The sequence below is a fragment of the Cyanobacterium sp. genome (assembly GCF_054166785.1).
Genome location: NZ_JBSZCP010000023.1, coordinates 1 through 57,671, shown reverse-complemented (window position 1 = coordinate 57,671; position 57,671 = coordinate 1). Strand labels below are relative to the sequence as shown.

Below are 57,671 nucleotides of genomic sequence, written 5' to 3'. Positions count from 1 at the left end.
GCCAAATCTACTTCTGCTTGTAATACATCAAAACGAGTACCTAAACCAGCCCTTTCCAAAAGTTGAGCATCTCTGAGGGTTTGGGTAAAGTCTTCCACGGCTGCTTGGGCAATGTTTACTTGGGCATCATTATTTTGTAGCTGATAATAGGCTCTGGATACTTCAAAGGTAGTATCTTGGGTTATTTTATCGACTTCTAACTGACTAAATCTTATTTCTTCTTGGGCTCTGTTGATAGTGGCACTAATGCGTCCCCCGGTGGAAAGTCGATAGCCTACCTCAACCCCTGCCCCCGCACCAAAAGTATGGGTATTGCCAAATAGTCCAGAGGTTTGATTTCCTGAGAGACTAGCATCAGCATTACCATCCACAAACACTCTTTCTTGGGCTTGGGCTGCTCTTAGGGATTCATTAGACCTTTGTAATTCTAGTTTAGCTCTTTGTAAGTTTCTATTGTTCTCTAGGGCTATGGCAAGGACTTCTTCTAGGGTGATGGGGGTTAAGCCTTCAATCCTTACTTCTTGGGGTTGACTAGGGCGTAATAATAAGTCACGGCTAGAGGTTGATATGTTAGCCTCGGAGGAGTTTGATTCTTGAGCGGATGTATTAGTAGCCCATCCAAAACCTATAATTAAAAAACTTAGAACAAAGTTTAAACCCTTTTTATAAAACATTACTATCTAAAAATGACTTTCCAAAGTGATTATATTTCATTTTAACTGTTTTGGTGTTCATCAATTAGAGGTTATTGATGGAGGTTAGGGATCTTCATATCTCAAAAAATAAAGTTTATTTAAAATTTTGTTTGATAATTAATTGTTTCTTGGTTTACGCTTTTTTTATGAATAAATTGTTTAAGATTATTAGTTTTTTAATTTTATTTGGCGGAGTGATTATTATTTTATCTCCCCTTTTTGTGGTTTTATATACTTCTTTCTTTAAAATAGAAAATCAAGTTACTCGTTTTACTTTTGAGTATTATCTTCAAGCATGGGAAATGGGAGATTTTGTTTTAGCTTTTTTAAATTCAGCTCTAGTGGCGATCGCCGTTACTTTTTCTCAAATAGTTACCTCTGCTTTAGCTGGATATGCTTTAGCTAGAATGGAGTTTAGGGGCAAAAATTTTATTCTTTTATTAATAATCGCCACCTTAGTTATTCCCATCCAACTATTAGTAATTCCCATATTTTTAATTCTCAGAAATGCCCACTTAATTAATACCTATTGGGCTTTAATTCTACCTAGTGCCGCCAACGGATTTGGTATCTTCTTAATGAGACAATATTTTCGCACCATACCCATCGAATTAGAACAGGCCGCCGAATTAGATGGGGCAAATCGATTACAAATTATCTGGCACATTCTTTTACCCCTCGCTAAACCCGCCGTAATTACCTTATTTTTGTTTACCTTTATCGGGGAGTGGAATGATTTATTTAAACCCCTCGTATTTACCAGTAATCCCCAACTAAAAACCGTTCAATTAGCCCTTGCTTCTTTCCAAGAACAATTTACCAGTAATTGGTCACTGTTAATGGCCGGGGTAGTTATTAGCACCATTCCCGTAATTTTGTTATTTATTTTGGGACAAAAACAATTTATTGAAGGTATTGGCACCACAGGTCTAAAAAATTAAAGAATTTTTGCGGTTAATTTTGGTTAAAATATCTATAACAGAGTGTCTATAAATTGAAAATGCTACCTAAAATCAAAGTTTTAAAACCTGAAGGAATTTTTGACGGTGTAAAGGCTAATGAATTTCGTCAAAACATAAATCAATTCATTAGTGAAGGAACTATTTATATTCTGGTGGATTTTAAGAGGGTAACTTTTATGGATAGTTCAGGGTTAGGGGGTTTGGTACAGGCACTCAAAAGTATTCGTACTGTCAATGGACGTTTATTTCTCATGGCTCTTAATGATCAAATTACCATGTTATTTGAGCTAACAAATATGAAACAGGTTTTTGAAATTATTGAGGATAAATCTGAGTTAGCGGCTAAATTTCCTGATTAATCTCTTTCAAGTTTTTAATTTCCATGGGTACATATTTTTTTGCTAAATTTATGGTTGCGTCTTCTCAAAACTCTAGCCTACAATGGCTATAGATACAAAACTTTACAATTTATAATGATTGATAACCAAAAAAATCGAGAGCTTGAAGACGTACAGGAAGACAAGCAAAAAGAAGAAATTCTTTGTCCCCATTGTAAAAGAACTGCTACCAATGGTATTAAGTGTAAGGGAATATGTGTGGCGGATAGTGATTATTAGGTTAGCTTTTGTTTGTGCGAAAATTCTTCACAGGCCCCAATGCTAACCCAGCTAGTGGCACCGTCGGCAAAGTGTTCTTTTTTCCAAATAGGGGCATTATGTTTCAGGGTATCAATGGCATACTGACAGGCTTCAAAGGCTTCTCCACGATGGGGGCATCCCACCGCCACTAATACACTTATATCTCCAATGGCTAGTTTCCCTGTACGATGGTGGATAACGATGGTTTTTGTTTCTTGCCACTGCTTATAAATGCGATCGCAAATTAAACGAAAAATATTAATTGCCATGGGTTCATAGGCTTGATACTCTAAATATTTAACAGCTTTTCCCTCGGTTTGATTCCGCACGGTGCCACTCATTAAAACCACCGCGCCATTTTCGGGAGACTCCGCCAATTTATAAACATCCTCCACACATAAAGGAGCAAAAGTAATTTTTAGGGATTCTGAAGGAGTGGCAATCACCCGGGATAATTCCGCCATGGATATAAACTGTGACTATCTTTATTTTTCAAATTATATACGGTAACGAAAAAAACCAAAAATAGATCTTTCTCAACTTGTAATCACAGCTTGTTTCGTCCTTGTTTTAGTTAAGATAAAAGAAAAAATAACCCACCGCCAAAATAATTATGAAAACGCAATTAATAGGTTTAAAAGCCGACGACTTTAGACATCCCCTCGACTTAGAAGCTACAAAAAATTTAAAACAGTTACCCGGATTAGACATCGCCATGAGGGGTATTTTAGGTTCGGTGGCAGAAGATTTTTTTTATCTTAATAACATTGCTTCTAGTATTTTAATCAGTGATAAACAACTTCCCCATCTTCATCAATTATTACTCAATGCCTCCTCTATTCTTGACATAGAAGCCCCTCAACTTTATATAAAACAAAATCCTGTACCCAATGCTTATACCCTTGCCATTCGGGGTAAAAAACCTTTTATGGTTATTCATACATCTTTACTAGAAATTTTGACCGATGAAGAAGTAGAAGCGGTAATCGCCCATGAATTAGGACATTTGAAATGTGAACATGGAGTATATCTTACCCTTGCAAATTTAATCGTTTTGGCAACGGGGTTATTGCCTAGTTGGGGTAGTATTTTGGCTCAGTCGATGCAAAGTCAATTATTACAATGGTTACGCTGTGCTGAATTTAGTTGCGATCGCGCAGCGTTATTAGTCGCTCAAGATCCCAAAATTGTGATGTCTGTACTCATGAAACTAACGGGAGGCTCACCATCCCTTGCTTCTAAGTTAAATTTAGATGCTTTTATGGAACAAGTGAAAGATTATCAACAAATGAGCAACACCGACATCGGAGATATGCTCAAAGATATGCAGACAGCCCAATTAACCCATCCTTTACCTATTTTACGAGCAAAGGCGATCCAAAATTGGTCCAGTTCTCCTGAATATGACAACTTGCTAGAAAGAGAAAAAGTTAGTTATAATAGTGAGCGTCATGCCAAGGGCGGATGGCGAAATTGGTAGACGCACCACACTCAAAATGTGGCGGCTTCGGTCGTGCGAGTTCGAGTCTCGCTCTGCCCACTACAAAATAATCACTCCTTTAAATTTGGTATTTGGGGGTGATTTTTGCTTTATTGGTCAAAATTTCGTGGGTAATTGACCATTCGCTCCAGTTCATTGTCAGAATTGCCAAAAGGTCGTAAGATACAAAGGTTATTAGATTTATGACCCTGATACTAAATGTCGTTTTCCAAAATCTTAATTGCTAATCGAGGCGAAATTGCCCTACGAATTATCCACAGTTGCGAAGAAATGGGAATAGCCACCGTTGCGGTTCATTCTACCATTGACCGTGATTCCCTCCATGTAAAATTAGCAGATGAGAGCGTTTGTATTGGTCCTCCTCCTAGTAACAAAAGTTATTTAAATATTCCTAATATCATTTCTGCGGCCTTGACAAGGGGGGCTGAAGCTATTCACCCCGGTTACGGATTTTTGGCGGAAAATGCCCGTTTTGCCCAGATATGTGCTGACCATCAATTGACTTTTATTGGACCTCGTCCTGAATCTATCACCTCCATGGGAGATAAATCCACGGCAAAGAAAACCATGGAACAGGCAGGAGTACCTACGATTCCGGGTAGCAAGGGTTTATTATCCGATGAGCAAGAAGCCCTGAGAATGGCGGCAGAAATTGGCTATCCTGTAATCATCAAGGCTACTGCTGGGGGTGGTGGTAGAGGAATGCGTTTTGTTCATCAAGAGTCTGATTTGGTGCGTCTTTTCCATGCGGCACAAGGGGAAGCGGAGGCGGCTTTTGGTAATGGGGGGGTATATTTGGAGAAGTTTATTGAGTTACCCCGTCACATTGAGTTTCAAATTTTAGCGGATAGTTATGGTAATGTGGTACACCTTGGGGAAAGGGATTGTTCGATTCAAAGAAGGCATCAGAAGTTGTTGGAGGAAGCACCTTCGGCGATTTTAAATCCTAAGTTACGTCAAAAAATGGGACAGGCGGCGGTGAAGGCGGCTAAGTCGATTAATTATGTGGGTGCTGGTACAGTGGAGTTTTTGGTGGATAAATACGGTAATTTCTATTTTATGGAAATGAATACCCGTATCCAAGTAGAGCATCCTGTGACGGAGATGATTACTGGGTTAGACTTGATTAAGGAACAAATTGCGATCGCCCAGGGAGAAAAGTTATCATTCTCTCAAAAGGATATACAATTTCGGGGTCATGCCATCGAATGTCGTATCAATGCAGAAGATCCTAACCATGATTTTAGACCAAATCCGGGGAAAATTATCGCTTATTTACCTCCCGGGGGGCCCGGGGTACGCATGGACTCTTTTGTTTATCCTGACTATCAAATTCCTGCCTATTATGATTCTTTAATTGGTAAATTGATTGTTTGGGGTGAAGATAGGGCAACGGCTATTAAGAGGATGAAACGTGCTTTGAGGGAATGTGCTATTACGGGAGTGCCTACCACCATCGAATTTCATCGCAAAATTTTAAATCATCCTGAGTTTGTGGCGGGAAATGTTTATACTAATTTTATTGAAGAACATTTTTTTAAATAGAGTAAAAACCTTTTTTCCCATTGCTGAGATTAGTTTCACCATTTATTAAAAAACGATCATATTTTAGAGAGAAACAATGGCAAATTTAGAAGCACTTTTGCGGATGGCTGAGGATGAATTAACCCAATATAGTACCACGGCTCGTAAAATTGAGAAGTTACGCCGTAAAATAGGCATTGCTCTTCCTTACAATCAACAACAACAATTAAAACAGGAATTGTTAGAAAAGAAGCCCAAGGGTTTTTTGTTTAAAAAGATAGAAGAAAGCCGTCAAAGTTTTGCTCTGCCTTTTTGGGGCATTGCTGGGCTAGGTTTATTATTTGGCATATCTTCCCAACAGTATCTTGATTTTATCGCAACGGCGATCGCCCTTCCCATTGCCATCAAAATTCAGCAACTAGGTTGGAAGTTAGAAGCCCAAACTCTATTACTCAAAACCTTTGAAGATATTGAAGACAGAATGAAGAATAGTTAAGATTTAAAGTTCATGGGTTGTTATATGTATTTGTTGCCGTTTTTATTTAACCCTAGTTATCTTTTTTGCGTCCTGAATCCACTGCTCTACAAGGGATATGGAAGGACAGAGATCTTTTCTTTTAAAGGTTGATACCTGTAGGCGCATAACTTGACGGTGTAGTTGTGGTGCGGAAGTAGTGCTCAGGTGGTGCAAGGAAGGAATACCAGCATGTAGTAACAAACCGCAATATTTCGTTCCAATACTCTGCGCACAGGCTAAATTAGATAAAGCAACCCACTTACTGAGTAATTTTATATTTAATCCCGTGTTACGGGCTAGTAATTGTTTTTTTTCTTCGCTGGTGGTTTTTTTTAACAAATCTATGTTGGTACTAATTCCTTCTGATTGTAGTTGTTTTACATCTAGGGGATGAATTCCGGGTAGCTGGGCGATCGCAACGGAAAGTATCATAATAAAGAATAGAATAAAATTATGGAGATTTTGTTATTTGAAATCATAAATAACATTTTTACATACTAAATAAACTAAAATTTAACTGACTCCAATCCTCGTTAATGCTCCATGGCTAATAACTATAAATTTCCCTCCCCTCTACACAAAATTTGGTTAAATTGGACATTGAAAACCAAGCTCGGTTTTTCCTTTGCTGTGTTAACCTTTTTTATCTCTATTATTTTTAGTTTAATAGTAGGACAACAGGTAAAGCATCAGGTAGAAAAAGAACAAACTCTTTTCTTACAACAAATAAATCGAGAATTATTAACTACCTTTCAACAGGGAATGTTGGAACGTTATAAAAATATTAGTAATATAGCGGTATTATCTGAATTTCGCTCTATACAAAGGAATGATGGGGCAAGACGGGTTTTACTTAATCAGTTACAAGAAAGCTACGATAATTATGCTTGGATTGGCTTTGCTAATGATGAAGGTATCGTAGAAGTTAGTACCCAAAAAATGTTGGAGGGGGTAGATGTTAGCGAGCGCCCTTGGTTTGTGGAGGGGCTACAATCTTCTTTTGTGGGAGATGTCCATGATGCTAAGTTGTTAGGGAAGATACTTCCTCCCCCAGACGATGGAGATGTACTTAGATTGTTGGATATATCTACCCCTGTATATGACAATAATGAGCAGTTGATAGGGGTATTGGGGGCGCATCTGAGTTGGGAGTGGGTAAAGTCTTTGGAAGATAGCCTGATGAGAAATATAGGGGAAGAGCAGGAAGTTGATATTTTGATTGTTAGTGAGGATGGGGATATTCTTCTAAATTCTGGGGAAAAAACTATTTTTGACGGAGGGTTTTTTTTAGAGTCAGCGTCGGGAAATAATGGTTATGTGACTAAAAAGGCAGATATTGATGGTAGTGAGTATTTAATTAGTTATGGAGTTGATGATGGTTATTTAGATTATCCTGGTTTAGGGTGGCGAGTGGTAATAAAAAAAGAAAGTGCGATCGCCTTTAGACCTGCATATAATTTACAAATACAAATCCTATTATGGGGTTTATTTTTAGCCAGTATTGCTTCGGTGGTGGGTTGGAAAATAGCCGATAGAATTACTAAACCTTTATTAAATCTTAGTAAACAAGCAAAGATTATTACCGAGGGAAATCGAGAAACCCCAATCAAAGTATATCAAGGAAAAGATGCGATCGCCCTTTTATCCTCTAGTTTAAATGAACTTGCCCATACCTTACTAGAGCAAGAAAAAAGCCTAAAAGAAATTAATCAAAAATTAGAGCAAAAAGTAGAAGACCGTACAAAAGAACTAGAAAAAGCCAAGGAAATGGCAGAAAAAGCCAATCGGGCTAAAAGTGAATTTCTGTCGAGTATGAGCCATGAATTGAGAACACCCCTTAATGCTATTCTAGGATTTGCTCAACTGATGGAAGATGACCAAAATTTAAGCCCTGAGAATAAAGAAAATTTAACCATTATTAGTACCAGTGGAAAACATCTACTCTCACTAATTAACGACGTTTTGGACTTATCGAAAATTGAGGCGGGGGAAATTACCCTCAATGAAAATCTTTTCAATATTCGAGAGATGTTAGCCTCCATTGAGTCAATGTTGCAAATCAAAGCCACAGAAAAAAATCTGCAACTAAAATTCCTCTTACAAGAAAACTTACCAGAATACATTATCACCGATGAAGGAAAACTCAGACAGGTATTGTTAAACCTTCTTAGTAACTCCATCAAATTTACTAAAAAAGGTACTGTCAGCTTATGCGCAGAATTGTCTAATCCTCAAACCCTCCACTTTAGAATAGAAGATACGGGGGTGGGCATTGCCCCCGATGAAATGAGCAAATTATTTTCTAGCTTTTTTCAGTCTCAATCGGGGCGCCAATCTCAACAAGGTACTGGTTTGGGTTTAATTATTTCCCAAGAATTTATCCATCTAATGGGGGGAAGTATTCAAGTTACCAGTGTCATTAACAAAGGTAGTATCTTTGATTTTACTATCTCCTTTTCCCCCGCCCAAGCTAATCCTAAAATCATTCAACCCATAGAAGACAATCATCAAAAGCTACGGCTAGCATCTAGTCAATCTATGTATCGTATTTTGGTGGTGGATGATAATGAAAGTAATCGTAAACTATTGACTAAACTATTGATTCCCGTTGGTTTTCAAGTCAAACAAGCAGAAGATGGTATAGAGGCGATCGCCCGTACCCAAAAATGGTATCCTCATCTGATATTAATGGACATCGGTATGCCTAATATGAATGGGGATGAAGCCACCAAAATCATCAAGAAATGGAGTCATGAAAATAATCAAAGTATCATCATCATTGCCCTCACTGCCCATGCCTTTATGGAAGAAAAACAGGCAATTCTTGCCTCTGGGTGTGATGATATTATCAGTAAACCATTTTCCCATGGGGTTTTATTAAATAAACTCAAGCACTATCTAAACCTAGAATATACCTTTGAAAACTCCAGAAATATCAACAGGGATACCGTCATTGACAAAGAAACCTATATTCAACTAGACGACTGCCCCAAAATTTTAATTGCCGAAGATAACCAAGTTAACCAAAAATTGTTAATTAGTCTTATTAAAAAAATAGGCTATAAGGTAGATGTGGCTAATAACGGAGTAGAAGTTATCAGCGCCCTTGAAAAAAGGGAATATGACCTCATTTTTATGGATATGGAAATGCCCATCATGGACGGTTTAGAAGCCACCCAGAAAATTTATCAAGTAGCTACCCGTGAAAAAAAATTACCCGTGGTTGTGGCTATGACAGCCAATGATGATGATGACAGTCGGGGTAAGTGTTTTGATGTGGGCATGAGTGACTATCTCACTAAACCTATTAACTTTAAACAATTGGATAGAGTTATCAAAAAATATGTAGTTAGATAATTAGGCTTTGATGAATAAATGGGATGGCTAGGGGAAATAGACAATTAGCAATGATCAATTTCTATTTACTTTAATTGGTGAGGGTTGCCAATACTTTTACTTGAAATTCACTTTCAAAAATAGGTTTTTTATACTCTAAATTCCACAACTCCAAGGCACAATCATCATCTTTTTTAGTGGGAATTAGTTGTAAATGTAGTTTTTCGTATTCTTGATCATATTTACACTCCAAATCCCGAATAGCCCCTATTTGACGGCGATCAAGGGCGATCGCAAGGCGTAATATCGCACTCATTTGCTTAATTATTTTACGATTATCATGGGCTAGGGAATAATAAGACTCATGTTTTCGTTTGGGCTTACTTTTGCGATGATAACGGGCAATTTGGGCAATAATTTCCACCTCAATTTCCGTAAATCCTAAAAGTTCGGCATGGCGTATTAAATAATAAGAGTGTTTATGGTGTGCCCCATGGGAAATGTATAAACCGCAGTTGTGCAAAATAGCTGCCGCCCAAAGATATTCCCTTTCTTTTTCTCCCCAATCATGTAATTGTCCTTGGGTTTGGTCAAAAATTTTGAGGGCAAATTGAGCAATTCTTTCCCCGTGGGGTAAATCTACCTGATATTTATGGGCAATCTTCATCACGCTACGGGCGCGCACATTGGTTTGAAATACTAAACGATTTTCAATATAACCATTTTGTAACATCCAATCAACGATAATTCCTTCCCGTAAAGCCCTTTCGCAAATAGTAATGGAATCGATTTCTAACATGGTCATGGCTTCGAGTAAAATCATGATACCCGGTACAATAATTTCTGCCCGACGTTCAGACATTCCCGACATAGAAGCCCTTTCGTCATAATCCATTTTGAGCATTTTGCCTAAGATTTGCTCTATCTTTTTCTTAGGAATTTCATAACCATTAAGGGGATTTGGCTCACTACCTTGGGTTTCCATGGCATCGATGATGGCGATGGTTTCAATGGTGCCTGATGTACCCACTAGGAGGGGTTTTTCTCCTTGTTTCAGGGCGTTTTTAAACTCCTCCACGGGGCGCTCTAGCATACCCCTGATATAGGCTTTTAAACGGATAAATTCTTTTTCACTAATGGGGTCGGTGCTGATAAAATCTTGGGATAGTCTAACGGCTCCCACTTTGGTACTACTGAGGTGACGGGTTTCTTGACTATCGGCGAGTACCATTTCCGTAGAGCCTCCCCCAATGTCGATGAGACTATGGACTCCACCGCCAAAGTCCATTCCTGATAGTACCCCCAGATATATTCTTCTGGCTTCTTCTTGTCCTGAAATTAGGTCAACTTTAATGCCTAATTCTGATTCAATCTGGTTCAAAAATTCGATGCCGTTGGGGGCTTCTCTGGTGGCGCTGGTGGCCACGGCAATGATCTGATCTACTTTTAGGCTATCGGCTAAGTCTTTACACCGTTTTAGGGCAGATAATGACCGCTCCATGGCTTCTGGGGTTAGGTTACCATTCTCTAAGTTGCGATCGCCCAGTCTAACGGTATCTTTTTCTTTGGCAATAATGGTAAATGAGGGGATTTGAGCGTTTATTTTTACTACCACCATATGAATGGAGTTTGTGCCAATATCGATCGCCCCTAGGGTACAATCTTGGAGAGGATGAGAACTATTTAAGCTCTGATAGGCAATAGATTGATTATTAATATTTACCATCGTGTAATAGTTGATAATTGATAGTGGACAATGGATAATTAAACTTTAGTTCATTTTGCCTTCGTTATTTTCGATTTTTTACAAGGGATTTAAATAATTCCTCATAAAGTGCGATCGCCCCTTCAAAAGAATAATTAATCTCCGCATACTTACGCCCCGCCCTACTCATCTGGGCTACAAGCTCTCGATTATGGTAAAACTCCTCAATTTGTTTCGCCAAAGCCTCGGCATCTTCTGGGGGAATAACCACCCCACCCCCACTTTCTTTGATAGCTTGGGCAGCGGTGCCAGACTCAGGCACAGAGCCAATAATCACACAACCACTAGCCAGCAAAACAGGAATTTTTGAAGGTAAATTAAAATCAATCACATTACTTTTTTGAGTCACCATGCCAATTTCCACCGCCCCCAACATTTCGGGTAATTTTTCCCTTGGTTGAAATGGCCTTAATAAAACATTGTCACAATCCAACTCCTGCCGATATTTTTCCAACCTTGCCAAAGCCTCTTCTTTACCCACAATTACCACCATCAAATCATCCAAGTGCTTCAACTTTTGGGCTGCTTCCATTAAAATTTCGATGGGTTGAGTAAGGGCGATATTACCAGAATAGATAACAACAAATTTTCCCTGCAAACTATTTTCCTCAATAAAATAGCTATCTTTTTTTGCCACAGGTTTAATAAAATCCACATCCACCCAGTTAGGTATCTTGATAATTTTATCAACATCTACATTTTTTTTTGCTAAATTTTTGGTAAAACCATCAGCAATAACAGAAATTTTATCAGCTTTTTGATAAGCAAATTTTTCTAAAATAGAAAAGATTTTAATTAATTTTTCATTAGTTAATAATCCCACATGAACCGCCGCATCAGGCAAAATATCTTGTAAATTAACAACCAAAGGAGAACCATATATCTTACTTAAAAAATACGCAGGAATAATGGCAGGAAGCCCTGGAATAGTAGAAATAATGATTTCTGGTTGCCAACACTTTAATCCTTGCCAAAAACTAAAAAAAGCAAAACTAATCTCAAACATTGCTCGATTAATAAAACTTCTTTTTTGACTTGCCCATACATAGGAACGATAAATTTTAACCCCATTTTTTTCTTCTTCTGTATAAATTTTGCCCCGATAATCTGGATAAATTTGACTCTCAGGATACCAAGGCATGGCAGTTAAAACCCTTACATCATGTCCATTTTTTGCTAATCCTTCCGCTAGTTCTGTCATTAGGGGGGCAATGCCAATGGGTTCGGGATGATAGTTGTAAGAGTAAATTAAAATACGCATTATTTAAATACAGGTATATATTTTTACTTAATGTTAAAGGATTAATTGAGTAATATTCAGGCTATTTATTAGTAATATTTATGGCTAGTTTTAAAAGATAAACATCATTTTAATATAGGGTTTGTTACAATTATGGGATATGTTTTTTATTCCCTCTTGCCTTCTGCTTATTATCTTTTAACTTTCCCACTAACATTTTTGTACACACAAAACGATAATTTTTATATTGATTAGCTAATAAATCATTTATTATTAGGATAATAATTAATCATAAAAGTCAATTTTAGCTAAATTTAGATGAAATGAAAAAAATATCCCGTTTAATAGTTGGTTTTTCCCTTGCTTGTTTACTGATTATTCTTCCTGCCTGTGGAGATAATACCCCCTCAAGATTTGAAGGGGCGCAACAGGAAAGCATTGATGCGGGGAGTCGCAATACGGCAGTATCCAGAGATGCGGAAAAAGGCTCTAGTTTTAACCGTTTCTTTCCTGTGAGTGAGGAAAATTATGAGCGAGTTTTTACCCAAGAAAAGGATGGCTTCGTGGAAGCTGTTTTAAAGGAATCGGGGCAAAATGTGGCAACCCTAGGGGTTTTTGATACCATTAGTAATCCCTCTGCGAAGGATGATTTTGTGGATAGTCAAGGGCAAATAGGGGGTTATCCTGTGGCGCAAAAAGGCTCAAGGGCAACGGCAGTATTAGTCGCCGATAGGTTTCAAGTAACGGTAAGATCAACCGATGATGGCTTCACCGTGGCAGATAGGGAGACTTGGTTAGGAAAGTTTGATCTCGATGGTTTAGCAAGTTTAAATTAGGAGCATAAAGAGTTATGAGTAAATCTATTTATGATTTGGTGGACAATTTACCTAAGCGTAATGTTACCACCATGGTATTAAATTCCCTTGATTTTGTGGTGCCGGGGCAATGGCAAAATCCCACTAATTTTGAGCAGATGATTCGGGATATTAGTAAAGAAACCGATGAAAAATGGATCCAAAAAATAGGCGATCGCGCGGTGTGGTTATACAATGATAAGACCCAAGGTTATCAAAATGCCCTATGGTTATATCAAACCGTAGATAAGGCTGATTCAGCCCTTGGTGCGGCGGCATTAGCTAATAAGGTAGGGGAAAAAATCGGTTTTCTTAGCTTTCTCAATAAATTAACCCCCAATAACCAAAAGGCACAGGCCCTGGATTTATCCATTAAATTGGTGGTGGAAGTTGTGGCTTTTTGCCAGATTAATGGTTTACCGGGGGATAGCATCGGCGATTTTGTTAAGGCTTTAAAGGAGTATGAAGGGGAAGCCCTTATGCGTATGGCAGCCTTGGTGTGTATTGATGGTTTAATTCCCTTTGGTCCTGATTTTATTTTGGCGGTCAAGTCCACTTTAGATAATTTAAGCCCCCAAGAGTTGTCTAGTAATGGAGCTTTTTCCAAGGTAAGTAAATTTATTCCGGGGGGTAATCCTGCGGGGCAGTTAGGCTTTATTAGCAAAAGTTTTGGAGCGGTAACTGGTTGGATGACAGGGTTTGTGGGCGATCGCAATTTAACCCAAGGTAAGGTGATGAAAAATTTACAAAGTTTTGTCGAATTCTCTGATAATCAACTCGATTATGTCGCCGCTTTTCTTGATATGTCCACCAACTATTTTGAACATACTGGCACCCAATCCATCGCCACTCGTCTAATACGTCGTGCCATGCTGGAGGTATAAAAACATTAACGAATCAAAAATAGAGGTTTACAAAATGTTGCGGTAGGAACTATCGTGATTAAATAGCCCCGTAATGGCTTTCTGACGGGGACTACGGTCTAGTTAAGAGTCTATAGGGGAATCCCCTCGCCTTTAGGCAGGGGAGGTTGAAGGCTTGGGTAATATATTGCCCACCATAGTCTATTCTATGGGCGATCGCCCCTGCCATCCATCAAGAAATTACCACTCTTCCCTTAGCCAAAATAAGGTATAATTTTAATACTGGTGTACTAAAACATTAGGTAAAATAAGATAGAAAATACCCTCTATACTAATTAAAGAAGAGTAGATAAAATAACTAAAAAATTATGGCTACAAGTACCAGCACACAAGGCTCAGACAAAGAAAAAGCCCTTAACTTAGTTCTCAGTCAAATCGAGCGCAACTTCGGGAAAGGAGCAATTATGCGCCTTGGGGATGCCTCTAAAATGAAAGTAGAAACCATTTCTAGTGGTGCATTAACCCTCGACTTAGCATTGGGTGGTGGTTTGCCAAAAGGGAGAATTATTGAAATTTATGGTCCTGAAAGTTCTGGTAAAACTACCCTAGCACTCCATGCGATCGCAGAAGTCCAAAAAGCAGGGGGAGTAGCCGCTTTCGTAGATGCTGAACACGCCCTAGACCCCAATTATTCCAGTGCTTTGGGAGTAGATATAGATAACCTACTTGTAGCCCAACCCGATAACGGAGAATCAGCCCTTGAAATTGTTGATCAACTGGTGCGTAGTGCCGCTGTTGATTTAGTGGTAATTGACTCTGTCGCCGCCCTTGTACCCCGTGCAGAAATTGAAGGGGAAATGGGAGATTTACAGGTGGGTTTACAAGCTCGTTTAATGAGTAAAGCCCTGAGAAAAATTGCGGGAAATATCGGTAAATCAGGCTCTACTGTTATTTTTCTTAACCAACTTCGTCAAAAAATTGGGATCAGTTACGGTAGCCCAGAAGTTACCACGGGGGGGACAGCTTTAAAATTTTATGCCTCCGTACGTTTAGACATTCGCCGTATTCAAACCCTGAAAAAAGGTAGTGAGGGGGAATATGGTATCAGGGCAAAAGTAAAGGTTGCTAAAAATAAAGTTGCTCCTCCTTTTCGTATTGCGGAATTTGACATCATTTTTGGTTCAGGAATTTCCCGCACTGGTTGTCTCCTTGATTTGGCAGAAAAAACCGATGTGGTTAGCCGTAAAGGGGCTTGGTATAGTTATGAGGGAGATAACATTGCTCAGGGTAGGGATAATGCGGTGCGTTATTTGGAGGAAAATCCTGAGTTAGCCCAAATTGTGGAGCAAAAGGTTAAAGAAAATCTTGATATTAACAATGTTAATTTTTCAGGCTCTAATAGTGATGACTATGACAGCGAGGAATAGAAAATAATTAATAGTTGATCCAACAATTTAGAATGGTTGGGGGGGTATTTTGCCCCCAGTCTTTTTCAGTTTCAAACCCATTGATAAGGGTGAGCATTATCTTTGACTGGTACATAAATCATTGAGGATTGCTATAGTTTAATTGATTGATATTTGTAATATAAAAAAAAGGGTAGTTTTGTTATGTTTAGTAAGGGAAACAAGGAAAGCAAAAGCGAAGTAAATCCTATTGTTGAAAATTTTAACCCAGCTAATTCTGGTAGTACGGATGTTGAGATGGATAAATCCTCTATTCCTATTCCTGATGATGTGATGAATGAGGAACAAATTCAAACGGTTAAGTTGGTGGAAAAAATTAGTGGTATTTTATCTCCTTATTTTATCGTTATTGTGGGATTATACCTTTCTGATGATAGTTTTTTGATTGGTTTTGTATTGGTAATTGTGGGTATTTTATCTCTGTTAAAAGTTTCTTTACAGGATATTGTGGGCTTGGTTAACAGGGTAAAGGCATTGATTGGCGCAAAGAATGATTAATCACTTGCTTAAAACTTTTTTCCTTGGAAATAAAGCAGTTTAAGAGCAAAAAAACTGATGAGCATTAGTAAAAATAGATCTTTACCGTTAATTGGTTGGCGAGAATATTTAGCACTACCACATTTAGGGGTAAAGGAGATTAAGGCAAAAATTGATACGGGGGCAAAAACTTCAGCCCTCCATGCTTTTAATGTCAAGATTGTGGAAAAGGAACATCAAAAAATTGTGGAGTTTGAAATTCATCCTATCCAAAAAGAGAATCAAACTTCTATTGTGGCTACGGCGCCTTTATTGGAATATCGCACGGTAAAAAATTCGGGGGGCGTGGCTGAAACTCGACCCGTAATTGAGACTAATGTTATTTTAGGTAATATTTCATGGGCGATCGCCCTTACCCTAACAAATAGAGACTCCATGGGCTTTAGAATGTTATTGGGTAGAGATGCCGTCAAAAATCGCTTTTTAGTAGATACAGGAAACTCTTTTCTTTTTAGCTCGTAGCTATTGAAAAATATTAATGTTTACAAGTAATTTTAACTTTGTTAATATACTCTGTTCCCTAGAACTTAGAAAGTATAGATTTTCATAAATTGCTTTTAGTTGTTGATCATCATTGGGTAATAAAAAACCTTCCTCAAATTGTTTTAACTCTTTTTTCTGTATATTATTAAGTCTTTTTATGCTAAGAGGATTTTCCATTCTTCTTTTCCATTTCTTTTTCCACACATCGAAAGATGAGCAATTGAAATGTAAAATAACAATATCATAAGCAATAGTATAATTGAGCAAAGTATTTTTTGTAGATGTAGGAAAATGGCATTTGAATCCAGTAATACTGCTGTTTAGTCTTGCCGCAGACTTTCCAATTATATAACCTCTAATATAACTTCGATTTTTCAATGATTTACAAAAAATATTTGCGAACTTAAATTTCAAGCGATAAATAATTTTTTGGAGTAGTAAACGAAAATAAGTCCAAGGATTGATTTTAAAGTTTTTTCCCAATCTAGTTAAAGGATGAACTTTAAATAAATTAATTTCTTGAATAGGATTAATATGATTTAAATTATAAGGAACTGCTTCCACTGCTGAAAACCTTACCACTTGGTTTCGTTGACTGGTTTTAGACAGTATTTCTTTAACAGATTTTCCATATACGTATATATACTCATCTACATCAATATGAATAATCCAATCAATGTTTTTAGAACGAGCGATACTTAAAGCAACTGTTGCGTTGGTTTCTTGTCGTTCTTCTACAGATAGTTTTTCCTTTTTTGCGTGTTGATTCCAGTATTCATTAGTACAGGGAATACAGATGATTTTTTTATTTTCTGCAAATTTTGCTATGGCTTCATCCTGCGGGTCATCAAAGAATATAATTAGGAAGTCAATCCCCATTTTAAGATGATACTCAATAAATGAAGATGTCTCTTCTAAAGAGGCTTTTACCGTTGAAAAAATACAAATGCTATCTAGTAAGATCTTCTTAGAAGTAGCCATAGACTTTAAATTATAGAATTTATGGGAATAAATTTTAGAACATAAACCATTTAGATCAAGTATAGGTAAAATCCCATGGACAATATCAAAGTATTATTTTTAGACATTGACGGTACCATTGCAGGGGAATCCAATAAAGTCAACCCCGAAGTAATCGAAGCCATCAAAAAAGTTCAGGCAAGGGGGGTACAAGTAGGACTTGCCACAGGGAGAATGTATTGCTCTGCCTATCGTTTTCACCAAGAAATAGGGGCTGATTTACCTATAATTTCCTATAACGGGGCATGGATACAAAACCCTGTTACGGGAGAAATGATTTCCCATCGTCCCCTCGACCACGAAGTTGCCCGAGAATTATTAGACTACTTCCGCTCCCATGAGGTAGAAATTCACGTTTACTTTAACGATCAACTATACGTAGATAAAGTCACGGAGAAAACTGATTCTTATATTGAGAGATCAGGAATTGTCGTTAATGTAGTAGATGATTTAAGTAATTTGTTGAGTCAATCCCCTACCAAACTACTAGCCCTAAGTCCTAATCCATCCCTCATTCGCTCACTATTGGATGACCTCAAGCAACGATATCACCAGCGTAATCTTTACCTTACCCAGTCCAATCCGACTTACCTAGAGGCAACCTCGGCTCATGTCCATAAAGGGGATGCTATTAAGTACCTAACAGAAAAAATACTAGGGTTATCCTCTGAGCAGGTAATGGCCATCGGTGACAATTTCAATGATTACACCATGATTGAGTATGCCCAAATTGGTATTGCCATGGGAGATGCCCCTGAACAATTAAAGGCGATCGCCACTTATACCACCGATAACGTAGAGAATAACGGAGTTGCCAAGATTATTTCCCAACTCAAATTTTGAGGAAAAAAGCGATTTTAATCCATACATAAAGAAAAGTAACAAAGCCTTGACTTTTGTCACGAAAAATTACGCCATGGGGCAATTGTAGCAATTGTTAAGCAAATTTTAAATATTGTTAAGCAAATCCCACAACAGGAGCAAATACCCATTATCATCATGGTTAATGTAGTAGTTTAAGTATTTGTCGAGAGAAGAATCACTCATGACAGTAACCCCTCAAAAAGAGGCGAAGGCTAAAGTAGCAGTTGACAAAAATCCGGTACCTACTTCTTTCGAGAAATGGGGCAAACCTGGACACTTTGATCGCACTTTAGCTAGAGGACCCAAAACCACCACTTGGATTTGGAATCTTCACGCCGACGCACACGATTTCGATAGCCAAACTAGCGACCTAGAAGATATTTCTCGTAAAATCTTTAGCGCTCACTTTGGTCATTTAGCAGTAGTATTTGTTTGGTTAAGTGGGATGTATTTCCACGGAGCCCGTTTCTCCAACTATGAAGCGTGGCTATCCGATCCCATGAACATTAAACCCAGCGCTCAACAAGTGTGGTCTATTGTAGGACAAGACATCCTCAATGGCGACATGGGCGGTGGTTTCCAAGGTATTCAAATCACATCTGGCTTCTTCCAACTATGGAGAGCCTCCGGTTTTACCAATAGCTATCAGCTCTATGTAACCGCCATTGGTGGTTTAGTCATGGCTGGTTTAATGCTCTTTGCTGGTTGGTTTCACTACCACAAAGCGGCTCCTAAACTAGAATGGTTCCAAAATGTGGAATCCATGATGAACCACCACCTCGCTGGTTTACTAGGGTTAGGCTCTTTGGGTTGGGCAGGGCACCAAATCCATGTATCTTTACCTATTAATAAGTTATTAGATGCTGGGGTTGCGCCTGCTGACATTCCTTTACCCCACGAGTTCATCCTCGATGCAGGTAAAATGGCTGAGTTGTATCCCAGTTTCGCCCAAGGTTTAAAACCATTCTTTACATTAAATTGGGGTGTTTACTCCGATTTCTTGACCTTCAAAGGTGGATTAAACCCTGTAACTGGTGGTCTTTGGTTATCTGATACCGCTCACCATCACCTTGCCATCGCAGTTCTCTTCATTATTGCTGGTCATATGTACCGCACTAATTGGGGTATTGGTCACAGCATGAAAGAAATTTTAGAAGGTCACAAAGGGCCCTTCACTGGTGAAGGTCACACTGGACTCTATGAAATTTTAACCACTTCATGGCACGCCCAATTAGCCATTAACTTAGCATTACTTGGTTCTTTAACCATCATCGTGGCACAACACATGTATGCCATGCCTCCTTACCCCTACCTTGCTACCGATTACGGTACACAGTTATCCATCTTTACCCATCATATGTGGATCGGTGGTTTCTTCATCGTAGGTGCTGGAGCTCACGCTTCCATCTTCATGGTTCGTGATTATGATCCTGCTAAAAATGTTAATAACCTCTTAGACAGAGTATTACGTCATAGAGACGCTATCATCTCTCACCTTAACTGGGTATGTATTTTCCTTGGCTTCCATAGCTTCGGTTTATACATTCACAACGATACCATGAGAGCTTTAGGTCGTCCTCAAGATATGTTCTCTGACAGTGCAATTCAGTTACAACCTGTATTTGCTCAGTGGATTCAGAACCTTCACACTGTAGCCCCTGGTGGCACAGCACCTTTCGCTTCCGCCCCCGTTAGTTATGCTTTTGGTGGCGATGTAGTGGCCGTAGGTGGCAAAGTGGCTATGATGCCCATTGCTTTAGGTACTGCTGATTTCATGGTTCACCATATCCATGCTTTTACCATTCACGTTACCGTGTTAATCCTTCTTAAAGGTGTACTTTATGCCCGTAGCTCCAGACTTATCCCTGATAAAGCTGAGCTTGGCTTCCGTTTCCCTTGTGATGGACCTGGTCGTGGTGGTACTTGTCAAGTGTCTGGTTGGGACCATGTGTTCTTAGGTTTATTCTGGATGTACAACTCCTTATCCATTGTAATCTTCCACTTTAGCTGGAAAATGCAATCGGATGTGTGGGGTACGGTGGCTCCCGATGGTACGGTTTCTCATATCACTGGCGGTAACTTTGCCCAAAGTGCAATCACCATTAATGGTTGGTTAAGAGATTTCCTCTGGGCGCAAGCTGCTAACGTAATTAACTCTTACGGTTCTGCTTTGTCTGCTTACGGAATTATGTTCCTCGCAGGTCACTTCATCTTCGCTTTTAGTTTAATGTTCCTATTCAGCGGACGTGGCTACTGGCAAGAATTAATCGAATCCATTGTATGGGCTCATAATAAACTCAATTTAGCCCCTGCAATTCAACCCCGTGCTTTGAGCATTGTTCAAGGTCGTGCGGTTGGGGTAGCTCACTATCTCTTAGGAGGTATCGTAACTACCTGGGCATTCTTCCTCTGTCGTATTTTGGCAGTGGGTTAGAAATGTAAACTTTCTCTACAATTGTGGGGAAAGGGACGGTTAAATAGGTTATAAATTAACAAGTGAAACCGTTTTAAAAGCTAAGTTATAAGTTGATGATGATTTAATCATTCTCAGCGAATTTAAGAAAAACAACTTTAACACTTGCCCGGACTTATCCTCATAGGCTCTGGGCAAGAGCAAAAAACAAAATTGAGCAACGACAAAATACAAACGTTGACCCTCATTGTGTAACAGGAGACTTCCTAGAAAAAGCTATGGCAACTAAATTTCCCAAATTTAGCCAAGATTTAGCCCAAGATCCAACTACAAGGCGGATATGGTACGGAATAGCTACCGCTCATGACTTTGAAACCCATGACGGTATGACCGAAGAGAACCTTTATCAAAAGATTTTTGCTTCTCACTTCGGTCATTTGGCGATTATCTTTCTTTGGACTTCCGGTACCGTATTCCATGTAGCATGGCAAGGCAATTTTGAGCAATGGATCAAAGATCCTTTAAACGTACGTCCCATCGCCCATGCGATCTGGGATCCTCATTTCGGTCAAGGTGCGATCGACGCTTTCTCTCAAGCTGGTTCATCTAGCCCCGTAAACGTGGCTTACTCTGGTGTTTATCACTGGTTCTATACCATCGGTATGACCACTAATCAAGACTTGTACAGCGGTGCGGTAGGTCTTTTAATCCTCTCTGCTGTGTTCTTGTTTGCTGGTTGGTTGCATTTACAACCTAAGTTCCGTCCTAGCCTTTCTTGGTTCAAAAATGCTGAATCTCGCCTCAACCACCACCTAGCTGGTTTATTTGGTGTGAGTTCTTTGGCATGGACTGGTCACTTGGTTCACGTAGCAATCCCCGAATCCCGTGGTATTCATGTAGGTTGGGATAACTTCTTGAGTGTAAAACCTCACCCCGCTGGGTTAGCTCCTTTCTTTACTGGAAACTGGGGTGTTTATGCTCAAAATCCTGACACTGTTAGCCATGCTTTCGGAACTGCTAATGGATCGGGAACTGCAATCCTTACTTTCTTAGGTGGTTTCCATCCCCAAACCGAGTCTTTATGGTTGACTGATATTGCACACCATCACTTGGCGATCGCAGTTATCTTCATTATTGCTGGTCACATGTACCGCACTAACTGGGGAATTGGTCACAGCATCAAAGACATCTTAGCGGCTCACAATCCTCCTTCTGGAAAATTAGGAGCAGGACATAGAGGTTTATATGACACCATCAACAATTCGTTACACTTCCAGTTAGGTTTAGCCCTAGCTTCTTTAGGGGTGATAACTTCCTTGGTGGCACAACATATGTATTCTCTCCCTTCCTATGTGTTCATCGCTAAGGATTACACCACTCAGGCGGCTCTTTACACCCACCACCAGTATATCGCTGGATTCTTAATGGTTGGTGCATTTGCCCACGGTGCAATCTTCTTTATTCGTGACTATGATCCCGAAGCTAATAAAGATAATGTTTTAGCCCGTATGCTAGAACACAAAGAGGCAATTATTTCCCACCTCAGTTGGGTATCCCTCTTCTTAGGTTTCCACACCCTCGGACTTTATGTTCATAACGATGTGGTGGTTGCCTTCGGTACTCCCGAGAAACAAATCTTAGTTGAGCCTGTGTTCGCTCAGTTTGTACAAGCCGCTTCTGGTAAAGCTCTATATGGTTTTGATGCCCTATTGGCTAACCCTGAAAGCATCGCTTCTACTTCTAGCGCTGTATGGTTACCTGGTTGGTTAGATGCCATCAATAGTGGTACTAACTCTTTATTCCTCAGCATTGGTCCTGGTGACTTCTTAGTACACCATGCGATCGCCCTTGGTTTACATACCACTACCTTAATTTTGGTAAAAGGTGCTTTAGATGCTCGTGGTTCTAAACTAATGCCCGACAAAAAAGACTTCGGTTACTCCTTCCCTTGTGATGGTCCTGGCCGTGGCGGTACTTGTGACATCTCCGCATGGGATGCCTTCTATCTCGCTATGTTCTGGATGTTAAACACCCTCGGTTGGTTAACCTTCTACTGGCATTGGAAACACCTCGGTGTATGGACTGGTAATGTTGCCCAGTTCAACGAAAACTCTACCTACCTCATGGGTTGGTTCAGAGATTATCTATGGGCGAACTCCGCTCAGTTGATCAATGGTTATAACCCCTATGGTGTTAATAACTTATCCGTCTGGGCTTGGATGTTCCTCTTCGGTCACCTCGTTTGGGCAACTGGTTTCATGTTCCTAATCTCTTGGCGTGGATACTGGCAAGAATTAATCGAGACCATCGTATGGGCTCACGAGCGCACTCCTCTAGCTAACTTAGTTCGCTGGAAAGACAAGCCCGTTGCATTGTCCATCGTACAAGCTCGTTTGGTTGGTTTAGCCCACTTTACTATCGGCTACATCCTCACCTACGCAGCCTTCTTGATTGCTTCTACGGCTGGTAAGTTCGGTTAAACATCGAAGAATCTATCCTTTATAAGTGATTAAAATAGAACCCTCTACTTTGGTAGGGGGTTTTTCATTGTTCGGTTTATTAAAATACTTTTCTTTAAAAGCTACAACCAATGACCAAATTCTTCGAGGAAGGTATCGTTAATGATAGAAGCTCGAATTTTGTTGGTAAAGTTGATCATTTCATGGATATTGTGTAGGGAAATGAGAATATAACCGAGCATTTCATGGGAACGTAAAAGGTGGTTTAAATAGGCTCTGCTGAAGTTTTGGCAGGTATAACAGCTACATTCAGGATCTAGGGGGGTAAAATCTTCTTTGAATCGGGCATTTTTGATATTCCAGCGCTCCCCTTGCACCAATGCCGCACCATGTCTGCCTACTCGGGTGGGGATGACACAATCGAATAAATCGATACCAGAGGCGATCGCAATTACCATTTCCTTATAAGTACCTACTCCCATGAGATAACGGGGTTTATGAATTGGTAAAAGAGGAGTAGTCTGACGGACGATTTCATGGATAAGCTCAGGCTTTTCCCCCACACTTACCCCCCCAATGGCATAACCCGGTAAATCTAACTGAGTTAAATCGTGGGCAGCTTGATTACGTAAATCTTGAAAAATTCCCCCCTGGACGATGCCAAAAAGGGCTTGGGTGTCAGGCTTTTGGTGGGCATTCATACACCGCTTTAACCAACGGTAGGTTCTGTCGGTGGCAGTGACGACTTCCTCCCTTGTAGCGGTGGCAGGGGGGCATTCATCGAAAGCCATAATCACATCAGCACCGAGGGCATTTTGAATGTGAATAGAATGCTCAGGAGTCATATTAATAATTTGTCCATCCTTGGGGGAGCGAAATTTAACCCCTTCTTCGCTAATCTTACGCATCTGGGCGAGGCTAAATACTTGAAAACCTCCTGAATCGGTGAGAATAGGTTGTTCCCAATTCATAAAACCGTGTAAACCCCCTGCCCTACGTACAATATCTTCCCCCGGGCGAATATGCAGATGGTAGGTATTACCCAAAATCATTTGGGCATGGGCATCTTTTAGCTGGGCGGGGGTAATGCCTTTGACGGTGCCGACAGTACCCACGGGCATAAATTTAGGGGTTTCAACGATGCCGTGAGGGGTGTGGAATATTCCAGCACGGGCTTTGGTATGGGAGCAAGAGGCTACGGAGGTATAAGAAAAGTTCACTATATCTTTAGAGATGATTAACAGAATAATTCTATTGTTAATTGTCCACGGTTAACTGTCAATTATCCCTTATGCGACTTTCTTTTAAAATTATGGATTAAAAATCATCGTCTAGTTGCACGTCTAGCTTGGCGGCTAAAACTTCGTTGAGCATTGCTTCTAAACTTTCAAAACTAAAATCTTTTGCCACGGGAGAGTCTTGGCTTGTGGCGACGAGGGGAATTAGGGTTAGGGTGCGATTGTCTTGGACTAGGTTAAAATGAGCTTCTTGGGGAGATATTTGATTGATTTGTAGGTAATCAAAACTTTGAATGTTAATGTAGAGACTGCTGTTAACTACCATGGTGGCTTGATTGGCATCATTAAATACTTCTAGTATCCATCCTTTGCCTTCGTTTTGTACTTTGCCGTCAAGGGTATGAATATAGCGAACTTGGGTTAGGTCATTAATTAATTTTTTGATGTCGTCTTTATTAACTAAAATGCCAGACTCGATTATACATGGTGCTGGTAATGGACAATAGTTCTGATGATTTGTCATAATTGTTAACCCTTTTTTTCGCTCTTACTATATTGTTTGGTAGTCAATTAATCTATGTTTTAACACATAAATAGAAACTCTGACTTAATTGTATTTTTTCTTTCTTAAGTTGACACAATTTTCTTTTTATTTAATTATTGTGTTTATGGTTATGATAATAGGACTATAGGCACTCATCTTTTACAAAATTATCTTTTGTTTGAGTGATTATGTTCTATGGTTGTCTAAAAAAAATTCTGGCTTTGGTTAAAACAGATTAATGAATTATCTGTTTCATTTTTATGGTTGACCAATAGACCTAATTTTTTTATCATCAACCGCCTTAAGATTTTTTTGACCTTTGTTAAGACCAGATGTTTTTATTTTTTACGGTATGCTACGACACAATCTTAACTTAAAATTCGATTTTTGTTCAGGTGTTTCAGACTTTTTTTCATTTTTCTTAAAATTATTAACACTTAATGATAATTATTCTTAGTTCTTTTCTAAGTGCGATCGCCTTTTATACTATTCTTCCCGTGCCTAGGGGTATGAGTTTAAATTTCCACAAAATACCTTTATGGTTAGGGTGGATTGGGTTATTGATAGGTGGTTTGCTGATAGTAATTGATTTTTTGCTCTCGAGTTTATCGATGCCCCCTCTTACCAAAGCAGGATTAGTGGTGGGGGCATGGGTATTTGTTACGGGGGGTTTACACCTTGATGGGGTAATGGATACCGCCGATGGGTTGGCTACCCAAAACCCAGAGAAGCGTTTGCAGGTGATGGCGGATAGTGTGACGGGCGCTTATGGGGTGATGGCGGGTTTTTTTGTTCTGGGTTTAAAAATATTTTCCCTCAGCGAAATTGGCTCTATGGGTTATTTATCAATACTTTTGGCTACTTCTTGGGGGCGTTGGGCTCAACTAAGTGCGATCGCATTTTATCCCTATCTAAAAGAAAAAGGTAAAGGACAATTTCTCAAACAATCCTTAAATCTTCCCCTAGATTGGTTTATCGGCAGTCTATTTCTTCTTGCCCTTCTTCTGATTCAAATTTTTATCTATCGTCAACCATGGCAAAACATCTTATCACTTAACCTTATCTGTTTAACCATTGCTTTGGGGGTAGGGGCATGGTTTAACTGGCAACTGAAAGGGCATACGGGAGACACCTACGGCGCCACAGTAGAATGGACAGAAGTTTTTATATTGTCAAGTTTAACTATCTTTTTTGCTTAAATATTTTCCCCCATCACCTATATAAAAAAAAGAGGATTAGGGGGGGTTAAACCATTAACGATAATCAGGGCTTTGAATATCCCTTAAACGGGCTTCAGGGCGCAAAAATCGGTCTAATTGTTGCTCATAAAATTGACGATTTTTTAATAAATGTTCAGGGTTTTCATCATCCAAGGGATGACAGGTAGCCGTGCGTAGGGCTTGAATTACCGCAGAAGTGACATTATACATCGAGCGCTGAAAAGTTACCCCCAATTGAATTAACATATCTTCCTCTCCTCGGCAATGTTGACGGTAATAGTCCACCAGATAAGGAGGTAAGAAGTGTAACATATCATCCATTAACAGAGTGGGAGGAATACCAGCACCACCCACGGGAAACACATCGGCGTATAAAATGCCGTAATGAAACTCTTTTTGATTTTGTGGCACTTGACGGGCTTGGGCATTGTAGGATTTTGTACCACGGAAAGGAGAGGTGCGATAAAAAACTGATTCAACATAGGGAAGCGCCGCATCATTCAACCAGTTAAAACCTTTACTTTTGGGGATAATTTCGTAACACTTTCCGCCGATATAGGAATGATGATAAATGGGGCGACTAGCCACGGCAAAAATACCATTAACTAAAAAGTCCATGGCTTCTTTTACGGTGGTCATTTTTCCTTCGTCATATAAATCGGACATTTCTAAAAATACAGGACACATTACTTCCCAAAATAGTCCTAAATTGGAATAGTAGGATAGTTGTTTTACCTGTTCTAAAAACATCTCAGGAAATAGCTTATATATGCCTAACATAACAGGGTTAGATTTGAAATAAGCCTTAATAGCTATATCCGCATTATTGCGATATTCTTCGGTGTCTAAATAAGTATCAAAACCCCCCATGTTCATATCTTTCCCATGCCAAAACATGGCTCTCATACAGGCTTCTGCAAATTCCATATTAATGCGATCGTGCAATAAATGATGGAATAATTTTGGCATTTTGCTAGTCTTACCTTTACTGATAAAGTCGAGTAACTCTGGGTGCGCTGATGCTTTTCCTCTCCATACTGGTAAATCTGCATTTTCCCCTGCATAATGGTTAGGTAAATCTAAATATTCTTTGGATATAAAGTATTTAAAAAAAGGAAAGGGATTAAGAAAAACTTTTTCGGCAATATACAATAAATCCCGCCAATAAAAGTCCATGGGAATGGCATAGGCTTTGTAAATACCGATGATTTGCTTAAGGTTTTCGGGGGTATCAGGTAACATAGATTGCCCTGCTTCAAGGCGATGGACAATTTCGGCAAAGGGATGATTAGATGGGGGTAATTTGGTTTGGTTGATAGTATTCATGGTTATTTTTTATTTTTTTAATGTTTTGGTTAGGGTGGGAAACAATTGACAATGAACAAGTATTATCTCCTGCCTTTTAAATCTTGCCTCTTGCCTTATCTTTTCTCTAATTCAGCATGGTTAACCATGTGGGATTGATGCCTAAAAAGACTATTAACACAGTTAAAACAATGGCAGGGATTCTTTCGTTAACTTGCACTTTGGGTAAATAACCTGTGCTATTTTCCATACGCCCAAAGAAAATTTGGTTAAGGAGAATAACGAAGTAAACGGCGGTTAACCCTGTGGCGATGAGACAGATAAGGGTATAAATGGGAAATACAGCAAAACTACCTTGGAAGGTGAGAAATTCCCCCACAAAACCCACCATCCCTGGAATTCCTGCACTTGCCATTACTGCGGTAATCATCAAACCGCCTACAAAGGGTAAACCTCGGTAGGGATTCATTAAGCCATGGAGTTGGTTAATATCACGGGTATTGGTTTTGTCTTCGAGGATTCCTGCGAGGTGGAAAAGGAGGGCAACGATTAAACCATGGGCAAACATTTGAGCAATTGCCCCGACAATGGCTAAGTCAGTGGCGGCGGCGGTGGCTAAGACGACAAAGTTGATATGGGCGATGGAGGCATAGGCTATCATCTTCTTGATGTCGGTTTGGGAGATGGCAATGAGGGAGGCATAAATGGCACTAATAACGGCAAGGATGGCAATATAGGGGGTTATGTTTACCCAAGTATCGGGGAATAATCCTAAGCCAAAGCGGATTAAGCCATAGGTGCCTAGTTTGGAGACGATACCCCCTAGTAACATGGAGACGGGGGTTGATGATTCGGTGTAGGCATCGGGTAGCCATGTATGGAGGGGGATAATGGGAATTTTGATGGCGAAGCCAATAACGATGGTAATAAGGATAATTATTTGTTTGCCAAGGGGTAGGAGGTTACTTTGAATGTTGGCGTAGTCGAAACTGTTAATATCGCTAAGGAAGGTGAGGGCGAGGAAGCCTGTTAAGACAAAAATACCTGAAAAGGCGGTATAAAGTAAATATTTTGTTCCTGCGTAGCTTCCTTTTTTGTTTCCCCAAATGGATATTAATAGATAAATGGGTACTAATTTAATTTCGTAGAAGATGAAGAAAAGAAGTAGGTTTTGGGCGATTAATGCACCGTTGACGCAGGAGGCAAGGAGTAGAATGAGGATGTAATATAGGGTGGGTTTTGTCAGGGTTTTTGTACCTGATTCACTACTATAAATGGCGAGGGTGATAAGAAGGCAGTTTAAGATTACTAAGGGTAATGATAAACCATCGATCGCACTTACATAGTTTAAGCCGATGAAGGGCAACCATTGATAGGTATTTTCATATTGTAATTGACTGGTGGAATAGTCAAAGTTATAACTAATATAAAGGCTAATTCCTAAGGTAATAAGGGCGGAAATTAGGGCAATATTTTTACTTTGTTTTCCTTTAAATATATTGGATGATATTCCAAGGGCGATCGCCCCTATGATGGGAGTTATTACTAATAATTCAAGCATTTTATTAATTAATAATTGAGAGTTGATAATGGATAATTGAGAGTTGATAATTGAGAGTTGATAATGGATAATGATGATGAAAAATGATATAAATATGTTCAACCTTAATTTACTAATAAAATCGTCTTTTGTAATCTGTAGTTTAAGTAAAATAAAAGGTTGAAAACCATTCCCTGTTCCCTTATATTAAATGGATAAACCGAAGATGAGGGCAACGAATATTAGTCCTAAAAGGATAGAAAATATATATAATTGAGATTGTCCAGATGTACTATATTTTAAACTTTGTCCTCCTAAAAGGGTGGTAATACCTACCAAATTAACTGCCCCATCTACAATATATTTATCACACCAATTAGCTACTTTTGCTGTGGAATTTACTAAAGCAATAATAGTCAGTTTATAGATGTCTTGAATATATAAATCGTTGGCGAATAATTTTTGGATAAATGGGGGTATTAAGTTAATGATAGAATCAGGAGATTTTTTAGTGTAAATAATAGCAGAAGATACTATGCCCATGATGGTAAAAACTGTCAGAATAATTCCTATATTGAGATGTAATGTGATTAGGTTAAACTGATCAAAAATTAGAGGTAAATGTAAGGCATAACCCATTAAAATCATCATAGGAATTATCATTGGCCATAAAACCTCTGGGCTACGCATAGACATCTGTTTCTTTTCCCCCAGAAAGGCAAGACAGAAAACCCGAGTCAGACTAAAAGCCGTTAAGCCATTAACCAAGGCAATAATTACCATGAAAGGCGTACTTACTTCCACCGCCAAACGACTTAGTATCCAAAATCCTCCAAAGGGTGGCATGGAGGTTAAAGCTACCATTCCCACTAACAAACCAATACCACAAAAAGGACGACGAGACCATAAACCGCCCAACTGGGTAACGTCTTGGGTGATACTGTTGAGGATAATCGCCCCCATACTTGTATATAATAGTGCCATGGCGATCGCATATACCACAATCAACAGTAAAGCAGTTTGAGGATGGTCTGTTCCTACCGCAATAAACACGAGTCCCATATAAGCACTTACAGTATAGGACAAGATTCTTTTCAGGTCAACCTGTGCGATCGCAATTAAACTCGCCAATACCGCCGTCACACTACCAATTACTAACACTGTTTCCGAAGCAATGGGGGATAATTCCAACACAGGCTGTAACTGAATTAATACATACGCCCCCGTCGCCACCACGATAGAATTACGCAAAATAGAAGCAGGGAGAGGGCCTTCCATAGCCTCATCAAGCCATAATTGTAGAGGGATTTGAGCACATTTTGCCAAGGGGCCGGCAATCAAACCAAAACATAGTACCGTGATAATGGTAGGGTTAACATCAGCCGTTTGCGCCCAGATACCCAAATCAGTGTAATTCCAAGTTTTCGAGAGAGGATAAAGGGCAATCACACTCATAAGTAATAAAATATCCCCTACCCTTTTTGTCCAAAAAGCGTCCCTCGCCCCAGACACCACCAGAGGTTGGGCAAACCAAAAACCCACTAATAAATAAGTACCGAGGGTGAGAATTTCCAGATACACATAGCTAAAAAAGAGGGAATTACATAAAGCCAAGCCCCCCATTCCCGCTTCAAAAAATCCCATTAAGGCGAAAAACCTTGCCCAACTCCAATCCATTTCTAAATATCCCACCGCATATAACTGCGATAACACATTTAAACCCGTAATTAATACCAAAGCGCCCACACTAACGGCGGATACTCGTATATCAAAAGAGATAGTCAAATCCGCCGCCTGTAACCAAACAAAACGAATATCTTGGGGAGGAATATCCCATATTTGATACAAAGCGATAACACTGTGAAGAAATGCAAAAGAAGTCATTAATAAATTCACATAACCCGCAGGACGTGAACCTGTTTGCCGAATAATACCGGGTGACCACAATAGGGCGACAACTCCCCCTATGAGAGTATAGCAAGGGATAAACCAAATAGTATCCTTGAAAAAATCCATGATTTTAATAGTTATAAATTTTAAAAAATTTGCCTTAGTAAATAAAGAAAATTAAGCATCTCCTATGGGAGGAGTTTTATTGTTATTAATTTTGATAAATATTTAGTATTTTAACCATGGTTATGGGCTAAATTAAATTGCTTTTCAGCGGTATAATTAACACTTTCAGCAATAAGATATTCTAAGAAGGTTTGAGCAACTACTGATAATTTTTTACCAGATAAGTAGGTGACATACCAACTTTCTTGAATGGGAAAAGTTTTCACATCCAAAATACATAATTCATCGTAACAACTAGAAGTTAATGTATGTTTAGAAAGCACAGAAAGTCCTAAACCACCGATGATGGCTTGTTTAATCGCTTCATTACTTCCTAACTCTAAACGCACCCTTATATCCAGTTTATGATCATCAAAAAGTTGTTGAACCACATTTCTGGTATTAGAACCCACCTCCCTTAAAATAAAAGGAAAAGATTGTAATTCTTTTAAAGAAATTTTCTTTTTATTACTTAAAATGTGATTTTTTGGAGCAACCACAACTAAAGGATTATCTAAAAAAATGTGACTTTCTAAATCAATATCTTCAGGAGGTTTACTGAGGATATATAAATCATCTTTATTTTCCAACATTCTTTGATGGATTTGCTGATGATTAGTAACTTGTAAAGACACATCTACATGGGGATAAAGTTCACAAAAAGAGCCTAATAGACGAGGAATAAAATATTTTCCAGTGGTGACAACTGTTAAACATAATTTTCCCTCCTTTACACCCTTTAAATCCGCAACTGTCATTTCAAAATTATCAAGTCTCGCAAAAATTTCATGGCAAGTACTTAATAATTCTTCCCCTGCATTGGTCAAATAAAGTTGTTTTCCTATTTGCTCAAATAATGGTAATCCCACGGTTTGAGTTAACTGTTTTATCTGACTAGATACCGTTGGTTGCTTAATAGATAATTCATCCGCCGCTTTGGTAAAACTTTGTAAACGGGCGACGGTTTCAAAAACTTCTAACTGGTGTAAGGTTGCATGAATCAAAATAATCCCCCAAACCTTTTATAGTATAAGTCAATGATAATAGTTACGATAGATTTTTGTCAATGGTAGTATGTTTCCAATAGATTTTTGTTTATGATGCTACTGATAAATAAAAATGATATGGAAAGTGTTGGGTGTTGATAATTGACCATTAACAGTCATTCTCGGTTGTCTTTTGCCTATGTTTAACTACTCTCCTGTTTCCCACTGAATTTTATCTAAAATATCTTTGACTAATATTTCTTTGACAAAAATTTGAGAAATGATGGTAAGGGGCAAGGCTAAAAATAAACCCAAAATACCCAGTAAACTGCCAAAAAATACTTCCCCAATAATGATATTTGCGGGGAATAATACTACTCTATTTTTTCTTAATTTTGGAAGGATAGCGTATTCAATTATTTGATATATTAATACATAAAATAATAAAATAAACCATGGTTTCCATGATGATGTTATAAAGGCGATCGCCACGGGAGAAATAACACTAATAGTAGGGCCAACATAGGGAATTAGAACTAAAAAACCAGCCAATAAACTTTGAACCCAAACTAAGGGAATACCAAAAATAAATAGAACAATAGAACTTAAAATAATGGCGCTAAAAATTCTAATTAAAGTATCCGTTAACCATTCTTGTAAATCCTTTTGACAATAGACCAAAATTTTATCAACTCGACTACGATAAAACTGCGGAAATAAGCGAATAAAGCCATTACGATAAGGTAAAGGATCTGCTAAAATCATTAAAGTCAAAGCTAGCAGTAATATACTACTTAATAAAACTCCTAAAAAGCCCGAAACAATATTAATACCTCGACTAACCAATTCATTTAAAATAGGTTGTAATTGAGATAAAAGCTGGTCTAAATCAGGTAAAGTGTCAATAACATCTAAAGAAAGATTATCCCTTAAATCGTTTAATTCAGAAATTAACTTATCAATTCCCTTCGGCACTAACCGAGATAATTCTTCAAATTGTGTAATTAAAGAAGGAACAACCAAACTACCAAATAGGAATATCATACCAATTAAACCCAAGATGGATAAAGGAACAGCATATTTCCTTTTCAGCCCAAAACGTCCCATCTGAATTACTAAGATATTAAGACTAATTGCCAAGACTACGGCGGTTAATGCCAGTAAGAGTAATTGTTTGACCTGCCAAATAATGTAAATTAAGATAATAACAAGGGAAAAACTTACCCATTTTGCAAAATTCATGGCCACTAACCTTTATTTATAGTTCGATAAACCAAAACAAAAAATACGATGATAGTCGGTATAAAAACTATAGGTAAGGCTAATTGCGTTTGACTGATTAGATTAAAGTTACTGAGAACATATTTAATAATAAATGAAATTATTCCAGAAATTATAAATACCTTCAAAATGAAAAAAAAGGAGTTATTAAAAGTCATCATGGGTTGTAAACTTAAACTTAGTCAAACACAATATCATCAAACTACATTAGAAATTAATTTAGTTTTTTCTTAATAAATCCTACTAACTGATTCATTTGTTTTTTCAACTTATCCACTTCTGCCTCTAGGTGAGCAATGCGAGCATTTAATTTAGCTACATCGACACCATCCCCAGAAACACTTGCTGCGGCAGACTTTTGAGGTGCTGACTGTTGTAAGAATTGAGCCAATTTTTTAGATCTTTCCATGGAATCTCTAATGCCTTGTACCAACTGTTTTTGGTCAAAAGGTTTTTCTAAAAAGGCAAAATACTCAAAAGGTTCAGGAATTTTTTCCGTCACTTCGTCTTTTCTACCAGACATTAACAAAAGAGGAATCGCCCTTAACTGAGGATTTTTTTGAATTTCTTGATACACTTCCCAGCCACTCATTTTGGGGAGGAAAAAGTCTAACATAATTATTTGAGGATGAGAGCTTTTTAAAAACTCCATTCCCTGCAAACCGTCTTTTGCTTCTACCACATCAAATTTTCCAGGTGGTAACATATCCTTTACAGTACGTCTAATTACCATACTGTCATCAATGACTAAAATTGTACGATTTGCCACAATAACTTAACTCCTTTTTTTTTTACAGCTATGTTCAAACTTTATTAAGTTTATCAAAAATTTTGGGTTTAAAACTTTGTTATTAAAGCAGAGTTCCCAAACACAATTAAATCATTATGGATTTAACTTTTAGCGCGGTGGTCATTGCTATATAATAGCCACTGACTAACAATCAACCTATTCAATATATTTAAAATCATATAATAATGACTACTCGTGTAATCATAGTTCGTCATGGGCAAAGTAGCTACAACGCACAGAGGATGATTCAGGGGCGCTGTGATGAATCTGTTATCACTGAAAAAGGGCGACAACAAGCTGAGTTATTGGCGCAAACCCTAAGTAAGGTTAATTTTGCTGGTTTTTATAGTAGCCCTCTCCAAAGAGCTACGGAAACCGCTAATATTATCAGGGAAGCTAATGAGCATAATCCTAGTTTGACGGTATTAGAAAAGTTAAAAGAGATTAATCTACCTCTTTGGGAAAAATGGAAGAAAGAAGATGTTAAACAACAATTTCCCGAGGAGTATAAAACATGGAAAGAAAAACCCCATGAGTTAAAGATGGTGGTTGATGGGAAAGCATTTTATCCTGTGTTAGATTTATATGCCCAAGCCCAAGAATTTTGGCGGGTGATTATTCCTAAACACCAAGGAGAAACTATTTTTATCGCTGCCCATAATGGCATTAACCGTTGTTTAATTATGACGGCTTTGGGTATTCCTCCTAGTCATTACCATAGTATTCAGCAGTCTAATTGCTGTATTAATGTTCTTAATTTTACTGGTAGTTTTGGTGATCCTGTTCAATTAGAGTCTTTAAATCAAACGGCCCATTTGGGTATCCCTATTCCCGATTTTCGCCCTCAAGAGGGTTCAGTTTTACGATTATTATTGGTACGTCATGGGGAAACGGAATGGAATAGAATGTCTCGTTTCCAAGGGGTTAAGGATATTCCCCTTAATGATAATGGTAGAAATCAAGCGCTTAAGGCGGGGGAATTTCTTAAGGATGTATCCATCGATTTTGGCGTAACTAGCCCTCTTTCTCGCCCGAAGGAAACGGCAGAAATTATTTTACAACACCATCCTGATGTTAATTTAAGTACCAAAAAAGATCTTGAGGAAATTTCCCACGGTTTATGGGAAGGTAAACTGGAGGCGGAAATTGAGGCGGATTATCCCGGTTTATTACAAGAGTGGAAGGATAAGCCTGAAACGGTGCAGATGCCTGAGGGGGAAAATTTACAGCAGGTGTGGGATAGGGCTATTAAGGCTTGGCAGGAGGTTGTTAGGGAAAATTTGGATGCTAATCAGAGTAAAACGGGAATTGTGGTGGCGCATGATGCTATCAACAAGGTGATTATTTGTTATCTTTTGGGGTTACAGGCTAGTAATTTCTGGAATATTAAGCAGGGGAATGGTGCTGTAACGGTGGTGGATTATCCTCAAGGGGTTGATGGAATGCCTGTTTTACAAGCGATTAATTTGACTAACCATTTGGGGGGTGTTTTTGATCAAACTGCGGCGGGGGCGCTGTAAGCAATTGATAATTGAGAATGGATAATTAATTGGATAGGTTGGGTGGAGGTAACAAAGCCCAATTTATCAATGTTGTGAAGTATAGGAATTTTATAGAAAAAAGATATAGATAATGGCAACTGATAATTTTTTGTGGCTATATCGGGGGGTTAGTGATATTTTTCCTAATCAGCCTGACTCGGATTCTATTAATGATAATTTAGAACAATTATGTCTAAAGCGCGATCATGAAGTGGCGCGGTGCGATCGCCCTTTACGGGTAAAATTGGGTATTGATCCCACTGGTACTGATCTACACTTAGGACATAGTATCCCTTTTCGTAAGTTAAGGGCTTTTCAAGATCAAGGACATACCGCTGTAGTAATTATAGGGGATTTTACTGCTCAAATTGGAGATCCTACGGGAAAGGATAAGGTTAGAAAACAGCTAACTGCGCAACAGGTGAAGGAAAATGCGGAAACTTACCTTAATCAGTTACGCCCGATTCTTGATTTTGATACCCCCGGGCGCTTGGAGATTCGTTATAACTCAGAATGGTTGTCGGGGCTTGATTTGGGGAAAATTCAAGAGCTTTTGGCTACCATGACGGTACAGCAAATGTTGGCGAAGGAGGGTTTTAATAATCGTTACACTCAGGAAACTCCTATTTATCTCCATGAGTTTTTATATCCTTTGATGCAGGGTTATGATTCTGTGGCGGTGGATGCGGATGTGGAATTGGGTGGCACTGACCAAAAATTTAATATTGCGGTGGGGCGCGATTTACAAAAGTATTTTGGCAAAAAACCTCAGTTTGGGGTACTTTTACCTATCCTTATCGGCACGGATGGGGAACAAAAGATGTCTAAATCTTTAAACAATTATGTCGGTTTAAAGGAGGATGCTTTATCGATGTATTCTAAGTTGGAAAAAACCCCCGATGCTTTGTTAGAAAATTATTTTGAGTTACTTACGGATATACCTTTGACGGATATTCCCGAAAATCCTCGGGAGGCTCAGAAAATGTTGGCGGTGGAAGTGGTTGCTCAATATCATGGCAGGGAGTCGGCTTTAACGGCTCAAAAGACGGCGATGGATTTGGTAAAACAGCAAAATATGGCGAATGCGGAGGCTGTACCTGAGTTTTCCCTTGATTCGGTGGAATTTCCTGCTAAGTTGTTCTATATTCTCAATGCTTCTGGATTGGTTAATAGTAGTGGAGAGGGTAGAAGGCAAATTCAGGGGGGTAGTGTAAGATTAGAGGGCGATCGCATTTCTGACCCTAATTTCACTGTGGAAAATAGCCAAGATTTAGAAAACAAAATTTTACAAGTAGGGAAGAAAAAGTTTATCCGTTTAGTAAAATAACATCTGTTTTTTAATTAAATCAATTAATTTTTACTATCTATAATTTTTTGTAACAAAATCTTTACTAAAACCATGGAAAAACTTGTCGATTTAACTTTCGTTATGTTATAATTAAAGTACAAAACAAAGCCACCTTTTCTTGACCCGTTGCGGTCGGGGAGGGGTGGCTTGTGCAAAGTTATATTTTATTGATCATCCCTGACTTAGCAACAATCCTCGGTGTGATAATATATGGAATTGCTTAAGTTAATGAACTAAAATAATGCGCGTCGTCTTTTTTGGTACTCCTGATTTTGCCGTTGCCACCCTCGAAAAACTGTTGACAGAGGAAAATCATCAAGTAGTTGCCGTTGTCACCCAACCCGATAAACGTAGGGGCAGAGGTAGTAAAATGATACCCTCCCCCGTCAAAAAATTAGCACTACAACATAATCTTCCTGTTTGGCAACCCAATCGCATTAAAAAAGATCAAACTACCCTAGAGTTATTGCAAACTGCCCAAGCCGATGTATTTGTGGTGGTTGCCTATGGGCAAATTTTATCATCTCAAATACTCCAAATGCCTAAGCATGGATGTATCAACGTTCATGGCTCAATTTTACCCCAATATAGAGGGGCTGCCCCCATTCAATGGAGTATCCATGACGGGGAGAAAGAAACAGGTATCACCACGATGTTAATGGATGAGGGAATGGATACAGGGGCGATGTTACTCAAGGCAAAAACTCCCATTTCTTTGGTGGATAATAGTGATACCCTTGCCCAGAGATTAGCTTCCCAAGGTGCTGATTTATTATTACAAACCCTCGCAAAACTTCCAGAAATTAACCCCACTAACCAAGATGATAGTTTAGCCACCTATGCTCGATTGATTAATAAAGAAGATTATCCCATTGATTGGACAAAATCTGCTTCACAAATTCATAATCAAGTTAGGGCTTTTTATCCTAACTGTTTTACCACTTTTCGACAACAAAAACTAAAAATTAGTAGTACCCTACCCCTAGGGAATATAGGAAATGTCGAACTTCCTCCCGAGTTGACTAAAATAAAGTCCTATTTATCAGATATAGATTCTGTTAAGGGAGAGGTGGGAGAAATAGTTAAAACGATCAAAAATTTTGGTTTTGTAGTTCAAACAGGCTCAGGTTTATTATTAATATTAGAGGTACAATTGGCTGGGAAAAAGTTACAGTCTGCTTGGAATTTTATTAATGGTAATCGTTTAGATTTGGGGGAATATTTGAGTTAGTTTAACAATATTAGTAGTTTTATTTTCCATAGGATAAATTATCAATTAACTAACAATACACCATTGATGTAAGACGTATTCAACACATTTATTTTGGATTAGGGGATCTTTTTCGATAATGGTTTTTGCTTCTTCTATGGAGTCGGCTTTAAAGATTAACATACCGCCTTCGTCTTCATTCCAATAACCTGTTTTTGCCTCATGCCCTAATTGATTTAACTCTTTTACATACTGTAAATGATCAGGAACATATTGATCAAAAATGTGTTTAGGTACTATGCCTTTTTCTATTTTTACAAACCAAGCCATAAGTTTTTTTTAAATCTATTTAAAACATTTTTATATTATATTATCAATGGTCAAAATTGCTCTAATTAAATGATCTTGACTATGTAATTCAAAGCCAAGTTTGCGACAAAGATTTTGCATGGCATGGTTATCCATTAACATATCCGCCCTCAAATATTTGATCCCTTCTCGATGGGCAATGTTAATCATGCTTTGGGTTAATAACGTTCCTAACCCCTGATGTTGATAGTTATCTTTTATTAGTAAACCAATATCCGCACACTCTAAGTCTCCGTGAATTCGGCTTAAACGTGCGATCGCCCTTATATCCCCCATATTATCACAGGCAACCAAAGCGATCTCTCGATCATAGTCAATAAAACAAATACGGGCTAACCGCTCATGGGAAACTAAAGATTGACGGCTGATGGAGTGAAAAAAGCGAAAATAAACCGATTGCTCAGATAATGAGGCACAAAAATTGACAATCTGGGGCTCATCTTCGGGGCGAATGGGGCGGATGGTGAATTGATCACCATTACTCAGGGTATGATGACTAATATATTGATTGGGATAGGGGCGAATAGCAGAGCGGGGAATATCTTTTAGCTTCGTATCAGGGGGATATAACAACACCCTTGCATCTAAACTAATTAACTGGTTTTCGTTGGCAAGGAGAGGATTAATATCGATTTCCTTAATAAACGGTTGTTCGATTACTAATTGGCTAAATAAAACCAAAATTTGCTCTAATTGGGCAATATCCACGGGTTTTCTACCCCTTACCCCCTGTAGAGCAGTAAATATCTTAGTACGCTCGATTAAACGCCGTGCTAGGGTAGTATTGAGGGGCGGTAAACCAAGGGCTTGATCTTTAAATACCTCTACCAATTCTCCCCCCGTACCAAATAATAACACCGAGCCAAATTGTGGATCATCACTGCTACCCAAAATTAATTCATACCCCGTCAGGTTAACCATGGGTTGTACCGTTACCCCCAAAAAGTCCTTTTCACTGACCCCACTTTTTATGGTCTCAAAGGCAGTTTTAACGGCTTCCTCATCCCTCAAATTTAACTGTACACCGCCCACGTCGGTTTTATGGGTAACAGTCTCAGAATGCAATTTAAGCACCACTGGAAAGCCTATTTTAAGGGCGATCGCCCCTGCTTCGGAGGCATTAAGGGCAATGTGGGTTTCCACCGTAGGAATTCCATAGGCCTTTAGTAGTTGTTTCGATTCATATTCCGTTAATAAACTACGCCCCGTAGCTTGGGCATGATTAATTATTTTAGAGGCTAAAGGGCGATCGATTAACCCCTCCGACTCAGCAAAACTAGGAGTTTCATAAAGGGCATTCAAATTATTACTATAACGCCACATCAAATTAAACAACCGCGCCCCATCATCAGGATAACTCTGGGTATAAATATCCGCCCGATTGAGGATTTCCCTCCCCGTTGCCACCGTGCTACCCCCCATCCAACTAGCAATAATCGGCTTGTGCTTAATTTTTTTAGATACCTCCAACAAAGCCTCCGCCGTCTGAGTAGGATCCGTCATATCCTGAGGAGTTAGAATAACCAATAACCCATCACTATTTTCATCCCCAGAAGCAATCTCCAACGCCTGAGCATACCTTTGCGGGGTGGCATCCCCTAAAATATCAATGGGATTACTACGACTCCAATGGGGCGGTAAAATATCATCTAACTTTTTAATGGTTTCCTCACTCAAATTAGCCAACTTACCCTTTCCCCAAGTCAGGGCATCCGTCGCCAAAACCCCCGGGCCTCCCGCATTGGTTAAAATAGTCAAATTCTTACCCTTCGGGCGAGGTTGCTTCGCCAACAACTCCGCCATATTAAAAATCTCACTGATGGTATCCACCTGTAAAACGCCACAACGGCGAAAAGCAGAAGCCAACACCTCATCACTGCTCGTTAGCGCCCCCGTATGGGAAGCTGCCGCCTTAGCTGCCTCCTCCGTGCGTCCCCCCTTAATGACAATTATCGGCTTTGTTAAAGCCACCTCCCGTGCAGCGGAGATAAAATCCCTCGCATTACCAATGGACTCCATATAGATAACAATACTTTGGGTTTGCGGATCATCCCCCAAATAATAAATCAAATCTCCCCAATTTACATCCAACATCGAGCCGATGGAGATAAAAGCACTAAAGCCCAGATTTTCCCGTAAACTCCAATCGAGAATGGACGTACAAAAAGCCCCACTCTGACTAATAAAACCCACATTACCAAGACGAGGACTAGCACTGGCAAAACTAGCATTTAAACCCGAACTAGGGGAAATTAAACCTAAACAATTAGGCCCGATAATTCTTAAATTACCTTTTTTAGCTTCCTCTAAAATTTCCTGCTCTAACTTGATGCCTTCCTCTCCAATTTCCTTAAACCCTGCCGAAATAATAATCGCTCCCTTTACCCCCGTTTCCACACACTCACGAATTAAAGCGGGTACAGTAGGTGCTGGGGTGGCAATAATGGCTAAATCCACCACTTCAGGTAAATCATGGAGACTAGGGTAAGCCCGAATCCCTAAAATACTTTTACGCTTGGGGTTAACAGGGAAAACCGTACCCCCAAAAGGATGACTAATCAAGTTCCAAAGTAAAGTACGCCCCACACTGCCTTCTTTTTCCGTTGCCCCAATTAATGCTACCGACTTGGGCGCAAACATAAACTTGAGGGGGTTGTAGTAAGTGCGCATGATGTCATGGGCTTTATCGGTTCTCATGGGGGTTTAGTTAATCATCTTTTTTCTACAGCTTGATTTTATCTCATTATTTTTACTTTCAATCTTCTTTCACAATGTTTTAAGAGTGTCAGAGTCTATTAACTAAATCCCTTGTTTTTCTAATGGTATCAGGTAATACTCCCACCAACAGGGCAAATATTTCATCGGGTAGTTTTTCGGCGGTTTGACTATCAAACCAATGCTCAAATTGATTGAGGATAACTTGCGCCCTTTCATGGGGAATCGGGTTGGCGGTAATTTGATGGGTTAGTTTTACCCATTGTCGTCTCAGTAAGTATGCCTTTTGTCTTTCTGAACTGTTTTGTGGTACGAATAAAGATAATTTACCTACGGGAATAACATCTACTAAATCCTGGTCAAAAATTCCTCCCACTATGGCCCCGGGCCCTGCAAATTCGGCATAATATTTTTTAATCAAAATTAGACCGTTTTTCCTCTTCGGATTAACAATTAACAGAGGTTTTTCTTTGACAAATTTATCTAAATCATCATAGATATTAGTAGGGGGGTTTTGACTCATGGGAGATGAATGAAAGTTATTTTAAGGTGTTGTTAAAGGTTTTTTCTAATAAAAGACGGCGTTTGCTTTTGATAAATAGGCTATAGAGGTTTGTTTCTTCTTGCTTGATGGTATAGCCATTTTGGAGATAGACTGTTTGCCCTGTTTTATTTTCGGCTAAGACATGGAGGGAAAGATTTTTATGCCCCCAATTGTGAGCAATTTCTTCACATTTTTCTAGCAGTTGGGTGGCGATGCCTTGACGACGAAATTCTTTTTTTACGGCAAGATTTGATATGTAGGGAGATTTTTGTTTATTACTCCAACCAGATATTTTTCTGAGGGAGATTTCTAGGGTGCCGACTATTTTTTCTTTTTCTGTGGTGGTGGCAGGAATAACGGCTATTAAACAACAGTAGTCTGAATTATTGCTATAAATGCGATCGCGCAAATCCTCGGCAATACCCATTTTCATCAGGGGATAAAGCCATCCCATCCATGGAGAGAAGTTATGGAAACCGTAGGTTAAAACTTCGGCAATTTGACGAATATCCTCGGAGGTTGCAAGGCGAATCAGGGGGCAACCATGGGATAGGGAGTGGTTATGATGGGAAAAGGATAAGGATGATGTCACCAGTTTTTAATGAATTAAAAATTTAATACTTTTGTGTTACCAAAAAGTGTGGGGCGAACAAATGTCCGCCCAGATGTTTTTATTTTAACCTCCAAAGGCAACGGGGAAGGTAAGTTTCAGTGCTGCGGTGAGTAATAAGTTTACCAGGGCCACAGGTAACAAAAATTTCCAGCCTAAATCTAATAGTTGGTCAATTCTTACCCTGGGTACTGTCCAACGTAATAGTACCGCAATAAATACTAAAAAGTAGGCTTTTAATACGGTCATGGAAATACCAAGGGAGGCGGTAATGACTTGTAACCAAGGGGTGTTTTCACTTACTCCTAACCAACTAGCTAGGTTTTGAATGGGAATGGGGAAATCCCAACCACCAAGATAAAGTACCGCTACGATGAGCGCGGATAGTACGAGGTTAACATAAGAACCCACATAAAAGAGGGCGAATTTCATCCCTGTATATTCGGTTTGATACCCTGCCACTAATTCTTCTTCTGCTTCGGGTAAATCGAAGGGTAAACGCTCACATTCGGCTAAGGCTGATACCCAAAAGATGAGAAAGCCCACGGGTTGGCGCCAGATATTCCAGCCTAAAATACCATAGCCTGATTGTTGTTCTACTATATCAATGGTACTAAGACTGTTGGACATCATAACGACGGCGAGGACGGCGAGCGCCAAGGGAATTTCGTAGCTAATGGATTGGGCCGCTGCCCTTAAACCACCGAGGAGGGAGTATTTATTGTTGGAGGAGTAACCCGCCATGAGTAAGCCGATGGGGGCAATACTAGAGAGGGAAATCCAAATAAAGATACCTACATTTAAATCGGTGATGACAAGGTTTTGTCCGAAGGGTACGATTAAATATGATAAAAATACGGGGATTACTACCACGGCAGGCCCTAGGGTAAATAAGATGGGATCTGCTTTGGCGGGGGTAATATCTTCTTTAAAAACTAATTTAATACCGTCGGCAACGGGTTGTAATACCCCTAAAGGTCCAGCATATTCAGGGCCAATCCTTTGTTGGGCGGCGGCGGAGATTTTTCTTTCTAACCATACGGTTACTAATACTCCTACGGTTGCACCGATAATCATTAAGACTAGGGGTAATGGTATCCAGAGGGTTTTGGCTAACTCTGGGGGTAATCCTAAGTCGATGAGGGAGGTTATAAAACTTCCTTGTAAATCGATTCCTGAGTTCATTTTATTTGTTTTATTTATTTGCTTCTGGACTTCATTTTATATTAAAGTTACTTATTGAACCAAGATTTGCTCTTTTTTGTCTCCAAAAAGGTTTTGATGATTATAATTTAATGCTAGGATTATTATCCTAAAGGGAGGCTGGTTGTTACTGTTGTTTTTTATTATATGGTGAAGGCTAAACGGTCTAATTTTTATTTTCCTCGTAAATTACTCGCTCGGTATTCTGGGTTTTTGAATGCTACTTATACCCCAAAATTTTATCGTCGCTTGGGTTGGTTTTTGCTTGGTTTAATGGTGGTGGTGGATGATAGGGGTTTAATTTTTTCTAGTTTAGGGGCGATCGCCCTGTTGTTTTTCCTCTACAATTATCAAGGATTCTCTTTTTCTTCTGTTCAGGTATTTTCTCGTTTTTTTTCATCCCATAATCGTCGTTTTACTTTGGCGATGGCAGGGAGTGGAATCGGTGCGATCGTCCTTTACATTAGTGCTAAAATTTGGTTAGAAATAGATAGTCATTGGTTAGCCACGGCCATCATTTTTCAAGGGTTAGTAAGTAGCGGTACTTTTGCCTTGTTAGGTTGGTATTTTTATCAGCAACAAAATAATAAAAAAGAAACCTTTGAACAACATATTAATTATCTAACCGCCGAATCTCCCCTCAAAAGATTAGATGGATTAAATAAACTCATCAACCGATGGGAAACAGGAAAAATAAACCTCTCCCAAACTACATACATGATTGACTATCTACTAATCATGAAAAATAACGAAACCGATTTTGTTATCATCGAAAAACTAAACTACCTTCTCCATCAAATTAACCCTCAACTCAATAACTATTCTAAAAAAGAAATAGAAAAAAAACCTCTTAACATTCCTCACAAATATAAAACAAAAATTGCCATTAACAACTAAAAATTAAAACCGTTACTTATTTTGGGCATAAAATATTATTAAATTACAGTAAATGTAAAATAATAAAACTATTATGATGCCCTATGGCTATCAAAATAAGTCAAGATGCCCCACTTCAACTAAAAATAATTATTCCTTTTGTTTTAACTCCTCAACCTTCAAAATAATCAAATACTCATAAAAACTCTGTAAAACACACCAAGCAAAACCAGCCCTACCATCCAAAAAACCCCTTAAAATAAAATACATATAAATCCAACGAAAAAAAGGGCGAAAAGGAATCCAAAAAGATAAATCTTTTAACGCCCGACGACGAATAACCTCCGTCTCCCCAAAAAATAAATCTCGCCAACGAATAGTTTTATTTATTTCCCTTTGCTTAATATTTTCCATCGCTTCATCCGTAGAATAACGATTATGCTTTTCTAACCAGCGACTTAAACCCTTACTACAAGTGTAATGGGGATAAATATTTTTTAAATATCCCGTTTCCCCCTCGCAAACTTCCCTCTCCGCATGACCAAAATCGATAAAAGAAACCTTACCCTTTTTAAATAAACGCATTTGATGGCGAGGATATTGGCTACTATATTTTATCCAACTACCCAAAAACATCATCTTTTCTGCCACATAATAACCCACATACTCAGGATTTTTTATAGCCTCCAAACATTCATTAAACAACTCAGGAGTAAACCTTTCATCAGCTTCTAATAAATATACCCAATCATACTTCGTTTCAACGTTTTCCAACATCCAATTTCTTTGTTTTCCGTGGGATTCAAAGCCGTGTTGAAAAATCTTGACGGGAAATTGTGAAGCGATTTCAATAGTTTTATCACTACTAAAAGAATCAACCACAATAATATCATCACATGCAGAAGCCGACTTTATACAATCAGCAATGTCAATTTCCTCGTTATAGGTAAGGATAAAAATAGAAAACATTTAAAATATATCGCCAAAAATACTTTGGATAAAGGGATAATAAATAATTGTTATTTTAAAAAATTATTATGATTAATCTTAACCATTTCAAGTATAAGATACAAGGCAACATTTAATCCTAGTAGGAAATAAAACCAATACTTTTAAATGGGATTATAATGGTTATAACCTTAGAAAATAACCACAAACAGCATATATTTCCATGGAATGGCAAGAAAGAAATGGTAACTGGATACTAACCCCCTCTCAACCCATCGGTATTATACATTTTCTCGGTGGTGCCTTTGTCGCTACGGCCCCCCATATTACCTATCGTTGGTTATTGGAAAAACTTGCATCCCAAGGATATTTGATTATTGCGACTCCTTTCGTTAATACATTAGATCATAAAGGCATAGCTCTTTATGTATTAAACAAATTTGAAAATCTTTTACAAAGGTTAGATAACAATACAGGATTAGAGCTAAAATATCTACCTATCTACGGTATGGGGCATAGTATGGGATGTAAATTACATCTTTTAATCAGTAGTTTATTTGAGGTAGAAAGGGCAGGAAATATTTTAATTTCATTTAATAATTATCCCCTGCAAAAAGCTATTCCTTTCATGGATCAAATTATTCCATCTATTACGGATAATCTCAAGAATAATTGGAAAATTGACCCTAACCTACAATTTGAGTTTACCCCATCCCCAGAGGAAACTAAGAATATTGTTAGCGAAAATTATTCGACTCGTCGTAATTTGTTAGTAAAATTTAGCAATGATAATATTGATCAAACTTTAACCTTACAACCAATTTTAACAGAGCTTTTTCCTAACATGATCTCGACCCTAACTTTAGAAGGAAATCACCTCACTCCCCTCGCACAAGACATAGAATGGGAAGTGGGGGAGGTTTTTACTCCTTTTGATGCCATTGGGCAGTGGGTAAAGCAAAGTTTCTCTCGTGATATTTATGTCCTTGAAAAAGAGGTTTCCCGGTGGTTAAATCCTGCTCAGTATTCTTTTTCTGAAAATCTATAATGCAATAATATTACTTTTTAACTGTTATTTGCATGTTCGTAAAACATAAAATATTATTTGATTGTTATTAATTACAAATAAGTTTTGAGTATTTTTTTTTCCTTTTTAGGTGGTATTTTAATGGGGTTAACGGTAGCCCCAACAAATTATTGGTTTTTGGCATGGGTGGCAATGATTCCCCTTTGGATGGGTATAGAAAAAGAGTCTTTATCAAAAACTCTTCTATCCTGTTTTGTTTGGGGTTGTGGTTATCATGGTTTGGCATTATTTTGGATTACAGGGATTCATCCCATGACATGGATGGGCATAGGTTGGTTAAATAGTGTTTTAATCGCTTCGTTTGCTTGGATTTTTATTACTTTTTGGGGAGCTGGATTGGTTGTGGCTTGGGGAGGAAGTTTTTATTTTCTTCTTAATTATATAGACAGTTTTAAAAAAGGAATTAATAATCTTTTTGTCAAGATTTTATTAGGGGCTATTTTATGGTGTTTACTAGAAAAAATATGGAGCTTTTCTCCCCTTTGGTGGTCATCTATTGCTTATACTCAAAGCCCATATAACTTAATTATTTTACAGTTACTAAAAATATCTGGTATTACGACTTTAACGGCAGTAATAATTATATTTAATAGCTTATTGGCTGAGGGGCTAAAGGTTTTCTGGTTGGATTTTAATACTAAAAGTAATTTTGTTAACAATCCTTTAAAGGGATTATCATTAACTATTTATGGTTTGATAATATTAATTTTCTCCCATGGCTTGGGTTATTTTTTTTATACTCAGCCGATGGTTAATAATGATCAAGAAATGATTAGGGTAGGCATTATTCAGGGCAATATACCTAATACTATCAAATTATATGAGTCTGGGGTGGGAAGGGCGATCGCCCGTTACACAGAAAGTTACGAAAAACTGAGTCGAGAAGGAGTAGATTTAGTTATAACCCCAGAAACAGCTATTCCTTTATATTTTGAGGACATCAAAACCAAAACAAAACTCTACCCAGCCATAAAAAGGGAAGAAACCCCCATGGTTTTAGGAGCATTTGGCAAAAAAGAAAATAACTTCAGTAATAGCCTTTTTAGTATCGACGGGGAAGGTAGCGTAATTAAACAGTATGACAAAGTGCATCTTGTACCCCTAGGGGAATATATACCCTTTGCCCCCATCCTAGGCAACTTTATTAACCGTTTATCCCCCCTCGATGCCCATCTAATTGCGGGGGAAAAAAATCAAACCTTTATTACCCCCTTCGGAAAAGCCATTGTCGGTATCTGCTACGAATCCGCCTACGGAGAGCATTTTAGACAACAAACTAACCAAGGGGGCAAATTTATCATCACATCCTCTAACAATGCCCACTACAGCGAAGCTATGCCGTCTCAGCACCATGCCCAAGACGTAATGAGAGCCATTGAAAATGACCGTTGGATGGCAAGGGCAACGAATACGGGATATTCAGGCATCGTTGACCCCCATGGTAACACCATCTGGCTTTCTGAGATGGATCAATATCAAACCCATCAAGATGAAATATACCTTCGCCAAACTCAAACCCTTTATGTGAAATGGGGAGACTGGCTGAGTAATTTGTTCATAATTATATTTATCGGGTCATTAATTTACTGTATAATGATATAGTATTCTGACCATGTACCTTTTTCCTGAGTCAAATCACTAAAATCTTTTCAAACCCCCAGGCAAAGGTTTAGCCAGTAATCAAGATATTAATTTTATTGAAGTAAAAAATATGAGTAATTTGACAGAAGAGAAAATCACCACCGCTGTTACCTCAGAGTGTTTAATGGCGAAAATGTCTCCCTCAGCATTGAATCTTGTGGCGGATTTTTTTAAAGTTTTATCCGAAGGTAGCCGTTTAAATATTGTTTGTGCTTTGCGTAGTGGTCAAAAAAACGTCTCCGAAATTATCGAAATTACTAAGTTAGGACAAGCAAACGTTTCTAAACACCTTAAAATCTTGGCTGGGGCTGGGGTAGTCAGTCGTACTCAAAAAGGTATTAATGTTTATTACCAAATATCTAATCCTTTTGTATTTGAATTATGCGATTTAGTTTGTAATTCTTTATCCATTCAAATTGAGCAACAAAATAAACACTTACATTTATTGAGGGCAATGCAACAAACCATGGAAAATTAATGAATCTAAAGGGTAAAAGTACCTGTAGGAAGCCGATGGCGATTCTATCTTTCATTGCTACACAGCAATTATCTGTTAATTTTCTTAAAAATTATTATTTTTTCGAGTTGAAAAGTAGAGTTAAAATTGTTTAGATAGCATCACACCATAATAACCTGAATACTTTTACCTTAGATATATAACAATGATTACCTGTCCTAATTGTCAATACGAAAACCCTGACGGGGCAACATTCTGTGAACTTTGTTTCACTCCCCTAGGGGAGGGGGCTACGGTTACAAAATGTCCTAACTGCAATGCTGATGTCCCTCCCAATGCAACGTTTTGCGGAGAGTGTGGTTTTAGCTTAAGTTATGATGTTGAACCTGATAAGGTGGATAATTTGGAAATAGATGAACCTAATGCCCCTAGTGTGTCTTCTGCGACAAGGGTGGAAAGTCAAGTTAAGCAAGAAACTTTGTTACAAGTACCCCTAGCAACCCTTCTTCATGTGCAAACAAATACACCCATTGAATTAGCTTCTGATTTACCTGTAATTCATATCGGTAAGGTAAATGACACTGTACCTCCTGATATTGATGTGTCGGGTTTCCCCAATTCTCAGATTGTTTCCCGTGTTCATGCGGATATTCGTCAGGAGGGTGGCTCTTATTTTCTGGAGGATACGGGTAGCGCTAATGGTACTTATGTTAACCATGTGCCTTTGGTGAAGGGAAACCGTCATCGTTTGAGTAATGGCGATCGCATTGCCCTGGGGAAAGAAGATAAAGTAACCTTTATTTTCCAAATGAATTAGAAGAAAACAGAGAGTTAGACGTAAGCCGGATTCTGTTCCCTAAATATTTTAGGGGGTAGTTATCTATCTAGGGTGATTGTTACCAAACACCTCAAGCGGTACACCAGAAGCGGAATAGGAAAAAGATCAACCTTCATTCCTCCGACCTTGCTTCCAACCGGGGTTTACCGAGCCAGTACCTCTCGATACTGCTGGTGCGCTCTTACCGCACCTTTGCACCCTTACCGTCAAAATTTTGAAGGCGGTATGTTTCTGTGGCACTATCCTCACGCTCACACGCACTGGGCATTACCCAGCAAGTCTGATCTTTGGGAAGTCCGGACTTTCCTCAAGCTAGGTTCACAGGAAGACTCTAACTTGCAACTACCTCACCAACTCTCTGTGATGTATATTTTATCACCCTAAACCAACTAATAAATATTTATTTTGCCTTGAGTAGATTAACTTTTTTTAGTTCAAATGTACTGACTATTTTTATCCATAACTGGGAAACATGGTAATAAGGAGAAAAGAGAACCGAAAACTGACGTTCGGTAATTACTGAAGGGAAAGAGTTTAATAATAACTCAAAATAGGTCATTATATAAAGTAGTAGTTAACAAATTGTTATATTTTTATAAATATTTTTTAAGGTTTAGTAACTATAAACGAGATTTCAGGGAAAAAAATTTACAATAGTGAACTTTTTTTTACAAATCAATGTCTATAGAAATAGTAAGATAAAAAATAGACCTAATTTGGAGATTTTTAGGAAACTCCAGAAAAATAAGGGATTTGTTTTACCATAACAATCCTATCACAAAAAAATTGCGCTTGAAGTTAGGAGAAGAGAAGCCCTATGCCCACTGCCAAATTAAACGGAACGGACAAGAAAAAAATTAATACTGTAGATATGGTGCGTACCTATTTACAAGAAATCGGAAAAGTCCCCCTTCTGAGTCATGAGCAAGAAATTGTTTTCGGGAAGCAAGTGCAGGAAATGATGTCTTTGTACGCCCGAAAAGAAGAATTAGCCGAAAAACTTGACCGTGAGCCAACTTTAGAGGAGTGGGCAGAGGCTGTGGAAAAAAGCCCTGCGGAGCTAAAAAAACTTATCCATCAGGGTAAACGAGCCAAGCAAAAAATGATTGAGGCGAATTTACGTCTAGTAGTGGCGATCGCCAAGAAGTACCAGAAAAGAAATATGGAATTTTTGGATCTAATCCAAGAAGGTAGTCTCGGTTTAGAAAGGGGAGTGGAAAAATTTGACCCCACCAAGGGTTTTAAATTCTCTACCTACGCTTATTGGTGGATTCGTCAAGCCATCACAAGGGCGATCGCACAACAAGCCAGAACCATCCGTTTACCCATCCATATTACCGAAAAACTAAACAAAATCAAGAAAACCCAACGGGAACTATCTCAAAAGCTAGGCAGAAGCCCCAACCAAAGCGAAATTGCTAGCGCCCTTGACCTAGAACCCTCTCAAATCAGAGAATACTTCAGTATCGCCCGTCAACCCATCTCCCTAGATGTCAAAGTAGGAGATAACCAAGATACCGAACTATCCGAACTCCTAGAAGACGAAGGATTATCCCCCGATAAATACATCACCCAAGAATTGATGCGTCAAGACTTACACAAACTTCTAGGGGAATTAACCACCCAACAACAAGAAGTAGTAAGACTACGTTTCGGGCTAGAAGACGGAAAAGAATTATCCCTCGCCAAAATTGGTCAAAGAATGGGAATCAGTAGAGAAAGAGTACGTCAACTAGAACAACAAGCCCTTGCTCATCTTCGTAAAAAACGGGGTAGCGTAAGAGAATACATTGTTACAGGCTAATAAATAGTAACAACAGGTTTTCTTCTCAAAAACCATAAGCCAGATTATGCCATTAAAAATCATAGTCTGGTTTTTTTGTGGGGTAGTGTCAAGATTAGTAACAACTATCATTATTTAAAAAAATATTTAGTTAGGATCAAAGCATAAACAAAAATTATTGTGTTGAGGAGCAAGAAAATGAATAAAACATTGCTATGCTTAATCTCTTGTGCTAGTTTACTTTCCATCAGTATGCCGGGGATAGCCTCAGAAGAAACCTTTGTTGATAACGATAATACCCTTGAATCAAACCTCTTTGAGTCTCCAGAAGAATTTGACAACGTTTCCACCTCATCTACCGCCCTTCAATCTTTTGAGATAGATTCTTCCAACACCACAATCTTTAGCAATACCCCCGAAGAATCAGAAATTGCCCAAAATATGGGTGGAACTTCCACCTCCTTCAACAACTGGTACGCTGGAGCCAGTTTAGGGGTATTCTTTCCCAGTGACGGATTTTTAGACAATGGTTTTGGCCCCTCCGCCTATCTCGGTTATCAATTTAGCCCCAACCTAGGAGGAGAAATAGGACTATTATATGCAGGTTCAGACTTAAGTGGTCGTACAGGAGATGCCAACATTCTCTCCGTAATTGCCAGCGCCCGTTATAGCGCCCCCTTTGAAGGTAGTGCCAACTGGAACTATTTTGGTACTGCAGGGGTTGGATTTACCCGCTCTTCCATCACTGCCCCCGCTAGAACTGTGGGAAATGTGTTTCAACCAGCCATTGACAGCCGAGACACCTCATTTAGTTTTGAAGTAAAAGGAGGAGTAGGATACGAATTTACCACAAATACTTCCGCTTTTGCTCAACTAAGATACCTCAATGTTTCTGGAGGTAATTCCAATTACTTTTCCACAGAGCTAGGGGTTCACTATAAATTCTAATCTTCTTTTCAAAATGTAGGGTGGGCATGGCCCACCTTTTTCCTTTCAAGCAATACTTTCCCTATATCGGTTGTCTGCCATAAAGATAAGTTAAAAATTGGAGATGTTGCCCCATATCCTCCGTCAAATGATGGTCAAGATAACGCCAACTCCAGTTATCATCCACCGTGCCAGGGGTATTCATCTTAGAATTAGTACCCAAGCCCAATAAATCCTGTACAGGAAAAATTGCCATATCCGCCACAGAAGCCAACGCAAGGCGAATCAAACTCCAGTGGATACCCTCATCACAAATCCCTCCAAGATAATCCACCACGGCTTTACGTCCTTCAAAAGAGCGTTTTTCAAACCAACCCACCGTAGTATCGTTATCATGGGTACCTGTGTAAACAACACAATTACGCTTATCATAATTGAACGGTAAAAAACCATTGGCTCGATCAGAATCAAAGGCAAAATGAAGTATTTTCATTCCAGGAAACTCAAACTTATCCCGTAGCGCTTCCACCTCTGGGGTAATTACCCCCAAATCTTCCGCCACGATAGGTAATGTACCTAATTCCTTTTTCAGAATCGTAAAAAATTCCTCTCCGGGGGCTTTTACCCACTCTCCATTCATAGCGGTGGTTTCTCCCTCTGGCACAGCCCAAAAGGCTTCAAACCCACGAAAATGGTCAATGCGCATAATATCTACATATTCCAACATCGCTTTGATTCTTCTTACCCACCAAGCAAAGTTAGTTTTTTGTAAGGCTTCCCAGTTATAGACAGGATTTCCCCACAACTGCCCTGTTTCACTAAAATAATCGGGGGGTACTCCCGCCATGGATGCAGGGGCTCCAGTTTCTTCGTCTAAGCAAAAAATACTTTGATTTGCCCACACGTCCACACTATCATGGGCAACATAGATGGGAATATCTCCAAAAATCTGGATTCCCCTTTCATTGGCATAGTTTTTTAAGTTGCACCACTGACGGAAAAAGCTAAACTGTAAAAACTTATGATAAAACATTTCATCCCCTAGCTTTAGTTGCCATTTTTTTATGGCTTCAGGCTCTCTTTTGGCGATGTCTTTTTCCCACTGAAACCAAGCTGCCCCATGGTGATATTCTTTTAAGGCCATGAATAGGGAGTAGTTTTCTAACCAGTCGGCGTAATCGTGGCAAAATTGGTCAAATTCTTGTTTATATTCGTCTTCTTCTCTTTTTCCAAAGGTATCAAATGCCTTTCTCAGGAGGGGATATTTTGTTTCTACCACTAAGTCATAGTCAACCCTTGAAGGATTGGTGTGTTTAAATTTTTCTTGGGCTTGGTTTATATCTTCTTCCGTTAGTAAATCATCTCCATAGAGAATATCAAGGCTGATGAGAATGGGATTACCTGCTAAGGCAGAGTAACATAAGTAGGGGGAATTACCGCTTCCTGTAGGGCCTAGGGGCAATATCTGCCATACTTGTTGATCACTGCTACGAAGAAAATCGACGAAGCGATAAGCTCCTCCCCCAAGATCTCCAATACCATAAGGACCAGGTAGTGAGGTAGGATGGAGTAGGATTCCACTGGAGCGACGATCAAACATGAGTTCTAGTTGGTTGTTTTGTACGATTTTATCTTAGCAAAGAGGACTTATTCAGCAACCATTTATTTGTGACTGATTGCTGAATGGCAGTATTTTTTATAGATCTCCTCTTAGGGCATAGAGAATAAAAACAATTACAGGTCCTGCGATGAGGATTAAACCAACGGAGGTTAGCTGTAAGAGTACTTCAAAGTCAACGTTACTAAAAAAGTTTGTGATAAAGTCCATATTTGCTCCTAAGTAGTTAAATTATTATTTATGATACTGATTGTGCCTTTTTGGTATTAAGCCATAAATCTCTTGATATAAAATAGAGTTATGAATGTCTTTTTGTTCTGACGTTTTAATACTTTTTTTAGGGCTGAATTAGTATTTTTTATTTTTTATACTGACAAAATATATCATACTAGGAAAGGTTGCCCTCCATGGTGGTAATTTCAAGAAAATTTATTAAGTTTTGTTACGAGGTTTTGTTATGGGCAAATGGCGATGTATAGAAGGTTGTGGTGCTTGTTGTAATTTAGATCCTTCGGAGCGCCCTGATTTGGATTCTTATTTGAGTCCTGAGAATCTGGAGTTATATTTGAGCATGGTGGGGGAAAATGGTTGGTGTATCAACTATGACCATGAAAATAGGAAGTGTACTATTTATGAGGATAGACCTAGTTTTTGTCGGGTGAAGCCAGAAACTTTTTTACAAATGTTTGGCATTGAGGAGGAGGAGTTTAATGATTTTGCCATCGATTGTTGTGTTCAACAGATTGAGGGGGTTTATGGAAATCCTAGTGAGGAGTTAGAGGCTTATGGGGCTGGGTAGAGAAATAATTGACAATGGACAACCAACAATGGACAATTTAAACCGACATTAAAAGAATCTTTATTCCCCGTTGCCTATCTAAACGAGAAATCATTGTCAAAATCAGCAACACCTGAACATTTTTATTATTATCTAACACTTTTAAGTATTAAAGCTCTCTGAAATATGGAATTAAATATCGGCTGGTTATATCCTAATCTAATGAGTACCTATGGCGATCGTGGTAATGTAATTTGTATTCAAAGGCGTTGTCAATGGCGTAATCTGGCTGTAAATATTTTACCGTTAGATCAAGAGGCGGATATAAGCAGTTTTGAAAATTTTGATTTGGTGGTAGGGGGAGGTGCGCAGGATAGGCAACAGGAAATTGTCATGCGTGATTTACAGGGCGCAAAGGCGGACATAATTAGAGAAAAGTTACATTCAGGTACTCCGGGGGTTTTTACCTGTGGCTCTCCTCAACTGTTGGGAAAATATTATGAACCTGCTTTGGGGGAGAGGATTGAGGGTTTAGGTATTTTGGATTTAGTGACTAAGCACCCCGGGCAAAATGTCCAGCGTTGTATCGGCAATGTGGCTTTTGAGTTGGTGGGGAATCCTTTGGCGGATGATATTCAACGGATGATGGGGGGGGAGTCTCCTGTGGTGGTGGGTTTTGAAAATCATGGTGGTAGGACTTATTTGGGGGATGTGTCGCCCTTGGGGAAGGTGTTGAGTGGTTATGGGAATAATGGGGAGGATGGTTTTGAGGGGGCTTTTTATCAAAATGCGATCGCAACCTATGCCCATGGTCCTTTATTACCTAAAAATCCTTTCTTAGCTGATTGGTTAATCATAAAGGCGATCGCCCATAAATATCAAGAAAATATCACCCTAACCCCCCTTGATGACACCCTCGCCCACCAAGGCAGAAAAGCCATCCTCAAAAAATTAGGTATCAAGCATTAACCCTGATCATTCCATCTCCCTGATAAATTCACCCTTTCAGCAAAACGTCAATGATTAGTTGTCAATTGTAACAAAACTTCATATAATGGAAAATGTAATAAGTATAAATTACTATTAATCATGTTTACTTATGATTTTCCGTACCTTACAGCAATTATAGCCTTACCATTAGTTGGTGCTTTAGCCATTCCCTTCATTCCCGATAAATATGGCAAAAACACTAGAAATTATGCTCTTTTCATTGCCTTAGTAAACTTTGGATTAATTATCTACGGCATATCCCAAAGCTACACCATCGGCGCTAGTGAACTTCAACTGCAGGAAACCTATTCATGGCTTCCTCAAATCGGTTTAAATTGGTCTTTGGCCATCGACGGCATTTCCATGCCCCTAATTGTATTATCAGGTTTAATCTCCACCCTGTCTATCCTTGCATCTTGGAAAGTTGATAACAAACCAAGACTATATTTCTTTTTATTATTAGTTCTTTATAGCGCCCAGATTGGGGTATTCGCAGCCCAAGACTTACTATTATTCTTCATCATGTGGGAATTAGAATTAGTTCCCGTTTATATCTTAATATCTATCTGGGGAGGAAAAAAACGCCTCTACGCCGCTACCAAATTTATCTTGTACACCGCCCTAGCCTCTATTTTTATTCTCGTTTCAGGACTAGCCCTAGCATTTTATGGGGATACCTTCACCCTCAACATTGCCGAATTAGGTTTGAAAAACTATCCTCTTACCCTAGAAGTTTTGACCTATACCGGTTTCCTTATCGCCTTCGGGGTAAAACTGCCTATCTTCCCCTTCCATACATGGTTGCCCGATGCCCATAGCGAGGCTTCAGCCCCTGTATCCATGGTTTTAGCGGGGGTTTTATTGAAAATGGGTGGTTATGGTCTAATTCGCTTTAATATGGAGATTTTACCCGATGCCCACATCAAATTTGCCCCTCTTTTAATTATCCTTGGGGTGGTAAACATTGTTTATGGTGCATTTACTGCCTTTGGACAAACTAACCTCAAACGTCGTCTAGCCTCTTCCTCCATATCCCACATGGGATTTGTCTTAGTGGGCATTGCTTCCTTTACCGATTTAGGGATGAATGGGGCGATGTTACAAATGATTTCCCATGGCTTAATTGCCGCCGCTTTATTCTACCTCTCTGGGGTGGCTTACGAGCGCACCCATACCCTAATGATGGACGAAATGGGTGGGATGGCGAAATTGATGCCCAAAACCTTTGCCCTATTTACCACCGCTTCCATGGCATCCCTTGCTTTACCTGGGATGAGTGGTTTTGTCAGTGAGTTATCTATCTTCCTCGGTATTGCCCAGAGTGATGCTTACAGCTCTACTTTCAAAATAGTTGTTACTGTATTGGCAGGGGTAGGTTTAATTTTAACTCCTATCTATCTACTATCTATGTTGAGGGTGGTTTTCTACGGCAACCAAGAAAATGCTTTAGAGTTGCCCCGTTTTGGAATAGATGCTAAACCCCGTGAGGTATTCATAACCACTTGTTTGATATTACCTATTATCGCCATTGGTTTATATCCTAAGTTAATCACCACTACCTATGATGTGGATACCGTTGAAGTGGCATCAAAAGTAAGGGCTGCATTACCTGTGATTGTCGAAAATCATGTAACGGCTATCAAGGTTGCAGAAGTTGATTTATCTTCCATGCCCCAAATTGAGCGTTAATCAATGATAGTTTGATTTCCCGTTAATTCTCCTTCCTCATTTTTGGGGGGGGAGATTTTTTTGTTTGAATATCATACTTGATCCGTAAAAAAAAGTACAATAGTAGAACGATTAAGCCCATTGTCCATAAACAATCAATAAAAATACAGTTTATCAAAAATTTTGGGTATAAAACCCCGTCATTCATGACGGCTTTATATTTATTACAAGATATATTAATAAATTGTAAGCATAGATGGTATACTACCATTTAGTTTAACAATACCATTTAGTTTAACAACCCCCAGCAGATGCTGAATCTAACGTTCAACTACAAGCTAAAACCTACGGCGAAGCAAATAGAAATCATTGAGCATAATCTTGATGTCTGTAAGTCAGTATGGAATCACGGTTTGTATGAACG

At 38.8% G+C, this 57,671-nt stretch carries 52 protein-coding genes, 1 tRNA gene and 1 other RNA gene (1 of these 54 running past the window's edge); 31 read left to right on the top strand and 23 right to left on the bottom strand.

What is annotated here, in order from left to right; genetic code table 11:
- Positions 1-674: the start of a TolC family protein gene (locus ACXITR_RS04095; RefSeq protein WP_457995955.1), read on the bottom strand. It extends 733 nt beyond the left edge of the window; 674 of the gene's 1,407 nt are visible here — the first part of the coding sequence; the start codon lies at positions 672-674; the stop codon falls past the left edge of the window.
- Positions 675-841: 167 nt separating this feature from the next.
- Between ACXITR_RS04095 and ACXITR_RS04090 the strand changes: the two genes are divergently transcribed.
- The 3 genes from ACXITR_RS04090 (at position 842) to ACXITR_RS04080 (ending at position 2,274) form a co-directional block, all read left to right on the top strand.
- Positions 842-1,636 carry a carbohydrate ABC transporter permease gene (locus tag ACXITR_RS04090; RefSeq protein WP_457995954.1) on the top strand — a complete coding sequence of 265 codons (795 nt, stop codon included), beginning with the start codon at positions 842-844 and terminating at the stop codon, positions 1,634-1,636.
- A gap of 59 nt (positions 1,637-1,695) precedes the next feature.
- Positions 1,696-2,016, top strand: coding sequence for an STAS domain-containing protein (locus ACXITR_RS04085; protein WP_457995953.1), 321 nt, complete (start codon positions 1,696-1,698; stop codon positions 2,014-2,016).
- Positions 2,017-2,130: 114 nt separating this feature from the next.
- Positions 2,131-2,274, top strand: coding sequence for a hypothetical protein (locus ACXITR_RS04080; RefSeq protein ID WP_457995952.1), 144 nt, complete (start codon positions 2,131-2,133; stop codon positions 2,272-2,274).
- On the opposite strand, the gene ACXITR_RS04075 is transcribed toward ACXITR_RS04080, so the two are convergent.
- A complete protein-coding gene (locus tag ACXITR_RS04075) occupies positions 2,271-2,759 on the bottom strand; it encodes a molybdenum cofactor biosynthesis protein MoaE (RefSeq protein ID WP_457995951.1) in 489 nt (162 codons plus the stop codon). The two genes, ACXITR_RS04080 and ACXITR_RS04075, sit on opposite strands and share 4 nt — an antisense overlap.
- 149 nt (positions 2,760-2,908) lie before the next feature.
- Between ACXITR_RS04075 and ACXITR_RS04070 the strand changes: the two genes are divergently transcribed.
- The 4 genes from ACXITR_RS04070 to ACXITR_RS04055 all read left to right on the top strand — a co-directional run bounded on the left by ACXITR_RS04070 (position 2,909) and on the right by ACXITR_RS04055 (position 5,816).
- A complete protein-coding gene (locus ACXITR_RS04070; protein WP_457995950.1) occupies positions 2,909-3,775 on the top strand; it encodes a M48 family metallopeptidase in 867 nt (288 codons plus the stop codon).
- Positions 3,754-3,835 (top strand) — tRNA-Leu (locus ACXITR_RS04065). The genes ACXITR_RS04070 and ACXITR_RS04065 overlap by 22 nt, the downstream gene beginning before the upstream one ends.
- Positions 3,836-3,994: 159 nt before the next feature.
- Positions 3,995-5,341, top strand: coding sequence for an acetyl-CoA carboxylase biotin carboxylase subunit (gene accC, locus ACXITR_RS04060; protein ID WP_457995949.1), 1,347 nt, complete (start codon positions 3,995-3,997; stop codon positions 5,339-5,341).
- 76 nt (positions 5,342-5,417) lie between these two features.
- A complete protein-coding gene (locus ACXITR_RS04055) occupies positions 5,418-5,816 on the top strand; it encodes a hypothetical protein (RefSeq protein WP_457995948.1) in 399 nt (132 codons plus the stop codon).
- A 42-nt stretch (positions 5,817-5,858) separates the two neighbouring features.
- Here ACXITR_RS04055 and ACXITR_RS04050 read toward each other — a convergent pair whose 3' ends face one another.
- Positions 5,859-6,269, bottom strand: coding sequence for a DUF4332 domain-containing protein (locus tag ACXITR_RS04050; protein ID WP_457995947.1), 411 nt, complete (start codon positions 6,267-6,269; stop codon positions 5,859-5,861).
- 111 nt (positions 6,270-6,380) lie between these two features.
- Here ACXITR_RS04050 and ACXITR_RS04045 point away from each other — a divergent pair, with 111 nt between their 5' ends.
- Positions 6,381-9,194: a response regulator gene (locus tag ACXITR_RS04045; RefSeq protein WP_457995946.1), complete on the top strand. Its 2,814-nt coding sequence runs from the start codon at positions 6,381-6,383 to the stop codon at positions 9,192-9,194.
- A gap of 70 nt (positions 9,195-9,264) precedes the next feature.
- Here the strand turns inward: ACXITR_RS04045 and ACXITR_RS04040 are convergent, their stop codons facing one another.
- Positions 9,265-10,899: a Ppx/GppA phosphatase family protein gene (locus ACXITR_RS04040; protein ID WP_457995945.1), complete on the bottom strand. Its 1,635-nt coding sequence runs from the start codon at positions 10,897-10,899 to the stop codon at positions 9,265-9,267.
- Between the two features lie 64 nt (positions 10,900-10,963).
- Positions 10,964-12,199 carry a glycosyltransferase family 4 protein gene (locus ACXITR_RS04035; RefSeq protein WP_457995944.1) on the bottom strand — a complete coding sequence of 412 codons (1,236 nt, stop codon included), beginning with the start codon at positions 12,197-12,199 and terminating at the stop codon, positions 10,964-10,966.
- A gap of 302 nt (positions 12,200-12,501) precedes the next feature.
- Here ACXITR_RS04035 and ACXITR_RS04030 point away from each other — a divergent pair, with 302 nt between their 5' ends.
- The 5 genes from ACXITR_RS04030 to ACXITR_RS04010 all read left to right on the top strand — a co-directional run bounded on the left by ACXITR_RS04030 (position 12,502) and on the right by ACXITR_RS04010 (position 16,360).
- Positions 12,502-13,014: a hypothetical protein gene (locus ACXITR_RS04030; RefSeq protein ID WP_457995943.1), complete on the top strand. Its 513-nt coding sequence runs from the start codon at positions 12,502-12,504 to the stop codon at positions 13,012-13,014.
- A gap of 14 nt (positions 13,015-13,028) precedes the next feature.
- The gene (locus tag ACXITR_RS04025) at positions 13,029-13,916 is read left to right on the top strand and encodes a hypothetical protein (protein WP_457995942.1); all 888 of its coding nucleotides are present in this window, start codon (positions 13,029-13,031) and stop codon (positions 13,914-13,916) included.
- Positions 13,917-14,263: 347 nt separating this feature from the next.
- Complete coding sequence (gene recA / locus ACXITR_RS04020) at positions 14,264-15,322, top strand: recombinase RecA (RefSeq protein ID WP_457995941.1); 1,059 nt, start codon at positions 14,264-14,266, stop codon at positions 15,320-15,322.
- 183 nt (positions 15,323-15,505) lie between these two features.
- Positions 15,506-15,859 (top strand): hypothetical protein, encoded by a 354-nt coding sequence (locus ACXITR_RS04015; protein ID WP_457995940.1) that lies wholly within the window; start codon positions 15,506-15,508, stop codon positions 15,857-15,859.
- 57 nt (positions 15,860-15,916) lie between these two features.
- The gene (locus ACXITR_RS04010) at positions 15,917-16,360 is read left to right on the top strand and encodes an ATP-dependent zinc protease family protein (protein WP_457995939.1); all 444 of its coding nucleotides are present in this window, start codon (positions 15,917-15,919) and stop codon (positions 16,358-16,360) included.
- On the opposite strand, the gene ACXITR_RS04005 is transcribed toward ACXITR_RS04010, so the two are convergent.
- On the bottom strand, positions 16,361-17,362 hold the full coding sequence (locus ACXITR_RS04005) for a glycosyltransferase family 2 protein (protein WP_457995938.1): 1,002 nt from the start codon (positions 17,360-17,362) through the stop codon (positions 16,361-16,363).
- Between the two features lie 75 nt (positions 17,363-17,437).
- On the opposite strand from ACXITR_RS04005, the gene ACXITR_RS04000 reads away from it, so the two are divergent.
- The 3 genes from ACXITR_RS04000 (at position 17,438) to psaB (ending at position 23,158) form a co-directional block, all read left to right on the top strand.
- On the top strand, positions 17,438-18,244 hold the full coding sequence (locus ACXITR_RS04000) for a Cof-type HAD-IIB family hydrolase (protein ID WP_457995937.1): 807 nt from the start codon (positions 17,438-17,440) through the stop codon (positions 18,242-18,244).
- A gap of 202 nt (positions 18,245-18,446) precedes the next feature.
- On the top strand, positions 18,447-20,699 hold the full coding sequence (gene psaA / locus ACXITR_RS03995; protein WP_457995936.1) for a photosystem I core protein PsaA: 2,253 nt from the start codon (positions 18,447-18,449) through the stop codon (positions 20,697-20,699).
- 257 nt (positions 20,700-20,956) lie between these two features.
- Positions 20,957-23,158 carry a photosystem I core protein PsaB gene (gene psaB, locus ACXITR_RS03990; protein WP_457995935.1) on the top strand — a complete coding sequence of 734 codons (2,202 nt, stop codon included), beginning with the start codon at positions 20,957-20,959 and terminating at the stop codon, positions 23,156-23,158.
- A 101-nt stretch (positions 23,159-23,259) separates the two neighbouring features.
- On the opposite strand, the gene tgt is transcribed toward psaB, so the two are convergent.
- Together tgt and ACXITR_RS03980 are read right to left on the bottom strand one after the other, a co-directional pair.
- On the bottom strand, positions 23,260-24,357 hold the full coding sequence (gene tgt / locus ACXITR_RS03985; protein WP_457995934.1) for a tRNA guanosine(34) transglycosylase Tgt: 1,098 nt from the start codon (positions 24,355-24,357) through the stop codon (positions 23,260-23,262).
- Between the two features lie 97 nt (positions 24,358-24,454).
- Positions 24,455-24,898 carry a hypothetical protein gene (locus ACXITR_RS03980; RefSeq protein WP_457995933.1) on the bottom strand — a complete coding sequence of 148 codons (444 nt, stop codon included), beginning with the start codon at positions 24,896-24,898 and terminating at the stop codon, positions 24,455-24,457.
- A 461-nt stretch (positions 24,899-25,359) separates the two neighbouring features.
- Between ACXITR_RS03980 and cobS the strand changes: the two genes are divergently transcribed.
- Positions 25,360-26,118: an adenosylcobinamide-GDP ribazoletransferase gene (gene cobS, locus ACXITR_RS03975; RefSeq protein ID WP_457995932.1), complete on the top strand. Its 759-nt coding sequence runs from the start codon at positions 25,360-25,362 to the stop codon at positions 26,116-26,118.
- 54 nt (positions 26,119-26,172) lie between these two features.
- Here the strand turns inward: cobS and ACXITR_RS03970 are convergent, their stop codons facing one another.
- The 6 genes from ACXITR_RS03970 to ACXITR_RS03945 all read right to left on the bottom strand — a co-directional run bounded on the left by ACXITR_RS03970 (position 26,173) and on the right by ACXITR_RS03945 (position 34,075).
- Positions 26,173-27,465: a CO2 hydration protein gene (locus ACXITR_RS03970; protein ID WP_457995931.1), complete on the bottom strand. Its 1,293-nt coding sequence runs from the start codon at positions 27,463-27,465 to the stop codon at positions 26,173-26,175.
- Positions 27,466-27,571: 106 nt separating this feature from the next.
- On the bottom strand, positions 27,572-29,005 hold the full coding sequence (locus tag ACXITR_RS03965) for an NADH-quinone oxidoreductase subunit M (RefSeq protein ID WP_457995930.1): 1,434 nt from the start codon (positions 29,003-29,005) through the stop codon (positions 27,572-27,574).
- Positions 29,006-29,191: 186 nt separating this feature from the next.
- Positions 29,192-31,003, bottom strand: a complete 1,812-nt coding sequence (locus ACXITR_RS03960; RefSeq protein ID WP_457995978.1) for an NAD(P)H-quinone oxidoreductase subunit F — start codon at positions 31,001-31,003, stop codon at positions 29,192-29,194.
- A gap of 107 nt (positions 31,004-31,110) precedes the next feature.
- Positions 31,111-32,043 carry a LysR substrate-binding domain-containing protein gene (locus ACXITR_RS03955; protein ID WP_457995929.1) on the bottom strand — a complete coding sequence of 311 codons (933 nt, stop codon included), beginning with the start codon at positions 32,041-32,043 and terminating at the stop codon, positions 31,111-31,113.
- A gap of 189 nt (positions 32,044-32,232) precedes the next feature.
- Positions 32,233-33,267 carry an AI-2E family transporter gene (locus ACXITR_RS03950; RefSeq protein ID WP_457995928.1) on the bottom strand — a complete coding sequence of 345 codons (1,035 nt, stop codon included), beginning with the start codon at positions 33,265-33,267 and terminating at the stop codon, positions 32,233-32,235.
- A gap of 253 nt (positions 33,268-33,520) precedes the next feature.
- Complete coding sequence (locus ACXITR_RS03945; protein ID WP_457995927.1) at positions 33,521-34,075, bottom strand: response regulator; 555 nt, start codon at positions 34,073-34,075, stop codon at positions 33,521-33,523.
- A gap of 206 nt (positions 34,076-34,281) precedes the next feature.
- On the opposite strand from ACXITR_RS03945, the gene ACXITR_RS03940 reads away from it, so the two are divergent.
- The 3 genes from ACXITR_RS03940 to fmt all read left to right on the top strand — a co-directional run bounded on the left by ACXITR_RS03940 (position 34,282) and on the right by fmt (position 38,216).
- A complete protein-coding gene (locus ACXITR_RS03940; protein ID WP_457995926.1) occupies positions 34,282-35,616 on the top strand; it encodes a histidine phosphatase family protein in 1,335 nt (444 codons plus the stop codon).
- A gap of 112 nt (positions 35,617-35,728) precedes the next feature.
- On the top strand, positions 35,729-36,964 hold the full coding sequence (gene tyrS / locus ACXITR_RS03935; protein WP_457995925.1) for a tyrosine--tRNA ligase: 1,236 nt from the start codon (positions 35,729-35,731) through the stop codon (positions 36,962-36,964).
- A gap of 262 nt (positions 36,965-37,226) precedes the next feature.
- Positions 37,227-38,216: a methionyl-tRNA formyltransferase gene (gene fmt / locus ACXITR_RS03930; RefSeq protein ID WP_457995924.1), complete on the top strand. Its 990-nt coding sequence runs from the start codon at positions 37,227-37,229 to the stop codon at positions 38,214-38,216.
- Between the two features lie 45 nt (positions 38,217-38,261).
- Here the strand turns inward: fmt and ACXITR_RS03925 are convergent, their stop codons facing one another.
- The 5 genes from ACXITR_RS03925 to nuoH all read right to left on the bottom strand — a co-directional run bounded on the left by ACXITR_RS03925 (position 38,262) and on the right by nuoH (position 43,618).
- On the bottom strand, positions 38,262-38,525 hold the full coding sequence (locus ACXITR_RS03925; RefSeq protein ID WP_457995923.1) for a YciI family protein: 264 nt from the start codon (positions 38,523-38,525) through the stop codon (positions 38,262-38,264).
- Positions 38,526-38,555: 30 nt separating this feature from the next.
- Positions 38,556-41,261: a bifunctional acetate--CoA ligase family protein/GNAT family N-acetyltransferase gene (locus tag ACXITR_RS03920; protein ID WP_457995922.1), complete on the bottom strand. Its 2,706-nt coding sequence runs from the start codon at positions 41,259-41,261 to the stop codon at positions 38,556-38,558.
- Between the two features lie 88 nt (positions 41,262-41,349).
- Entirely contained in the window at positions 41,350-41,802 is a 453-nt protein-coding gene (locus ACXITR_RS03915) for a hypothetical protein (protein WP_457995921.1), read from the bottom strand.
- 16 nt (positions 41,803-41,818) lie between these two features.
- Entirely contained in the window at positions 41,819-42,415 is a 597-nt protein-coding gene (locus ACXITR_RS03910; protein WP_457995920.1) for a GNAT family N-acetyltransferase, read from the bottom strand.
- Between the two features lie 84 nt (positions 42,416-42,499).
- Positions 42,500-43,618: an NADH-quinone oxidoreductase subunit NuoH gene (nuoH, locus tag ACXITR_RS03905; protein ID WP_457995919.1), complete on the bottom strand. Its 1,119-nt coding sequence runs from the start codon at positions 43,616-43,618 to the stop codon at positions 42,500-42,502.
- Positions 43,619-43,783: 165 nt separating this feature from the next.
- On the opposite strand from nuoH, the gene ACXITR_RS03900 reads away from it, so the two are divergent.
- Positions 43,784-44,533 carry a hypothetical protein gene (locus ACXITR_RS03900; protein ID WP_457995918.1) on the top strand — a complete coding sequence of 250 codons (750 nt, stop codon included), beginning with the start codon at positions 43,784-43,786 and terminating at the stop codon, positions 44,531-44,533.
- 129 nt (positions 44,534-44,662) lie between these two features.
- Here the strand turns inward: ACXITR_RS03900 and ACXITR_RS03895 are convergent, their stop codons facing one another.
- On the bottom strand, positions 44,663-45,481 hold the full coding sequence (locus tag ACXITR_RS03895) for a glycosyltransferase family 2 protein (RefSeq protein ID WP_457995917.1): 819 nt from the start codon (positions 45,479-45,481) through the stop codon (positions 44,663-44,665).
- 202 nt (positions 45,482-45,683) lie between these two features.
- On the opposite strand from ACXITR_RS03895, the gene ACXITR_RS03890 reads away from it, so the two are divergent.
- From ACXITR_RS03890 to ACXITR_RS03875, 4 genes are all read left to right on the top strand, one after another.
- Positions 45,684-46,508, top strand: coding sequence for a DUF1350 family protein (locus ACXITR_RS03890; protein ID WP_457995916.1), 825 nt, complete (start codon positions 45,684-45,686; stop codon positions 46,506-46,508).
- A gap of 120 nt (positions 46,509-46,628) precedes the next feature.
- Entirely contained in the window at positions 46,629-48,149 is a 1,521-nt protein-coding gene (gene lnt / locus ACXITR_RS03885) for an apolipoprotein N-acyltransferase (protein WP_457995977.1), read from the top strand.
- Between the two features lie 109 nt (positions 48,150-48,258).
- Complete coding sequence (locus ACXITR_RS03880) at positions 48,259-48,666, top strand: ArsR/SmtB family transcription factor (protein WP_457995915.1); 408 nt, start codon at positions 48,259-48,261, stop codon at positions 48,664-48,666.
- Positions 48,667-48,850: 184 nt separating this feature from the next.
- Positions 48,851-49,462: an FHA domain-containing protein gene (locus ACXITR_RS03875; RefSeq protein ID WP_457995914.1), complete on the top strand. Its 612-nt coding sequence runs from the start codon at positions 48,851-48,853 to the stop codon at positions 49,460-49,462.
- Between the two features lie 6 nt (positions 49,463-49,468).
- Here ACXITR_RS03875 and rnpB read toward each other — a convergent pair.
- An RNA gene (gene rnpB / locus ACXITR_RS03870) (RNase P RNA component class A) lies at positions 49,469-49,841 on the bottom strand.
- Between the two features lie 459 nt (positions 49,842-50,300).
- On the opposite strand from rnpB, the gene ACXITR_RS03865 reads away from it, so the two are divergent.
- Together ACXITR_RS03865 and ACXITR_RS03860 are read left to right on the top strand one after the other, a co-directional pair.
- A complete protein-coding gene (locus ACXITR_RS03865; protein ID WP_457995913.1) occupies positions 50,301-51,287 on the top strand; it encodes an RNA polymerase sigma factor, RpoD/SigA family in 987 nt (328 codons plus the stop codon).
- A 177-nt stretch (positions 51,288-51,464) separates the two neighbouring features.
- Positions 51,465-52,214: an outer membrane protein gene (locus ACXITR_RS03860; protein ID WP_457995912.1), complete on the top strand. Its 750-nt coding sequence runs from the start codon at positions 51,465-51,467 to the stop codon at positions 52,212-52,214.
- A gap of 61 nt (positions 52,215-52,275) precedes the next feature.
- Here ACXITR_RS03860 and malQ read toward each other — a convergent pair whose 3' ends face one another.
- On the bottom strand, positions 52,276-53,793 hold the full coding sequence (malQ, locus tag ACXITR_RS03855; RefSeq protein ID WP_457995911.1) for a 4-alpha-glucanotransferase: 1,518 nt from the start codon (positions 53,791-53,793) through the stop codon (positions 52,276-52,278).
- A gap of 96 nt (positions 53,794-53,889) precedes the next feature.
- Positions 53,890-54,021, bottom strand: coding sequence for a photosystem II reaction center protein Ycf12/Psb30 (gene psb30 / locus ACXITR_RS03850; RefSeq protein ID WP_457995910.1), 132 nt, complete (start codon positions 54,019-54,021; stop codon positions 53,890-53,892).
- 247 nt (positions 54,022-54,268) lie between these two features.
- Between psb30 and ACXITR_RS03845 the strand changes: the two genes are divergently transcribed.
- From ACXITR_RS03845 to ACXITR_RS03830, 4 genes are all read left to right on the top strand, one after another.
- Positions 54,269-54,610: a YkgJ family cysteine cluster protein gene (locus ACXITR_RS03845; RefSeq protein WP_457995909.1), complete on the top strand. Its 342-nt coding sequence runs from the start codon at positions 54,269-54,271 to the stop codon at positions 54,608-54,610.
- 165 nt (positions 54,611-54,775) lie between these two features.
- Positions 54,776-55,558 carry a type 1 glutamine amidotransferase gene (locus ACXITR_RS03840; RefSeq protein ID WP_457995908.1) on the top strand — a complete coding sequence of 261 codons (783 nt, stop codon included), beginning with the start codon at positions 54,776-54,778 and terminating at the stop codon, positions 55,556-55,558.
- A gap of 120 nt (positions 55,559-55,678) precedes the next feature.
- Complete coding sequence (locus ACXITR_RS03835; protein WP_457995907.1) at positions 55,679-57,268, top strand: NAD(P)H-quinone oxidoreductase subunit 4; 1,590 nt, start codon at positions 55,679-55,681, stop codon at positions 57,266-57,268.
- 290 nt (positions 57,269-57,558) lie between these two features.
- On the top strand, positions 57,559-57,671 hold a 113-nt coding region (locus ACXITR_RS03830; protein ID WP_457995976.1), incomplete at its 3' end, for a helix-turn-helix domain-containing protein.

Bases quoted from the DNA above. Each gene is read 5' to 3' on its own strand.
- ACXITR_RS04090 (WP_457995954.1), top strand. From the start codon at position 842: ATGAATAAATTGTTTAAGATTATTAGTTTTTTAATTTTATTTGGCGGA.
- ACXITR_RS04085 (WP_457995953.1), top strand. From the start codon at position 1,696: ATGCTACCTAAAATCAAAGTTTTAAAACCTGAAGGAATTTTTGACGGT.
- ACXITR_RS04080 (WP_457995952.1), top strand. From the start codon at position 2,131: ATGATTGATAACCAAAAAAATCGAGAGCTTGAAGACGTACAGGAAGAC.
- ACXITR_RS04075 (WP_457995951.1), bottom strand. From the start codon at position 2,759: ATGGCGGAATTATCCCGGGTGATTGCCACTCCTTCAGAATCCCTAAAA.
- ACXITR_RS04070 (WP_457995950.1), top strand. From the start codon at position 2,909: ATGAAAACGCAATTAATAGGTTTAAAAGCCGACGACTTTAGACATCCC.
- accC (WP_457995949.1), top strand. From the start codon at position 3,995: ATGTCGTTTTCCAAAATCTTAATTGCTAATCGAGGCGAAATTGCCCTA.
- ACXITR_RS04055 (WP_457995948.1), top strand. From the start codon at position 5,418: ATGGCAAATTTAGAAGCACTTTTGCGGATGGCTGAGGATGAATTAACC.
- ACXITR_RS04050 (WP_457995947.1), bottom strand. From the start codon at position 6,269: ATGATACTTTCCGTTGCGATCGCCCAGCTACCCGGAATTCATCCCCTA.
- ACXITR_RS04045 (WP_457995946.1), top strand. From the start codon at position 6,381: ATGGCTAATAACTATAAATTTCCCTCCCCTCTACACAAAATTTGGTTA.
- ACXITR_RS04040 (WP_457995945.1), bottom strand. From the start codon at position 10,899: ATGGTAAATATTAATAATCAATCTATTGCCTATCAGAGCTTAAATAGT.
- ACXITR_RS04035 (WP_457995944.1), bottom strand. From the start codon at position 12,199: ATGCGTATTTTAATTTACTCTTACAACTATCATCCCGAACCCATTGGC.
- ACXITR_RS04030 (WP_457995943.1), top strand. From the start codon at position 12,502: ATGAAAAAAATATCCCGTTTAATAGTTGGTTTTTCCCTTGCTTGTTTA.
- ACXITR_RS04025 (WP_457995942.1), top strand. From the start codon at position 13,029: ATGAGTAAATCTATTTATGATTTGGTGGACAATTTACCTAAGCGTAAT.
- recA (WP_457995941.1), top strand. From the start codon at position 14,264: ATGGCTACAAGTACCAGCACACAAGGCTCAGACAAAGAAAAAGCCCTT.
- ACXITR_RS04015 (WP_457995940.1), top strand. From the start codon at position 15,506: ATGTTTAGTAAGGGAAACAAGGAAAGCAAAAGCGAAGTAAATCCTATT.
- ACXITR_RS04010 (WP_457995939.1), top strand. From the start codon at position 15,917: ATGAGCATTAGTAAAAATAGATCTTTACCGTTAATTGGTTGGCGAGAA.
- ACXITR_RS04005 (WP_457995938.1), bottom strand. From the start codon at position 17,362: ATGGCTACTTCTAAGAAGATCTTACTAGATAGCATTTGTATTTTTTCA.
- ACXITR_RS04000 (WP_457995937.1), top strand. From the start codon at position 17,438: ATGGACAATATCAAAGTATTATTTTTAGACATTGACGGTACCATTGCA.
- psaA (WP_457995936.1), top strand. From the start codon at position 18,447: ATGACAGTAACCCCTCAAAAAGAGGCGAAGGCTAAAGTAGCAGTTGAC.
- psaB (WP_457995935.1), top strand. From the start codon at position 20,957: ATGGCAACTAAATTTCCCAAATTTAGCCAAGATTTAGCCCAAGATCCA.
- ACXITR_RS03980 (WP_457995933.1), bottom strand. From the start codon at position 24,898: ATGACAAATCATCAGAACTATTGTCCATTACCAGCACCATGTATAATC.
- cobS (WP_457995932.1), top strand. From the start codon at position 25,360: ATGATAATTATTCTTAGTTCTTTTCTAAGTGCGATCGCCTTTTATACT.
- ACXITR_RS03970 (WP_457995931.1), bottom strand. From the start codon at position 27,465: ATGAATACTATCAACCAAACCAAATTACCCCCATCTAATCATCCCTTT.
- ACXITR_RS03965 (WP_457995930.1), bottom strand. From the start codon at position 29,005: ATGCTTGAATTATTAGTAATAACTCCCATCATAGGGGCGATCGCCCTT.
- ACXITR_RS03950 (WP_457995928.1), bottom strand. From the start codon at position 33,267: ATGAATTTTGCAAAATGGGTAAGTTTTTCCCTTGTTATTATCTTAATT.
- ACXITR_RS03940 (WP_457995926.1), top strand. From the start codon at position 34,282: ATGACTACTCGTGTAATCATAGTTCGTCATGGGCAAAGTAGCTACAAC.
- tyrS (WP_457995925.1), top strand. From the start codon at position 35,729: ATGGCAACTGATAATTTTTTGTGGCTATATCGGGGGGTTAGTGATATT.
- fmt (WP_457995924.1), top strand. From the start codon at position 37,227: ATGCGCGTCGTCTTTTTTGGTACTCCTGATTTTGCCGTTGCCACCCTC.
- ACXITR_RS03925 (WP_457995923.1), bottom strand. From the start codon at position 38,525: ATGGCTTGGTTTGTAAAAATAGAAAAAGGCATAGTACCTAAACACATT.
- ACXITR_RS03920 (WP_457995922.1), bottom strand. From the start codon at position 41,261: ATGAGAACCGATAAAGCCCATGACATCATGCGCACTTACTACAACCCC.
- ACXITR_RS03915 (WP_457995921.1), bottom strand. From the start codon at position 41,802: ATGAGTCAAAACCCCCCTACTAATATCTATGATGATTTAGATAAATTT.
- nuoH (WP_457995919.1), bottom strand. From the start codon at position 43,618: ATGAACTCAGGAATCGATTTACAAGGAAGTTTTATAACCTCCCTCATC.
- ACXITR_RS03900 (WP_457995918.1), top strand. From the start codon at position 43,784: ATGGTGAAGGCTAAACGGTCTAATTTTTATTTTCCTCGTAAATTACTC.
- ACXITR_RS03895 (WP_457995917.1), bottom strand. From the start codon at position 45,481: ATGTTTTCTATTTTTATCCTTACCTATAACGAGGAAATTGACATTGCT.
- ACXITR_RS03890 (WP_457995916.1), top strand. From the start codon at position 45,684: ATGGAATGGCAAGAAAGAAATGGTAACTGGATACTAACCCCCTCTCAA.
- lnt (WP_457995977.1), top strand. From the start codon at position 46,629: ATGGGGTTAACGGTAGCCCCAACAAATTATTGGTTTTTGGCATGGGTG.
- ACXITR_RS03880 (WP_457995915.1), top strand. From the start codon at position 48,259: ATGAGTAATTTGACAGAAGAGAAAATCACCACCGCTGTTACCTCAGAG.
- ACXITR_RS03875 (WP_457995914.1), top strand. From the start codon at position 48,851: ATGATTACCTGTCCTAATTGTCAATACGAAAACCCTGACGGGGCAACA.
- ACXITR_RS03865 (WP_457995913.1), top strand. From the start codon at position 50,301: ATGCCCACTGCCAAATTAAACGGAACGGACAAGAAAAAAATTAATACT.
- ACXITR_RS03860 (WP_457995912.1), top strand. From the start codon at position 51,465: ATGAATAAAACATTGCTATGCTTAATCTCTTGTGCTAGTTTACTTTCC.
- malQ (WP_457995911.1), bottom strand. From the start codon at position 53,793: ATGTTTGATCGTCGCTCCAGTGGAATCCTACTCCATCCTACCTCACTA.
- psb30 (WP_457995910.1), bottom strand. From the start codon at position 54,021: ATGGACTTTATCACAAACTTTTTTAGTAACGTTGACTTTGAAGTACTC.
- ACXITR_RS03845 (WP_457995909.1), top strand. From the start codon at position 54,269: ATGGGCAAATGGCGATGTATAGAAGGTTGTGGTGCTTGTTGTAATTTA.
- ACXITR_RS03840 (WP_457995908.1), top strand. From the start codon at position 54,776: ATGGAATTAAATATCGGCTGGTTATATCCTAATCTAATGAGTACCTAT.
- ACXITR_RS03835 (WP_457995907.1), top strand. From the start codon at position 55,679: ATGTTTACTTATGATTTTCCGTACCTTACAGCAATTATAGCCTTACCA.